The sequence below is a fragment of the Paenibacillus sp. SJS-P3 genome (genome assembly GCF_056711585.1).
Genome location: NZ_CM160043.1, coordinates 799,890 through 857,560 on the forward strand (window position 1 = coordinate 799,890; position 57,671 = coordinate 857,560).

Annotated in this window: 43 protein-coding genes and 2 pseudogenes (1 of these 45 only partly in view); 39 read left to right on the forward strand and 6 right to left on the reverse strand. The window is 59.9% G+C overall.

Annotation, left to right across the window (positions count from 1 at the left end):
- Window positions 1-409: 409 nt before the first annotated feature.
- The 3 genes from AC06G8_RS03690 (at window position 410) to AC06G8_RS03700 (ending at window position 2,956) form a co-directional block, all read left to right on the forward strand.
- Entirely contained in the window at window positions 410-613 is a 204-nt protein-coding gene (locus AC06G8_RS03690) for a hypothetical protein (protein ID WP_480284401.1), read from the forward strand.
- Between the two features lie 116 nt (window positions 614-729).
- Window positions 730-2,346 (forward strand): gamma-glutamyltransferase family protein, encoded by a 1,617-nt coding sequence (locus AC06G8_RS03695; RefSeq protein WP_480284402.1) that lies wholly within the window; start codon window positions 730-732, stop codon window positions 2,344-2,346.
- Window positions 2,347-2,698: 352 nt separating this feature from the next.
- Window positions 2,699-2,956 carry a peptide-methionine (R)-S-oxide reductase gene (locus AC06G8_RS03700; protein ID WP_480285379.1) on the forward strand — a complete coding sequence of 86 codons (258 nt, stop codon included), beginning with the start codon at window positions 2,699-2,701 and terminating at the stop codon, window positions 2,954-2,956.
- Here AC06G8_RS03700 and AC06G8_RS03705 read toward each other — a convergent pair.
- A complete protein-coding gene (locus tag AC06G8_RS03705) occupies window positions 2,914-3,153 on the reverse strand; it encodes a hypothetical protein (protein WP_447662355.1) in 240 nt (79 codons plus the stop codon). The genes AC06G8_RS03700 and AC06G8_RS03705 overlap by 43 nt on opposite strands.
- Window positions 3,154-3,446: 293 nt before the next feature.
- Between AC06G8_RS03705 and AC06G8_RS03710 the strand changes: the two genes are divergently transcribed.
- From AC06G8_RS03710 to AC06G8_RS03765, 12 genes and pseudogenes are all read left to right on the forward strand, one after another.
- Complete coding sequence (locus tag AC06G8_RS03710) at window positions 3,447-3,779, forward strand: ArsR/SmtB family transcription factor (protein ID WP_447662356.1); 333 nt, start codon at window positions 3,447-3,449, stop codon at window positions 3,777-3,779.
- A gap of 98 nt (window positions 3,780-3,877) precedes the next feature.
- On the forward strand, window positions 3,878-4,990 hold the full coding sequence (locus AC06G8_RS03715) for an NADH:flavin oxidoreductase (RefSeq protein ID WP_480284403.1): 1,113 nt from the start codon (window positions 3,878-3,880) through the stop codon (window positions 4,988-4,990).
- A gap of 158 nt (window positions 4,991-5,148) precedes the next feature.
- The gene (locus AC06G8_RS03720; protein ID WP_480284404.1) at window positions 5,149-5,487 is read left to right on the forward strand and encodes an ATP-binding protein; all 339 of its coding nucleotides are present in this window, start codon (window positions 5,149-5,151) and stop codon (window positions 5,485-5,487) included.
- 236 nt (window positions 5,488-5,723) lie between these two features.
- On the forward strand, window positions 5,724-8,732 hold the full coding sequence (locus AC06G8_RS03725) for a glycosyl hydrolase (RefSeq protein WP_480284405.1): 3,009 nt from the start codon (window positions 5,724-5,726) through the stop codon (window positions 8,730-8,732).
- Between the two features lie 840 nt (window positions 8,733-9,572).
- Window positions 9,573-9,914 (forward strand): annotated as a pseudogene (locus AC06G8_RS03730) (amidohydrolase family protein); the annotation flags it as partial.
- Window positions 9,915-10,271: 357 nt separating this feature from the next.
- Window positions 10,272-10,511: a Rieske (2Fe-2S) protein gene (locus AC06G8_RS03735; protein ID WP_480284406.1), complete on the forward strand. Its 240-nt coding sequence runs from the start codon at window positions 10,272-10,274 to the stop codon at window positions 10,509-10,511.
- Window positions 10,512-10,883: 372 nt separating this feature from the next.
- The gene (locus tag AC06G8_RS03740) at window positions 10,884-11,372 is read left to right on the forward strand and encodes a DUF2798 domain-containing protein (protein ID WP_480284407.1); all 489 of its coding nucleotides are present in this window, start codon (window positions 10,884-10,886) and stop codon (window positions 11,370-11,372) included.
- Between the two features lie 303 nt (window positions 11,373-11,675).
- The gene (locus AC06G8_RS03745) at window positions 11,676-12,095 is read left to right on the forward strand and encodes a hypothetical protein (protein WP_480284408.1); all 420 of its coding nucleotides are present in this window, start codon (window positions 11,676-11,678) and stop codon (window positions 12,093-12,095) included.
- Between the two features lie 245 nt (window positions 12,096-12,340).
- Window positions 12,341-13,216 carry an aminoglycoside 6-adenylyltransferase gene (locus tag AC06G8_RS03750; protein ID WP_480284409.1) on the forward strand — a complete coding sequence of 292 codons (876 nt, stop codon included), beginning with the start codon at window positions 12,341-12,343 and terminating at the stop codon, window positions 13,214-13,216.
- Between the two features lie 119 nt (window positions 13,217-13,335).
- Window positions 13,336-14,309 (forward strand): annotated as a pseudogene (locus AC06G8_RS03755) (quinone oxidoreductase family protein).
- 139 nt (window positions 14,310-14,448) lie between these two features.
- Complete coding sequence (locus AC06G8_RS03760; RefSeq protein WP_480284410.1) at window positions 14,449-15,048, forward strand: GNAT family N-acetyltransferase; 600 nt, start codon at window positions 14,449-14,451, stop codon at window positions 15,046-15,048.
- 96 nt (window positions 15,049-15,144) lie between these two features.
- The gene (locus AC06G8_RS03765; RefSeq protein ID WP_480284411.1) at window positions 15,145-15,954 is read left to right on the forward strand and encodes a hypothetical protein; all 810 of its coding nucleotides are present in this window, start codon (window positions 15,145-15,147) and stop codon (window positions 15,952-15,954) included.
- Window positions 15,955-16,142: 188 nt separating this feature from the next.
- Here the strand turns inward: AC06G8_RS03765 and AC06G8_RS03770 are convergent, their stop codons facing one another.
- Together AC06G8_RS03770 and AC06G8_RS03775 are read right to left on the reverse strand one after the other, a co-directional pair.
- Complete coding sequence (locus tag AC06G8_RS03770) at window positions 16,143-18,878, reverse strand: discoidin domain-containing protein (protein ID WP_480284412.1); 2,736 nt, start codon at window positions 18,876-18,878, stop codon at window positions 16,143-16,145.
- Between the two features lie 286 nt (window positions 18,879-19,164).
- Window positions 19,165-19,461, reverse strand: coding sequence for a hypothetical protein (locus AC06G8_RS03775; protein WP_480284413.1), 297 nt, complete (start codon window positions 19,459-19,461; stop codon window positions 19,165-19,167).
- Between the two features lie 20 nt (window positions 19,462-19,481).
- Between AC06G8_RS03775 and AC06G8_RS03780 the strand changes: the two genes are divergently transcribed.
- The 7 genes from AC06G8_RS03780 to AC06G8_RS03810 all read left to right on the forward strand — a co-directional run bounded on the left by AC06G8_RS03780 (window position 19,482) and on the right by AC06G8_RS03810 (window position 35,162).
- On the forward strand, window positions 19,482-22,799 hold the full coding sequence (locus AC06G8_RS03780; RefSeq protein ID WP_480284414.1) for a DEAD/DEAH box helicase: 3,318 nt from the start codon (window positions 19,482-19,484) through the stop codon (window positions 22,797-22,799).
- A 45-nt stretch (window positions 22,800-22,844) separates the two neighbouring features.
- Window positions 22,845-23,042, forward strand: a complete 198-nt coding sequence (locus AC06G8_RS03785; protein ID WP_447662369.1) for a hypothetical protein — start codon at window positions 22,845-22,847, stop codon at window positions 23,040-23,042.
- A 305-nt stretch (window positions 23,043-23,347) separates the two neighbouring features.
- The gene (locus AC06G8_RS03790; protein WP_447662370.1) at window positions 23,348-23,650 is read left to right on the forward strand and encodes a Dabb family protein; all 303 of its coding nucleotides are present in this window, start codon (window positions 23,348-23,350) and stop codon (window positions 23,648-23,650) included.
- 39 nt (window positions 23,651-23,689) lie between these two features.
- Window positions 23,690-24,280, forward strand: coding sequence for a uridine kinase family protein (locus tag AC06G8_RS03795; protein ID WP_480284415.1), 591 nt, complete (start codon window positions 23,690-23,692; stop codon window positions 24,278-24,280).
- Window positions 24,281-24,473: 193 nt separating this feature from the next.
- The gene (locus AC06G8_RS03800) at window positions 24,474-25,454 is read left to right on the forward strand and encodes an aldo/keto reductase (protein ID WP_447662372.1); all 981 of its coding nucleotides are present in this window, start codon (window positions 24,474-24,476) and stop codon (window positions 25,452-25,454) included.
- Between the two features lie 38 nt (window positions 25,455-25,492).
- A complete protein-coding gene (locus tag AC06G8_RS03805) occupies window positions 25,493-26,671 on the forward strand; it encodes an MFS transporter (protein ID WP_480284416.1) in 1,179 nt (392 codons plus the stop codon).
- 301 nt (window positions 26,672-26,972) lie between these two features.
- On the forward strand, window positions 26,973-35,162 hold the full coding sequence (locus AC06G8_RS03810; protein WP_480284417.1) for an S-layer homology domain-containing protein: 8,190 nt from the start codon (window positions 26,973-26,975) through the stop codon (window positions 35,160-35,162).
- A 219-nt stretch (window positions 35,163-35,381) separates the two neighbouring features.
- Here AC06G8_RS03810 and AC06G8_RS03815 read toward each other — a convergent pair whose 3' ends face one another.
- Together AC06G8_RS03815 and AC06G8_RS03820 are read right to left on the reverse strand one after the other, a co-directional pair.
- The gene (locus tag AC06G8_RS03815; RefSeq protein WP_480284418.1) at window positions 35,382-36,053 is read right to left on the reverse strand and encodes an HAD family hydrolase; all 672 of its coding nucleotides are present in this window, start codon (window positions 36,051-36,053) and stop codon (window positions 35,382-35,384) included.
- A gap of 29 nt (window positions 36,054-36,082) precedes the next feature.
- Window positions 36,083-36,280, reverse strand: a complete 198-nt coding sequence (locus tag AC06G8_RS03820; protein ID WP_480284419.1) for a hypothetical protein — start codon at window positions 36,278-36,280, stop codon at window positions 36,083-36,085.
- Between the two features lie 525 nt (window positions 36,281-36,805).
- Here AC06G8_RS03820 and AC06G8_RS03825 point away from each other — a divergent pair.
- The 15 genes from AC06G8_RS03825 (at window position 36,806) to AC06G8_RS03895 (ending at window position 53,847) form a co-directional block, all read left to right on the forward strand.
- Entirely contained in the window at window positions 36,806-38,227 is a 1,422-nt protein-coding gene (locus tag AC06G8_RS03825; protein WP_480284420.1) for an ABC transporter substrate-binding protein, read from the forward strand.
- Window positions 38,228-38,255: 28 nt separating this feature from the next.
- Complete coding sequence (locus AC06G8_RS03830; protein WP_447662377.1) at window positions 38,256-39,140, forward strand: carbohydrate ABC transporter permease; 885 nt, start codon at window positions 38,256-38,258, stop codon at window positions 39,138-39,140.
- Window positions 39,134-40,024, forward strand: coding sequence for a carbohydrate ABC transporter permease (locus tag AC06G8_RS03835; RefSeq protein WP_480285380.1), 891 nt, complete (start codon window positions 39,134-39,136; stop codon window positions 40,022-40,024). The genes AC06G8_RS03830 and AC06G8_RS03835 overlap by 7 nt, the downstream gene beginning before the upstream one ends.
- A 118-nt stretch (window positions 40,025-40,142) precedes the next feature.
- Complete coding sequence (locus AC06G8_RS03840) at window positions 40,143-41,840, forward strand: DUF4127 family protein (protein WP_480284421.1); 1,698 nt, start codon at window positions 40,143-40,145, stop codon at window positions 41,838-41,840.
- A 4-nt stretch (window positions 41,841-41,844) separates the two neighbouring features.
- Window positions 41,845-42,531 carry an N-acetylmannosamine-6-phosphate 2-epimerase gene (locus AC06G8_RS03845; RefSeq protein ID WP_480284422.1) on the forward strand — a complete coding sequence of 229 codons (687 nt, stop codon included), beginning with the start codon at window positions 41,845-41,847 and terminating at the stop codon, window positions 42,529-42,531.
- Between the two features lie 2 nt (window positions 42,532-42,533).
- Window positions 42,534-43,370 carry a MurR/RpiR family transcriptional regulator gene (locus AC06G8_RS03850; RefSeq protein WP_480284423.1) on the forward strand — a complete coding sequence of 279 codons (837 nt, stop codon included), beginning with the start codon at window positions 42,534-42,536 and terminating at the stop codon, window positions 43,368-43,370.
- Between the two features lie 51 nt (window positions 43,371-43,421).
- Window positions 43,422-44,345, forward strand: coding sequence for an ROK family protein (locus tag AC06G8_RS03855; RefSeq protein ID WP_480284424.1), 924 nt, complete (start codon window positions 43,422-43,424; stop codon window positions 44,343-44,345).
- Entirely contained in the window at window positions 44,342-45,943 is a 1,602-nt protein-coding gene (locus AC06G8_RS03860) for an FAD-dependent oxidoreductase (protein WP_447662381.1), read from the forward strand. The genes AC06G8_RS03855 and AC06G8_RS03860 overlap by 4 nt, the downstream gene beginning before the upstream one ends.
- 409 nt (window positions 45,944-46,352) lie before the next feature.
- Entirely contained in the window at window positions 46,353-47,483 is a 1,131-nt protein-coding gene (locus AC06G8_RS03865) for a hypothetical protein (protein WP_480284425.1), read from the forward strand.
- Window positions 47,484-47,951: 468 nt separating this feature from the next.
- A complete protein-coding gene (locus tag AC06G8_RS03870) occupies window positions 47,952-49,400 on the forward strand; it encodes a SulP family inorganic anion transporter (RefSeq protein WP_480284426.1) in 1,449 nt (482 codons plus the stop codon).
- 237 nt (window positions 49,401-49,637) lie between these two features.
- Complete coding sequence (locus AC06G8_RS03875; RefSeq protein ID WP_480284427.1) at window positions 49,638-50,534, forward strand: hypothetical protein; 897 nt, start codon at window positions 49,638-49,640, stop codon at window positions 50,532-50,534.
- 252 nt (window positions 50,535-50,786) lie between these two features.
- A complete protein-coding gene (gene pdaA, locus AC06G8_RS03880; RefSeq protein ID WP_447662385.1) occupies window positions 50,787-51,647 on the forward strand; it encodes a delta-lactam-biosynthetic de-N-acetylase in 861 nt (286 codons plus the stop codon).
- Between the two features lie 499 nt (window positions 51,648-52,146).
- On the forward strand, window positions 52,147-52,584 hold the full coding sequence (locus tag AC06G8_RS03885) for an SRPBCC family protein (RefSeq protein ID WP_480284428.1): 438 nt from the start codon (window positions 52,147-52,149) through the stop codon (window positions 52,582-52,584).
- A 3-nt stretch (window positions 52,585-52,587) separates the two neighbouring features.
- On the forward strand, window positions 52,588-52,962 hold the full coding sequence (locus AC06G8_RS03890; protein ID WP_480284429.1) for an ArsR/SmtB family transcription factor: 375 nt from the start codon (window positions 52,588-52,590) through the stop codon (window positions 52,960-52,962).
- 105 nt (window positions 52,963-53,067) lie between these two features.
- The gene (locus AC06G8_RS03895) at window positions 53,068-53,847 is read left to right on the forward strand and encodes a DsbA family oxidoreductase (RefSeq protein ID WP_480284430.1); all 780 of its coding nucleotides are present in this window, start codon (window positions 53,068-53,070) and stop codon (window positions 53,845-53,847) included.
- Window positions 53,848-54,510: 663 nt separating this feature from the next.
- Here the strand turns inward: AC06G8_RS03895 and AC06G8_RS03900 are convergent.
- The gene (locus tag AC06G8_RS03900) at window positions 54,511-55,272 is read right to left on the reverse strand and encodes a ZIP family metal transporter (RefSeq protein WP_480284431.1); all 762 of its coding nucleotides are present in this window, start codon (window positions 55,270-55,272) and stop codon (window positions 54,511-54,513) included.
- 552 nt (window positions 55,273-55,824) lie between these two features.
- On the opposite strand from AC06G8_RS03900, the gene AC06G8_RS03905 reads away from it, so the two are divergent.
- Entirely contained in the window at window positions 55,825-56,457 is a 633-nt protein-coding gene (locus AC06G8_RS03905) for a TVP38/TMEM64 family protein (RefSeq protein ID WP_480285381.1), read from the forward strand.
- A 253-nt stretch (window positions 56,458-56,710) separates the two neighbouring features.
- Window positions 56,711-57,671, forward strand: partial view of an MDR family MFS transporter gene (locus AC06G8_RS03910; protein ID WP_480284432.1) — the 5' portion only. The gene runs 665 nt beyond the window's last position; only the first 961 of its 1,626 coding nucleotides appear in the window; it begins with the start codon at window positions 56,711-56,713; its stop codon lies off the right edge, out of view.

Consider the following 57,671-nt stretch of genomic DNA (forward strand, 5'->3'; position numbering starts at 1 on the left):
CCTTGAGACGGATAACGGCAGGAAGCCGGCGCCGGGCCTGCGGACAGGCACGGATGCAGCTCGCAAGGTGGGGATGCCGGGGTTCGATGCGGGAAACCTTGCAGCCTGGGGTTTCCTCTCTGGACAGCGAACGGCGGGGCATGCTGGCCTTGGTCACAGCAGATGGCGGATATCGGTTTTATCCACCATATCGAAAACCGGCTGCAAGGTCAAGAAGAGAAGATCGAAGTCATGCGCGGCAATATGAAGCCGAAACAACAACGACCATCCAAGCGTCTAACAGATAACGCTTGAAACGGAATGGAGGCCGCGGCATGCGGATCATCACGAAGCACAATCGGCCCCTGCTGTGGGCGCTTGCGGTCGTATAGACAAGCGAATCGCCGCGTGCCGAAGCAAGGAGGAGGCCATGAGCAGGATGGATGCATCGTTTGCCTGGGTTGCCGTCCCGGTTTTCATCGCCGGTGTCGGGCTTTTATTGTCCCGTAGAAGGAAATTCGGCAGCTGGAGTGGAAAAGGGTTGGGAATGATGCTGATCCTGTTTTCGATCCTGTCGCTGTTAGCGGCCATTCTGACAGCCAATGCAGACGATATTCACGATCACGGGCATTAGCTTGTACATGGACGGGACACGACTCGCCGCCAACCACGCATTACCGACTGCACACGTAGAAAATCGGCTTTTCAGCCGAACATCTTGCAATCCGCCCAGGAGGCTTAACTATCGCCATGACCTTTGATCCGCTCTATCATCCGCATCCGTCCTATCGTCTTCCCACGTACGCGCGCAATGGAATGGTCGCCACCTCGCAGCCGCTCGCCGCGCAGGCCGGCCTCGATATTTTGAAAAAAGGCGGCAACGCCATCGACGCCGCGATCGCGGCAGCTGCGGCGCTGACGGTCGTGGAGCCTTGCTCCAACGGCATCGGCGGCGACGCCTTCGCCCTGGTGTGGACGGAAGGCCGCCTGCATGGCCTGAACAGCAGCGGCCCGGCGCCTGCCTCGATCTCGATCGACGCCGTGAAGGAGCGGGGCCACTCGGAGATGCCGAAGTTCGGCGCCATCCCCGTCACGGTGCCCGGCGCGCCGGCCGCATGGGGCGAGCTGTCGCGCCGCTTCGGCAAGCTGCCGCTGATCGAGGCGCTGGAGCCGGCGATCCGCTATGCGGAGGAAGGCTTTCCGGTGTCCCCGACGGCGGCCTACTACTGGGAACGCGCAGCCCGCATCTACCGGGAGAGGCTGCCTCAGGATACCGCCCGCTCCTGGTACGACACGTTCGCTCCAGGCGGCAAGACTCCGGCGGCGGGCGAGCTGTGGCGCTCGCCGGGACATGCCCGGGCGTTGGCCTCGATCGGCGAATCGGGCGCAAACAGCTTCTACCGCGGAGAGCTCGCGGAACGCATTGCGGCTTATGTGCGCGACGAAGGCGGATTCCTGACCGCGGAGGATCTGGCCGTGTTCCAGCCGGAATGGGTGGACCCCATCCATGTCAACTATCGCGGCTACGAGGTGTGGGAGATTCCGCCGAACGGCCAGGGACTTGTCGCGCTGTTGGCGCTTAATATTTTGGGAGGCATGGAATTCGCCCCGGACAGCCTGCTCGCTCCTGCAGCCCTGCACCGCCAGATCGAGGCGACGAAGCTCGCGTTTGCCGACGGACTCAAGTTCATTACTGATCCTGCCCATATGAACGTCGCGGTCAAGGATTTGCTGTCTACTTCCTATGGCGATCTGCGCCGGGGTCTGATCGGCCCGCAAGCCCGGATGCCGGAAGCGGGAGAGCCGTCCTCGGGAGGCACCGTCTATCTGGCCGCAGCCGACGGCGAAGGCAATATGGTTTCCTTCATCCAGAGCAACTACATGGGCTTCGGCTCCGGCCTCGTCGTCCCGGGAACCGGCATCGCGCTGCAGAACCGGGGCAGCGATTTCTCGCTGGATCCTGCCCATGCCAACGCGCTTCAGCCCGGCAAAAAAACGTACCATACGATCATCCCGGGATTCCTGACCCGAGGCGGAGAGGCGGTCGGCCCGTTCGGCGTCATGGGCGGCTACATGCAGCCCCAGGGCCATGTCCAGGCCGTCATGAACATGGTGGACTTCGCCCTCCATCCGCAGGCCGCGCTCGACGCGCCGCGCTGGCAATGGCATAAGGACCTGACCGTATCGCTGGAACCGCATTTCCCGCTGGCGGCAGCCCAGTCGCTGGAGCGGATGGGCCACCGGATCACGCTGGAGTCGGGCTTCGGCTCCTTCGGCCGGGGGCAGATCATCCTGCGCGATCCGGCAAGCGGGGTGCTGTGCGGAGGCACCGACTTCCGCACCGACGGCACCGTGGCGGGCTGGTAGTCGGACCGGCCATGCTGCATAGGCGGCACTAGGCGGATCAAGAGGGGGCGAAAAGCCTTGAATCAAGAAGGAAAGCCCGAAGCCGTCGGCAGGCAGGGAGCGCACGAAGCCGCACGCACGGAACGAAAGAGCATAGCCGCCTCTCCTCCTGCACCGGTATGAAGCAGGCGACCTTCGCGGGCGGCTGCTTCTGGTGCATGGTGCAGCCTTTCGAGCCGCGAAGCATTGGCCTGCCCTGCTGTCCCAAGGGGAGCTCCGGCGGCGGCTCGGCCCGCTTGAGTACGAGGTCATCCGCCATGGCGCGCAGGAGCCTCAGTATGACAATCCGTAATGGAACAACAAGGAAGACGGCATCTATGTCGATGCCGTCGGAGGCGATCCTTTATTTTCGACGATGGATCAATTCGACGCCGGGGATGGCTGGCCGGCATTCCGCAGGCCTTTGCGCGAAGGGCTGCTGCGGCGCGAAGCGGATCTGTCGACGACGCAGCCCCGGATCCGGCTCAGGAAAGGCGGCCTCGCAAGGTTATGCCGGCCAGCTCGCGCTATGGGACCGGGGGTTTTGAATCAGGCGTACTTCAAAGGACTGCCCTCACCAGCCTGTTCCTGAAGATGCGGAGCCCAAGCCTGGTCGAGCGTGCGGGTCGTGACGAGGCGGAGCACGAATTTGCCCAGCTCGTCGAAGCTAAGACGCTGCAGGCCGGCGATGAAATCGTCGGTCAGGACGGATTCGTCCAGCACCTCCTTTACCACTTCAATAACCGTATGCACGCGTGCTGTATGTTCAAGTTCATCGATGGATCTCATTAACGGGAATTCCCCCTTAGCGAATATAGGGCCGGCTTGCATGGACATGCCGGGCCTTTGCGGAATTGGCGAATGGTGGAAGACCCTCCGCCCATCAAATTTTAGCACGGAGAAGCAAGCGATAAACGCAGTCTGAATAAATACTAATGTGGTTATCATTTTTCTCATGGGCCGTGGTAGTCCGGCAAAGCCCGCAAGTCGGGATGATAGGATTGCAAAGAAGGTTCATTCTTCTTCGACGTATTCTTCTGTTATAATGGAGGTAAACTATCGGGTAGAAATGGGTGTAAGCGATGAATCAAGACGATAAGCTTGCCGTGCTGAAAGCTCTCTCCAACGAGACTCGCCTGAATATTCTCTGCTGGCTCAGGGAGCCTGACAAGCAGTTCAGCACCCAGCCTCGCGAGGTGCAGAATGAATTTCCGGGCAGCGTCTGCGTAGGCAGCATCCAGGAAAAGGCCGGGCTGACCCAGTCCGTCATCTCCTCTTATCTGTCCTCCATGCAAAAGGCGGGTCTGCTGGAATCTCGCCGTTACGGCCAATGGACGTATTACAGGCGCAACGAGCAGGGAATTGAAAAATTCCTTTCCGGTTTCGCGTTCGATCTGCAGGGCAAAGAGAACTGAAGCGTTCAAGCTCGGCACAAGGCTTGCATTCCGCTCGGTTAATCGATATATTCATGATTATGGATATATATCAGCACCACACAGGAGGAGAGACATAGATGACTTTGTCCAAAACTGCAGCAGCGCTTTTCCAGCCTTTCGAGGGCGGCAAGCTGAACCTAGATACGCGGATCGTGATGGCCCCTATGACCCGCAGCTTTTCGCCGAAAGGCGTTCCCGGCCCTGACGTGGCCGGCTATTACCGTCGCCGTGCCGAGCGCAGCGTCGGCTTGATCATCACCGAAGGAACGGTCATCAACCATCCGGCGGCCGCTGCCGACCGTGACGTGCCCCACTTCTATGGAGAGGAAGCGCTGGCAGGCTGGGAGCGCGTCGTCCGCGAAGTGCATGAAGCCGGCGGCAAGATCATTCCGCAAATCTGGCATGTGGGCACTGCCCGCGAGAGAGAGAAATTCCCGGAATCCGATGCTGCCCCGATCGGTCCTTCCGGTCTCGGCCTCACCGGCCAGCCCGTGTCGGAGCCGCTGACGACGGAAGAAATCCGCGGGCTTGTGCAAGGCTACGCCCAAGCGGCCGCCGACGCCAAGCGCATCGGCTTTGACGGCGTGGAGATCCATGGAGCGCACGGTTATCTGATCGATCAGTTCTTCTGGGAGACGACGAACAAGCGCACCGATGAATACGGCGGCGATATGGTCGGACGCACCCGTTTCGCGGTCGAAGTCATCGAGGCGGTCCGCGCGGCGGTCGGTCCTGACTTCCCGATCGTGTTCCGCTTCTCGCAGTGGAAGCCGGTGGACTATGCGGCCAAGCTCGCTCCGACTCCGGAGGATCTCGAGAAGTTCCTCGCCCCGCTGTCCGCTGCCGGCGTCGATATCTTCCACTGCTCCACGCGCCGCTTCTGGGAGCCGGAGTTCGAAGGCTCCGACCTGAACCTGGCGGGCTGGACCAAGAAAATCACCGGCAAGCCTACGATTACGGTCGGCTCTGTCGGCCTTGACTCCGAGTTCACCAGCCTGTTCGCTGAAGGCAAAGGCGGCAAGGCGCAAGGAATCGACAGCCTGATCGAGCGCTTCGAGAAGAACGAGTTCGATCTGGTCGCCGTCGGCCGCGCGCTGCTGGGCGATCCGGCATGGGCGGAGAAAATTCGCGACGGCCGCACGGATGAGCTGCAGACGTTCACGAAGGAAGCTTTGGGTTCGCTCAGCTAAAGCTTGAAGAAGAACCATTCCGTAGAAATCCGAATCCAAAAAAGCTTCATCCCGCCGATGCGGGATGAAGCTTTTTGGACTTCTCAGAATCTATTCCTGCCGGCCAGCACCTCCACGATCGACCGTGAGCTGGACTGCAAGCCGTTCGAAGTGGAGGAATGCCTGGGAGAAACGCTGGATCTGTTCCGGGAATCGGCATTCGCCAGGAAAAGATGGACGAGCTGTTCCAGCCGTTCATCCAGCTTCAGACGCCTCTCGCTTCCAAGCAGGAATGGACCGGTCTCGGCTTGTCCATCAGCAAGACTCTAGTCGAGTTGATGGGCGGAACCATTTATGCGATCTCCCAGGTCGGAGACGGCACCCTGTTCATCATTACGATGATCGCCGCTCTGCCGTCCGGCGACCGGCTGTCTGATCCGGCTGGAGGACTGCCTGCAGAAGAAATCGACAGCCTCTGGCCCGATGCTGCCCAGGGGTTTTTTCTTTTTTCGGAATGATTCCGATCCGGACGACAGCAACGGCCGGCAGGCGGCAAAAGCCGTCGTCTTTTATTTTCGCCAAACATGTGAAAAAAAGGGAATAAACCCGAAAAAAGGAGCCTTTATCGGCCGCTGCTGTGTTGGTACGATGATCATATACGGGGGTCGTCCCTGTATGAATGGATGATAGGGAAAGGAGATGGAAAGACGAATTTGATTTATGAAAGCGTTATCAATAGTCGAGGAGGAACAAAATGAAGAAAATGACGGCGGGCCTGCTCATGCTGGCCCTTATTCTGTCCTTGCTGCCAGCGGGCAAGGCGACGGCCTTCAACGGCGAAGTCGCGCTCGGCTCCGGCTCTTATTCCACCGTACTTCCGACCGGAGCGGTTGATACTCAGGCGAATATCTACAAGACGGCCAACGTCACGGGAGCGATGCCTACCAATGACTGGTGGAGCAACCTTGCCTGGGACACGTATTCCGAAGCCCAATACCCCCATCCGCTGGCGATGAAAAACGGCTCCGGAGGCATCCGCATCTATTATCCGGGCAACAGGATCACGGCCAACTCCAGCTGCGTCTGCGGCTGGATCAACGATATACACGACTTCACGGTCGGGCATACGGCCGTCTCTAGCTTCCCCGACGCCAAGGTCGACGGCTTCAGCGACTGGTTCGTGAAGGCTCAATACAAGAGCGGCGCGAACGAAATGAACGTCACTTACGGACATGGTTCTCCGTATGTGTACTTCACGTATGCGGGCGGCAGTCCGAAGGTGGACTTTTACGACGCTCCGACCGTCTGGTCCGGCAGCGCAAGCACTCCGGTTCTCGGCATTACGGTCGCCGGCGCGCATTACGGGCTGTTCGGCGCGAGCGGCAGCACCTGGAGCGGCATCGGCGGCAAAACGCTGACGAACAACGGCAGCTCGTATTTCTCGGTGGCCGTCCTTCCTGACAACACGCAGGCGACTCTGAACAAATACGCCCAGTACGCCTACTCGCATGTGACGGGAACTCAAGTGTCCTATGCGTACAACGCTTCGACGAGCAAGGTGACGTCGACCTTTGCCTTCACGACGCAGGCCAAGCAGGGCACGCAGACGGGCACGATCTTCGCCCTTTACCCGCATCAATGGAAGAACAGCTCGAGCCCGCTGCTCTCCTACACGTACAATTCGGTGCGCGGCCTCATGAAGACGGGGGAAGGAAGCTCTTTCCAGACCGTCATGAACTTCAATGGCGTGCTGCCTTCCCTGCCGGACAAAGGCTCCTATGACCGCGCGCTGCTCCAGCAGTATGTGGACCAGGCGGAAGCCGAGACGTACAGCGGCGACGCCGACACCTACTGGGTAGGCAAGACGCTCGGCAAGCTGGCCTCGCTCGCTCCGATCGCCGACCAGATCGGCGACACGACGGCGGCGAACAAGTTCCGCAGCTCGATCAAGACGATTCTCCAGGGCTGGTTCAAGTCGAGCGACGCCGCCGGCAATCTCAAGAGCGGCAATGTCTTCTATTACAACCGCAACTGGGGAACCGTCATCGGCTATCCGGCCAGCTACGGCTCCAACAATGAGCTCAACGACCATCATTTCCACTACGGCTATTTCATCAAGGCAGCTGCGGAAATCGCCAGGACGGACAAAGCCTGGGCCGCCGCCTGGGGACCGATGGTCAACCTGCTCATCCGCGACATCGCCAGCAGCAGCCGCACGGACACGATGTTCCCTTACCTGAGGAACTTCGATCCCTATGCCGGCCATTCGTGGGCTTCCGGCCATGCGAGGTTCGGGGACGGCAACAACAACGAATCGTCCTCCGAGGGCATGAACGCCTGGGCGGGCATGATCCTGTGGGGCCAAGCAACGGGCGACACCGCGATCCGCGATACGGGCATTTCCCTGTACACGACCGAGATGAACGCGATCAATGAATACTGGTTCGACGTCGCGGGCAGCAACCGCCCGGCCGGCTTCACCCGCTCTACCGCGAGCATGGTCTGGGGCGGCAAGACGGTAGGCGACGGCACCTGGTGGACCGGCAACCCGGAGGAAGTGCACGGCATCAACTGGCTGCCGTTCACGGGTGCATCGCTGTATCTGACCCAATACCCGGATTACGCCGCGAAGAACTACAACGCGCTTGTATCGGAGAACGGCGGCACGAACTTCGACGCGTGGGAAGACCTGATCTATATGTACAGAGCGATTTCGAATCCGGCGGAAGCGAAAAGCTTCTGGAACGCGCGCGGCAACGCCCTCTCCGCCGAGGCGGGCAACTCCAAGGCGTTCGCGTACCACTGGATCTACAATCTGGATGCCATAGGCGTCCAGGACCGCACCGTGACGGCGAATACGCCGCTCTACGCCGTATTCGTGAAAAACGGCGTCCGCACGTATACGGCTTACAATGCAGGCAGCTCCGCGATCACGGTCACCTTCTCCGACGGCAAGACGATGTCGGTGCCTGCGAACGGCTCGGCGACGGAAGGGGCCGGCGGAACGACGCCGACTCCGACGCCAACCCCGACCCCAACGGCTACCCCGACGCCAACCCCGACACCGACGGCGACGCCGACTCCGACGCCGGCTCCGTCAGCGGGAGCGATTCCGGGCAAGATCGAAGCCGAGAGCTACGCGGCCATGAGCGGCGTGCAGACGGAGGCGACAACCGATACCGGAGGCGGGCTGAACGTCGGTTATCTTGATACTGGAGATTGGATGGATTACAGCGTCAACGTCGCCCAGGCGGGAACGTATACGCTGCAGGCAAGAGTGGCGAGTCCCAATGCGACGGGACAATTCCAGCTGCGCTCCGGCAGTACGACGCTGGCCACGGTAACGGTGCCGAATACAGGCGGCTGGCAGACCTGGACGACCGTATCGGCGCAGGTTCAGCTGGCCGCAGGGCCTCAGACGCTCCGCGTCTACATCAGCGGTCCGCAGTTCAATATCAACTGGCTGCAGTTCGCATCGGCCAGCAATGTCCTGACTTACACAGCCGCCGATTATACGGCGACAGTGACCAAGTCGGGCACGTCGGAAGCCCTAGTGTTCGCACCCAAGACGGCGGCGGCTTACGTCGATGTCCATTACACGATCAACGGAGCCAACCAGCAGAACGTGCGCATGGTCCAAAGCGGAGCCAACTGGACGCATACGATCCAGGGAGTGGCCGCAGGGCAGTCGATCGAGCTGTGGTTCACCTATGAGAAATCGGGACCGCAATACGATTCGGCTCATTACACGTACACGCATTGAGGCTGGTTCCTTTAGCGGAAACTTTTGAATGGGTTCCGCAGCGAGACTGAAATGCGGTTAGAGGAATGGGAAAGAGGAGGTCGTCTTCATCGACGCCTCCTCTTTCCTTTTGATGCCTGAGGTTAGCTGCTCAAGTGCATGCCCAGCAGTAGTAAGCCGAAAAAGCCGTCTAACTCGCTGCCCTCTTGGCTCTCCAGCCGGAGTTAGCCGAAAAAGCCGTCTAACTCGCTGCCCCGTTGGCTCTCCAGCCTGAGTAAGCCGAAAAAGTCGTCTAACTAGCTGCCCGGCGGCTCTCCAGCCTGAGTAAGCCGAAAAAGTCGTCTAACTCGCTGCCCCGGCGGCTCTCCAGCCGGAGTTAGCCGAAAAAGTCGTCTAACTAGCTGCCCGGCGGCTCTCCAGCCTGAGTAAGCCGAAAAAGTCGTCTAACTCGCTGCCCTCTTGGCTCTCAAGCCGGAGTTAGCCGAAAAAGTCGTCTAACTCGCTGCCCTCTTGGCTCTCCAGCCTGAGTAAGCCGAAAAAGTCGTCTAACATGCTGCCCCGGCTGCTCTCCAGCCTGAGTTAGCCAAAAAAGTCGTCCAACTTGCTGCCTGAGCGTCAGCCGAGCCGGAAGGTGGACCCAAAAAAAGGAAGTTTCCAGTCAGTTTCGTCTGACTGGAGACTTCCCTTTAAACATTTCATCTGCGTTTCATTCTTCGCGGAAGTATGACGACGCCATTTTCAACTGGAATAAACGAGACGAACGGGGTCTGCAGAACTTGTATTACTGCCTTTTCTCGCCGTTGTCGATGACAATGCTGTCCTCAAACACATAAGCGTTGTTCATGCGAAGGACTTCCGTATAATTTGTCGCAGACGTTCATGGCCCATCTCGTCAGCTTTGTCTGCGAGGGCGTGTTCGTGAAGTATCCGAGGCTGATGCTCGTGCTCGTCGAGGGGCGTCGGCTGGCTGCCTCCGTCCCATGGCTGAAGCTGCTTCCGAGCGAATATGTCCGCGACCATTGCTTTCTGAATACGCAGCCGATCGAGGAGCCGGACAATCCGAAGCATCTGGCCGAGCTGTTCGAAATGATCGATGCGGAGAACATGCTGCTCTATTCCAGAGACTATCCTCATTGGGATTTCGACGCTCCGGACATGATTTTGCGCAAGCTGTCTCCGGAGGCGCGACGCAAGATTTTCTAAGGCAATGCGGAAGCGGCTGTATGGATTGTAGGGGCAAGGTGATCGCGTCAAGCTCCTGATGCATCTCGGATCGGACATACGATCCGTTATTTCCGCCATTTGGCCTCTAAAGGGGAGCTGTCGGACATACGATCCGTTATTTTCAAATTTCTATTTCAATGCCGATACGGAATCGTCCAAAGCGGATCCAATGTCCGATACGACTTCAATTATTCAGCAACCAGCAATATTCCTTGAGGCTAGCTGAATCTTATATAGTGAATAACGCCCCAAAGACAACAAGCCGCCCTGAAAGGGCAAGTCCAATGTCTGTCTGAGACCGGCCGGATGAAAGTATTCCAGCAAAGGAGGGGTCGCGTGGCCGTCCATGATGTGCTGGCCGAGGAAGAGGTGCCGGAAGGAGGATTAGCCGTCGTGCAGTTGGAGGGACGGGAAATCGGCATCTTCCGTATCGGCGGGAATTTTTACGCGCTGCACAACTATTGCCCGCATCAAGGGGCTCCGATGTGCGCAGGAAGGGTGTCCGGGACTACGAGTCCATCCGGCGTGTATCAGTATGAATACGGGAGGGATGGCGATATTCTCCGCTGTCCCTAGCATGGATGGGAGTTTGATATCCGCACCGGCAAGTCGCTGTTCAGCGACCGCACCCGGATCCGCACCTACAAGCTGTCGGTCGGCGGCGGAAGAATCGGGATTGTGCTGGGGGAGCATTAAATCGGAGTCAACAATCGGAGAAACCGAAGCCGCCGAGGGGATGGCTTCGGTTTTTTCGCCTTTCCATGCAAGCGATAAAGGCATAAGAAACAGAACAAGCTCCTCCGATGAGAAGAGATAGCTCCGGGACGCCACCTATAGCCAGGACCAGACAAGATGGTTCCTGATCTTTGAACGTTCACAAAGTGTTCACTTATGCGGGAGGTCCCATCCTTTCTATACTGACAAGGGTAAACGAAAGGATGATGGGAAATGCCCGCAACGAAGAAGGAAGACATTTATTTCGGATTGATGATGTGCTTGGGAATGGTCGTGTTCATGACGTTCTACAATCTCTACACGCATGATCTGCTTGGAACGATGACGTGGAAAGAAGTTCTCGTTCAGCTGCTCTTGGTTTATGTCGTCGCTTCCTTGCTCGAGCTGTTTTTCGTCGGTCCGATTGCGAAGAAAGCCGCCTTTTCCTTGCCCTATGACAAGTCCAAGAAAATATTCGTCATTCTGTCCCTGGCTTTGTGCATGGTGACCGGCATGGTTCTCTGCATGTCTCTTTATGGGCTGGCGATGACCTGCCTGACCGGCGGCTTAGCCGGAGAATCGTGGCTCGGCAGCTATTTTTCCCTCGTAGGACACAATTTCATTTTCGCTCTTCCTCTGCAGCTGCTGGTCGTAGGGCCGCTGGTTAGGCTATTGTTCGCGAAGTTTGTTCAAGGAAACAGGAGAACGGAGCTTGGAGGCTGACAGAAATCAAATAGGAAACGGCAGGCGGAAGCACCGTTCTGACAGCCCGAAGGGCTTGTTGGCGTGCTTCCGTTTTTCCTTTCCGCTCCATGAGGAAGACCCTCATCACGAATGTGATCTCCTGAATAAAGGATTTCGGAATCTTTCCGAAGAAGAACCGAGTATCGTTTTATTGCAACCGTTGGCGATGCCTGTTCCCGGGAGGAAGGATTGAGCCTGATGGCGAGAAGAAAATGGGCCTTTCGAGCATCGGTTCTGTTCTCCACCTTGCTTGCCGTCTTTCTGATCCGAGGATGCTGGCAAATGGACAGAGTGGAGCAGCAGCTCTATGGAAACGACTTGATGATCAGTCTGGTGCAGCTGGAGGGATTGATCGGCCAGCAGGAAGAGAGGAACTGGGATAAGCCTGACCTCGTCACGATACAGCTGGGAAATGTGACGGATAACTTGTCAACGCTTTTTCTGACCAAGCTGCCCTCCAAGTCGGAAAATCGCATGCTGCAAAGCCTGTATATCCTTTTCCGCCGATATCCCAATAGAGAGCCATACAAGCTGCCGGAGGTTACTCAACAGGACCGGTCGGCCTACTCCGGCTTGCAAGCGGAGCTGAGGGATGCCGGGATTGGAATCGGGATACCGATGAGCGGCAGCATCAAGGAAGCCAAGCGCAAGCTGGAAGTCTTGCGTGAAGCGCTGGAGGCGAAAGAATTCAATCGCTCCTAGTCTTAAGCAGAGGCCAGGCGTTCATCGGCGTGAGAAACAATGAATTGGATGAGGATAACCCTGAGGGAGGAGAAAGGGGAAATGAAAAACCCGTTTGCTAAGCTTTGACGCGCTTCCCGTATTCGCCCTTCCCGCATTCGTCCTTCCCGTATTCGCTCATCCGCGGCTTGGGCAAGGGGACCGCCTCTTGAGTTCAGCCGTGCTGGACAACCTCGAAACCAGGACAACCAAGGAGGCTGGATGACATGAGAACGGAACAGCAGATGATGGATTTGATTCTGGGTTATGCCCGGCAGGAGGAGCGCGTGCGTGCGGTCGTGATGAACGGCTCACGGACAAATGTGAACGTACCGAAGGATCGCTTTCAGGATTACGACATCGTCTATCTGGTGACGGAGCTGGATTCTTTTGTGCAAGACCATGCCTGGGCAGACGTCTTCGGGGAGCGCCTGATCATGCAGATGCCGGACGAGGGGCAGCTGTTCCCTTCGGACCGCAAGGGACGATACGCCTATCTGATGCAGCTGGCGGATGGCAACCGCATCGATCTGACGCTGATTGAAAGGGAGCAGGCTGCGGAGTATGCTCGGGAAGACAAGCTGGCCGTGGCGCTGCTCGACAAGGACGGCTTGCTGCCGAAGCTGCCTCCTCCGACCGACGAGGACTACCGGGTCAAGCCCCCGACCGCATCGGAGTATGCCGGCTGCTGCAACGAGTTCTGGTGGGTGGCGACCTATGTCGCCAAGGGGCTGTGGAGGCAGGAGCACCTGTATGCTTACGACCACCTGAATCTCTATGTCCGGCCGATGCTGCTGATGATGCTGGACTGGCAGGTCGGCATTTCGACGGGATATAGCGTGAGCACGGGCAAAAACAGCAAGTATTTGCGGCGGCATGTGGACACGCGGACATGGAGCGAGTTGATGGCGACTTATTCCGATGCCAGCCTGGAGGGCATATGGAGGGCGCTCTTCGCCATGGGCGGGCTGTTTCGCCGCGTCAGCTCCGGGGTGGCCGAGGCGGCGGGTTTTGTCTTCAACGAGGCGGAAGCCCTTCGCGTGACGGCTTATTTGGAAGAAGTAAGGAAGCAGTCCGTCCCGCACCAAGAGGGATCGGGCTGAAGCGCGGGAGCTGGAGCGCTGGGCCGCAGACAACGGAATCAAGATGGCCCAGAAAAGCTTTTGGAAATGGATTTGAAGCGAATTGATTGCGGGCAAGGAATTAGGACTATGAAAGGGGAATGTCTGTGAAAGCATTGGTATTCCACGAATTCGGCGGACCGGAAGTGCTCCATGTCGAACAGCTTCCGGATCCCGCTCCGGCTGCCGACGAAGTGCTCGTGCGGGTGGAGGCTATCGGGCTCAACTTCGCCGATATTTACCGGAGGCGGGGCAATTATCACTTGGCGGGCAAGCCGCCTTATATTCTCGGGTACGAGGGCGCAGGCGTCGTCGTGGAGGCAGGAGCTGGAGCTCATGCATTCAAAAAAGGGGACCGCGTCGCATTCGCCGACGTTCCGCATGCCAATGCCGAACTGGTGCGGGTTCCCGCCGATCGCGCCATCCCGCTGCCGGAAGGAATCAGCTTCGAGCAGGCGGCGGCCGTGCTGCTGCAGGGCTTGACCGCCCACTACCTGGTGAACGACAGCTTCCGCGTCGCGCCGGGCGACGAGGTGCTCGTCCATGCCGCGGCCGGAGGCGTCGGGCAGCTGCTGGTCCAGCTGGCGGCGGCCAAAGGAGCTCGGGTGCTCGGACTGACTTCGTCCGCTGCCAAGCGGCAAGCCGCTCTTCAGGCGGGGGCGGATGAAGTGCTGCTGTACGGAACCGAGTGGGTGAGCGGGGTGCGGCAGTGGAGCGTCGGCGGCGAAGGCGTCGGCGTGGCCTACGATTCCGTCGGCTCGACGCTGATGGAGAGCTTTGCCGCTGTGAGAACAGGGGGACGGTCGTCTTCTACGGGATGGCGGGCGGAGATCCTGCTCCCGTCGATCCCCGAATGCTGATGGACAGCTCCAAGACGCTGACCGGCGGAGACCTGTGGAATCATGTCACGACGCAGGAGGAAAGGATACGGCGTTCCGGAGAGCTGTTCGGCTGGATCATGGACGGCAGCCTGAAGCTTACGGATATTCGAAGCTTCGCTCTGGCGGACGGGGCTGAGGCTCACCGCCTGCTGGAGAGCCGGCTCCACAGCGGGAAGATCGTTTTGATTCCGTGAAAGCATAGGGCAAGATTTAGCAGGGATGGAGAGCGATCTCCGTCCTTTTTTCTATGCTTGCAGCAATCAATTTATTCGACTATTATCTAATTAGATATTTATCAAATTATTGACTTTACGATGAAAAGGAGAATGAACGATGACAACTCCATGGCCGTCCGTTTGGCTATCCGAACGCTGCCAGATTCGAAATTTACGGGATGATGAAGGCGAGCCTGCCCAGCGGCTTTACGAGAGATCCGCTCCGCTGCCGATCTGGACGGGTCAGCCTTTGAATTCCTCGTATATAGGAAATGTGCGGAGCGGAAATCCGGAGCTGCCGCCGGGCGGCCGTCCGGATCGGCTGCATGTTCAGCTGGCGGAGCTGAAGGGGGAGGCGCTGGCGGCTGAGCCGAAGGCGGGCGGACCGTCAGCGGAGCCCGTCGCCTTGATGGAGCTGTACCAAGGATATCCGGGCGAGCGGGATCTATATATCGGCCTGTTCGCTGTCGATCCAACGCATCGCGGTCAAAGGCTCGGAAGCGAGCTCGTGGACGGGATCATCCGCCTTGCCGCCGAGCGGTCCTATGAGACCGTCCGGGCAGCGGTCGATCTCAAGAACTGGGCGGCTCTGCGTTTCTGGATCGGCTGCGGCTTCAAGGAAGCCGTCAAGGTGAGCGGCGACCGGGAGCATGGCAGGAATGCCTTTGCAAGAATCGAGCTGGCTTGCCGCATCGGGGGCCAAGTCGCGGCCCGATAGGTCTGCGGCTCATTCGGAGGAGATCGTCGCTATGCAACCTTGATGATGGAGGAGACGTCATTAACGGCAGTTAGATGCTTCCAGGAGGAGAATTATATGCAGCTTCGCGGCCTCATCCTATCCCTCTCCGTTTGCGCGCTGCTTTTGGCGGCTTGCAGCGGAGTTCCTTCGGAACGAGGGACGACAGTCGTCCCGGCACCATCGGCAGCCTTGCACGGCACTCCGAATTCCCCGGCTCCCGGCACAGGCTCCGGAGGCGGTGGGCTTCCATCCCCTTTGCCCGAAGGGCAATCAGCTCAGCCATCCAAGGATGACACAGCAGCGAGAGCGTACGCGGGAAACGCAGAGGGGAAGCTCGTCATCCGGCCGTCCGGCCCGGTGACGGAGGAGAAGCTTGGAGCCCCGAGCTGTCTCGGACAGGAGAACGATCATCAGTGGAAAGGCAGCTTTGAGGCGGTGTGGCAGCCTGAGGATGGCCCTGAGCAGCCGGTAGCGCGCTACGAGGACGGCTTTGACGGCGACGGAATCATCCAGCCGGACACCAGGCCTGTCCAGATGGAAACCGTATCCTTGGGCTCGAGAGACTTGTATGCGTTCACTCCTCAATATACGGATTGCCATGCGCTGCTGACGTATTTTTACGTCCTGGAAGGCGGCAAGGCCTACTCGGTGCCGCTTGTCTTCGGCGAGGATCAGACCCAGCCGCTGATGGCCAGGCTGCCGATCGGCGGCATGGAGACGAAGGACGGCGAGCTGCTCCTGGCCGAGGGCTACGGCGCGGGGCAGGATAAGATCGACGTGTACCATTTCCGCTACAACGCCGCCAGCCGGCAGCTGGAGAGGACCGCGACCGACAGCCATGATGCGGCCCGATTCCTGGAGCAGGCGAAAGGGAAGGCGAAGTAGGACGTTCAGGGCAAGGCCCGCTCAAAACGTTCAGGGCATGGCTCAAAAACGTTCGGGCGAGGCTCAAAAAGACCCGAATAGAGCTGGGCAAGTCCCCTTGCCGGCCCCGACAGCCGCAGGAGACGGATCAATGCGAAAAAGGGCCGTTCCGGAAGCTTCGCCCGGAACGGCCCTTTCTTTTTCCCAGCTTAGGACAAGTAGACGTTCAGCTCGCGGATCGACCACCAGCTGGTGCTCGTGCCGGTCTGCACGATCTTGATGTAGCGGGTGGTCTTCGCCGCGAACGAGGCGGTGACGACGGGGCCGGTGCCGGCACCAGTGGCGACGGAGCTGCCCCAGCTCGCGCCGTCGGCGGAGACATAGATTTCATAACCGCGGGCATAGTCGCCGTCGCTGCCGGTAGAATCCATCGTCAGCCTGGAGAAGGTTTTGGACGCCTTCATATCGATGGTGATGGATTGTCCCGGCGCCATCGCCGCGCCTGTGCTCCAGCGGGTCGCCATGCTGCCGTCGAGCAGGTTGGCCGCAGCGTCGCCGCTGGACGGAGTGCTGCTCGCCGTCCAGCCGGTCCGGTCCAGCGCCGCGCCGGGAGTAGGAACCGGGGTCGGGGACGGAGTTGCGGTCGGGGTTGGAGTCGGCGACGGTGTCGGCGTCGTCCCGCCTGACGCGCCGTACACGTTCAGCTCGCGGATCGACCACCAGCTGCTGCTCGTGCCGGTCTGCACGATCTTGATGTAGCGGGCGGTCTTCGATGCGAACGAGGCGGTGACAACCGGACCGGCGCCGGTGCCTGTGGCGACGGAGCCGCCCCAGCTCGCGCCGTCGGCGGAGACGTAGACCTCATAGCCCCGCGCATAGTCGCTGTCGCTGCCGGTGGAGTCCATCGTCAGCTTGTTGAAGGTTTTGGAAGCCTTCATGTCGATGGTGATGTACTGGCCTGGCGCCATCGCCGCTCCCGTGCTCCAGCGGGTAGCCATGCTTCCGTCGAGCAGGTTGGCCGGGACGTCTCCGCTCGACGGATTGCTCGTCGCGGTCCAGCCTGTCCGGTCCAGCGCCGCTCCCGGTGCCGGGGTCGGTGTCGGCGTAACCGTCGGGGCAGGGGTCGGAGTCGGAGTCGCTGTAGGCGCAGGAGTAGGCGTGCCTCCCGAGCCGTTGCCCGCCCATTCCGCCAGCGTCTGGCGCATCGCCTCGGCCGGGGAGTTCGCGTACACGCGGCCGCCGGTGTTGTTGATGATATGGGAGATCTCGCTGCCGGCCGTGCCGGAGAGCCAGATGGTCGTCATGTTGTGGAACTTCACGCCAGGCGCGTTCGGCGCCTCGATGGCGCTGTTCAGCTTGACGGCCGCGTCGCGGAAGTAGGAGTAGATGCCGAGTCCCCAGGCCTCATGGCTTGTCACGCTGTCGGCGACCTTGTAGGAGGCGTAGCCGTTGACGGCGCCTCCGCCGCTCTTCCAGGAGGCTTGGTTCGGCACGTCGTACGGAATTTCGGACTGGTAGAAATACAGCTTGCCGCCGTTGCCGTTCCAGACGGTCTGGTACTCGTTGTGATGCTCGTTGAACAGCCCGTACAGGGTGACGTCGGTGCCGTTGACGATGAGGCCGTTTTTGGAGACGTTGGACGTCCAGCCGGCGCCGGCGCCGTGGTCGGCGCGCCAGAGCCAGAAATGGTCTCCGATGACGTCGCTGCTGTTGATGCGCAGGCTGGCGTCGCTGCGTCCATTGGACGCGCCGCCGGTACGGAAGGTCAGATCGTGCAGGGAGGTCGGATTGGATTTATGGCGGACCGAGCTGCCGACAGGGCCGACATCCATCAGCACCGGCGTGTTGACAGGGCCGGCATCGAAGGTAAGGCCGGCGATCTTCACGCCGTCCACGTCCGCGACGGTCATCGCGGGCAGTCCCGTATCCGGCACGAGCGTCGGAATGCCGATGCCGAGCACGACGGTATTGGCGTTCGCCACGCGGATCGTATCGTTCAGATGATAGATGCCGGGCGTGAACAGCAGATGCTTGCCTTGGGCGAGGGCGGTGTTCAGGCTCGCCGCGGTAGCGCTTTCAGGACGCGCGACATAAAACTGGCTGATCGGGATCGACTGGCCGGGCGTAGAGCCGGACGCCCAGCTGACGCCCTGCGTGCCGCTCTGCAGCGCGGGGACGAACACCTGGTACTGGCCGTTGCCGTCGACGTACAGATACGGCTTCTCGCGGATGGCCGGCGTCGTCGGCACGACGGTGTAGGGAGGATCCGGGAAGCTGGCCGCCGGGGCGTTCTTGCTGCCGACGAACATCATGTTCCAGACGCCGTTCGTCCATTCGCCCCACTCGCTGTTGCGGGAGAACCACTGCTGCTGGGAGGCAGGCACGACTTTGCCGTCGACCTTGGAATCCGCGAGGAAGCCTCCGCTGGCCCAGCCGGCGTTCCAGTTGGAGTCGAAGTCGAACAGGTCGAGCTCGCCCTTGATGTTGAGGCGGCGGAGCGGAGCGGCCTGCGACACGGCGATCTGCGTCTTGCCGCTGGCAGGGGCGAGCGTCATGTTCTCGATCGCCCGCCAGAAGTTGCGCGTCGCGTTGCCGTTGTCCCAGTCGGCATTCACATTGACGCCGCCGGTTACCGTAACATCTCCGGGATTGCGCCCGAGGCCGGCCACATGGGTATAGAAGCCGACGTTGAAATTGACATTATAGGTGCCGGGCTTGAACAGCAGCGCCTTGCGGCTGCTGCTGAACTCAGCCGACTCCAGCGAGCTGAAGATCGACGTCGCCACGGACTGGATGTCCGCCGCCGGCATGGACGGATCGAACACATAGACATCGGGTCCGAACAGGGTGGTGTTGGCGTCGCTGACCGGTGCGGCCGAAGCTGCGCCGGCCGCCAAACCGCCCAGCGTCAGCGCCGCTGCGACCGACAGGATCATTTTCTTCATTTTTCATCCTCCTTTGATTTGGCCTTGCGTTGCGCGGGTTGGCCCTGATGTTGAAATCGTTTTCAAAAACGGGTTGACTGCCACCTCTTTTCTTTTGATGTCGATGAATTTCTATTGCCATCCTGGGACGGCAACCCCAGTATAAGATGGAATTCCATCCTTGAAAACGGTTTCTTTCCAAGTTCTTGAAAATACAAACCCTGCGGCTTGAATTCACCGCGCCAAGCGAAAAAAAGCAGCCTCCGCGATGAGCGGAGGCGGAAGGGTGTCGACACCGGCCAGCGGATCATCTCTTGATGGAGCCGATACACGTCTTGGCGAAATAGTTCTGCGCGCAGGCGCCGAGGATGGCCGGAAGAGCCTCTCCCGGGAAGCGCCGCAAGCCTAGGAGAACGCGCCTGCGACGAGGATGGGCAGCCGGAAAGCCGCCGTGGAGACGGCGGTTTTTGCCGTCTTTACCGCCGCCGGGAAGCGGCAGGATCGGGGAAGGCCGCAAGGCCGGTTCCCGGAGAACGCGCTTGGCTGCCGTTCTCCTGTCCCAAGCAGGCATGGTATGATGGAGGCTGACTAAACCAGACATCATGAAGGAGGCCGCCTAAGGACATGAACCAGCCGGGACCGACCCTGACCGAAGCGATGATTCAAAATCTGTGCGGCAGCCTTTCCTTCGGGAAGGGCCGGACGCTCTACAAAAACGGCAAGGTGCTGCTGGCCGATATGGCTGCGGACGGCAGCCGGGTCGAGGCTCTTGTCCAAGACAAGCCCCAGAGCCATGTTTCCGTTCGCGCCGGTTCGGGCGGCAGGCTGGAGGCGGCCTGCTCCTCTTGCCCGCCATTGGGCTCCTACGTCAAAGGCTGCAAGCATGTGGCGGCGGTGCTCGTAGCCGTCAAGGAGCGGCTCCATGACGACGGCGAGGAGCCTGGCCGCCGGCGGAGCGCGGGGAAAAAGCCGTCAGCCGGCGACAAGGCGCCTCCGTCCGGCGTGGACAAGCTGCTGCAGCTGTTCGCCGCGGCTGCGGCGCCAGCCGCTCCCGGCCTGGCGGAGCGGCTGGTGGACTCGCGCCGGCTGACGCGGGCGGAGCTTGTCTGCGCGCCGGTCCTGCTGGATGGCGGCTTGCGCCTGCTCGGCATCGCCTTGTCGGTTGCGGACGGTCGCGGCCTGCGGCCCGTGAGGCGGATCCGCGAATTCCTGCTGCGCATCGGCGCTGGAGCTGCGTCCGACCCGGCCGAGACGGGCGTCGCCTTCGATCCGCAGCAGCAGCGCTTTCCTGCCGGGCAGGAGGCGCTGCTGCGCCTGCTCGCAGAGACGGCCGGCACGGAGGCGCTGTACCGGCAGCCGTCGGGGCAGGCCGGCGATGCCGCCGCAAGCGCTTTGCCGGAGAGCGTGCTTCCGGTGCCGCCTGCCGCCTGGCCCCGCCTGTTGCCGCTGCTGCTGCAGGCGACGGGCTTGAAGCTGGAGCATCGGGGAGCCGCCTATGATGGGCTGCGCGAGGGAGACGGCGCTCCGGAGCTCGGCTTCCTGCTGGAGGAGGCGGAGCGCGGCGAATACGGGCTGCGGGCCGACGGCCTGGCCGGCGTTACCGCCTTTCCTGCGTACGCCGCCGCCCTGCAGGGCAACTCGCTGCATCGACTCGATCCGCAGCAGGCCGTACGGCTGGACGAGCTGCAGCGGCTGCTGGCCGACGCGCCGGATGGAAGGCTGACCGTTCCAGAAGGTCAGCTGGAGGCGCTTGCCGCCGGCGTGCTGCCGGAGCTGGCCAAGCTCGGCAGCGTGAAGCTGGACGCCCGCCTGGAGGAGCGGATGATCCGTCATCCGCTCAAAGCCCGGCTCTATTTGGACCGGGTGCGCGACAAGCTGCTTGCCGCCCTTGAATTCCAATACGGAGAGATCGTCTTCAATCCGCTGGAGGATTTGCGCCAGAGAGGGACGGGAGCGATTCTGATCCGCGATCCCGAGCGGGAAGCCGAGATATTCCGGGTGCTGGAGGAGGACAAGCCCGCCTCCACGGACGCAGGTTATTTCCTCTCGGGGGAAGAGGAGGAGTATCGCTTCCTTTACCGCACCGTACCCAAGCTGGAGAAGCTGCTGCAGATCTACGCGACGAATGCGGTCCGCATCCGCATGCCGTCGAGCACGGCGCCGCCGCAGGTGCGGGTAGAGGTCGACGAGCGGACCGACTGGCTGGAATTCCGCTTCTCGATGGACGGAGTGCCGGCCGAGGAGGTTCGCCATCTGGTGGAGGCGGTTCAGGAACGAAAGCCTTACTACAGGCTGCCGTCGGGAGCGTTCGTTTCCCTCGAGGGCGACCGCTTCGCCGATATGATCCGAATTATCCAGGATACGGGCATGGCAAGCCGGATCGGCCCGGACGGATCGTTCAAGCTGCCGCTGCTTCAGGGGCTGCCCATGCTTCACCATGCTTCCGGCGAGGATGCGGGCATGCGGTTCGGTCCCGCCTTGCATAAGCTGGCGGAGGATCTCCGCCATCCGGAGCGATTGGAGTTCCCGTTGCCGGAATCGCTGGACAACGTGCTGCGCGACTATCAGAAGACCGGCTTCCGCTGGTTCAAGACGCTGGCCCATTACGGCCTTGGAGGCATTCTGGCTGACGACATGGGGCTGGGAAAAACGCTGCAGGCGATCTCCTTCCTCGTCTCCGTGCTGCCCGAGATCCGGGAGAGCGGACAGCCGGCTCTCGTCGTCTGCCCGTCCTCGCTGCTGTACAACTGGAGCTCGGAGCTGGAGCGCTTCGCTCCCGGCATGCGGGCCGTCATCGCCGACGGCTCCAAGAAGGAGCGCAGCGCCAAGCTGTCCCGGCTGGGCGGCGTCGACGTCGTCATTGCCTCCTACCCGCTGGTAAGGCTGGATACGGCCGATTACGACGCGCTTGCGTTCCATACGCTCATCCTGGACGAGGCGCAGATGATCAAGAACGATGTCACGAGCACGGCACGGGCGGTGAAGCGTCTGAATGCGCGCCATCGGTTCGCTCTGTCCGGCACGCCGCTGGAGAACCGCTTGACCGAGCTGTGGTCGATCTGCGAGGCCGTGCTGCCGGGGCTGTTCGGCAGCCGCCGCGAGTTCCAGGAGCTGCGCAGCGAGGAGGTAGCGCGCATGATCCGGCCGTTCCTGCTCCGCAGGCTCAAGCGCGACGTGCTGAGCGAGCTGCCGGACAAGATCGAGACGATGCTGAAGACCGACCTGCTGCCGGAGCAGAAGAGGCTGTACGCCAGCTATCTGGTGAAGCTGCGGGCGGAGGCTCTGAAGCATATGGCCGAGGGCATTTTCGAGCTGAAGAAGATCCGCATTCTGGCGGGGCTGACCCGCCTGCGGCAGATCTGCAACCATCCGGCCGTGTTCGTGGAGGACTATGCCGGCGGCTCGGCCAAGTTCGATCAGCTGATGGATCTCGTGCGGGATTGCCGGCTGAGCGGACGCAGGCCGCTCGTCTTCTCGCAGTACACCGGCATGCTGGACATGATCCGACGGCGGCTGACGGAGCAGGGCGTGTCCACGTTCCTGCTCGAGGGCAGCACACCGGCCCGCGAGAGAGTGGAGATCTGCCGCCGCTTCAACGCCGGCGAGCGCGACGTCTGCCTGCTCTCGCTCAAGGCCGGCGGCACCGGCCTCAACTTGACCGGCGCCGACACGGTCATCCTGTACGACCTGTGGTGGAACCCGGCGTCCGAGCAGCAGGCGATGGACCGGGCGCACAGGATCGGCCAGGACAAGACGGTGCAGGTGTTCCGGCTCGTCGCCCGCGGCACGATCGAGGAGCGCATGCACGACATGCAGCAGCGCAAGCGCCGTCTCGCCGAGGAAGTCATCCAGGGAACGGCCGAAGCCGATATGCCGCTGCTGGATCAGGATGACATCCGGGAGCTTCTGGCGCTGCCGAACCACTCCATATCAGGAGGATAGATTGAATGAAGGCTGTTTTTTCAAGCGCTGCTCGCAGCTTTTCTGATGCATGCTGTCGTGACCGGCGGCATTTACGGATACTTGAAGCTTTTGGCCGTCAATCGAACTCGAGAAGGCTACTTCCCGGACGCATTCGGTATGCAGATTGCCGGCGGCTCGATCGTGGCGCTCCTGTGCATGACCTTTTTGACCTTCGTCCTGCTTTATATGGCGATCGGATGGACGGTGATCCGGCTCCGTTGACAACGGAGGCGGCAAGTCCTTCGGCTTCAAAAGCCCTTGCAGCATCTGAATGCTGCGAGGGCTCTTTTTTTAAGAAGCAGGATAAATCAACGAGGGACTCGAAAAGAATGACCGTGTATCTTTAATGGTCCAATGAATCTGTAGAACGAATCCAGAGGTCCAAAGCTTCACTGGAGACCGGGAATACCTTCCCTAACGGCAATCGGATTCCAATCGGCAGATTTTATGAAAGCGCATCCGGATCATTCGGCGCCAACAATTCGATAAGGACAAGCCACCTATAATCCAAGGAGGAAGATGCAAAGATGATGGAGCATATGGTATCAATCAAGTTCAACCGGGAGCTTGACGCCGAGACGCGGCAGTCGATCGTGGACGAGCTCGCGGCGTTCAAAGGGGAAATTCCGGGCATCGTCGAGCTGTCGGCGGGAATCAACGAAACGGAGGAGCTGGAGAACAAGCACGGCTTCTCGCTCGGCCTGCGCATCCTTTTCGAAGACCTCGAATCCTTGCGGAGCTATGGTCCCCATCCCGTGCATCAAGCGTTTTTGAGCCGCATCGGCGGCATGCTGGAGCAGGTTGTCGTCGTTGATTTTCCGGTGTCCTAGATACATGTGGACCTACGGTTGCTAATAAGGAGGCAAAGTATGTCTTTAGAAATTCTGCAAGCAACGGTCGCGGATCGGCTGGGCAGCCTGGAGCAGCCGGTGAATCGACCCCTTTTGATCGGAGTCGACGGCTGCGGGGGATCGGGCAAAAGCACGCTGGCCGAAGCCTTGAAGCTGAGCTGTCCTTCTCCGGTGACGATTTTGCATTTGGACGATTTCTATGTCCCGCCATCGGAGCTGGACCGCAGCCGGCCTGAGTCGCTGCCCGTCGGAGCGGATTTCGACTGGCGGAGATTGAAGCGGGAGGTGCTGGACAGCGTCCTTGGCGGAGCGGACGGCAAGTACCAGAGGTATGACTGGGAGACGGAGCGCCTGTCCGACTGGCATGAGGTTCCGGCCTGCGGCACGCTCATCGTCGAGGGCGTTACGGCGACCCGCCTGGAGCTCGCGCCGCTCTATGACCTGACGATCTGGGTGGATTGTCCGCGGGAGGAGCGTCTGCGCAGAGGCCTGGAGCGCGACGGGGAGGAAGCTCGTGGACGCTGGGCGGCATGGATGGCGGCAGAGGACAGGTATGCACAATCCCACAAGCCGATGGAGCGGGCTGATCTCGTCGTCAAGGGCGACTGATCCGGAGCCTGACGTTGGGAGTAACCAGTATCAGTTACATGTGAAGTACCAGTAAAATCTCCGGGGTTTGCTGCGTCTTTGATCGACGGGGAGCGTAGAAACTTCTTTTCTTTCAGCCGCCATTTTCTTATTGACTTGGAGCTCACTCCAAGGAGTATAGTCGTCCTATCCCCTTTAAGGAGTGTGCCGACGCATGGAATATGTGAAACTTGGAAATACCGGCTTGGATGTATCCCGCATTTGCCTTGGCTGCATGGGCTTCGGCGATGCCGATCGCTGGGTTCATAAGTGGGTGCTCGATGAGGAGAGCAGCCGTCACATCATCAAGAATGCCTTGGAGCTGGGCATTAATTTCTTTGATACGGCAAATGTGTACTCGGCCGGAGCCAGCGAAGAATTTGTCGGACGCGCTCTTAAGGACTTCGCGAATCGGGATGAGATCGTCATCGCGACGAAGGTGAATGGCCGCATGCATGAGGGCGCCAACGGGGCCGGACTTTCCCGCAAGGCGATCATGAGCGAGATCGACAAAAGCCTGAAGCGTCTTGGAACCGATTACGTAGACCTGTACCAGATTCACCGCTGGGATTACCATACGCCGATCGAAGAGACGATGGAAGCCATGCACGATGTCGTGAAGGCTGGCAAAGCCCGATACATAGGGGCTTCCGCCATGTATGCATGGCAATTCTTGAAGGCGCTGCATGCAGCCGAGACACACGGATGGACCCGGTTCGTATCGATGCAGAATCATTTGAACCTCATTTATCGCGAAGAAGAACGGGAGATGCTTCCTCTCTGCAGGGAGGAGAAAATCGGCGTGATTCCATACAGCCCGCTGGCAGGCGGAAGGCTGACGAGAGATCCACAGGAAACGACTCTTCGTTCCGAAACCGATCAGATCGCCAAACAAAAATACGATGCGTCTGCAGATGCCGACCGATCGATCATCGATCAAGTTGCTTCCATAGCGGAAAAGCGCGGCGTTTCCCGCGTCCAGATCGCGTTGGCCTGGCTGCTGCAGAAGCAGCCCGTAACCGCTCCTATTGTCGGCGCCACCAAAATATCGCATCTCCAGGAAGCGGTGGCCGCGCTCTCGGTTTCCTTGACGCCGGAAGAAATCGCGTCGCTGGAAGAGCCGTATGTCCCTCATCGGGTCGTCGGAGCCCAATAAAATCGCATGAACGCCGGCAAGCAAGACTCGGAGAACGGATGACGTCTGAGGAGGGGAGCAGCCTGGAGCGTTTATGGACGAAATCGTTCATTCTCATGACGATAGGAAATTTATTCTTATTTGTCTCTTTTTATATGCTGTATCCGACGATGCCGCTCTTCATCCAGCAGATGGGAGGCAATGAATCGCAGGTCGGCCTGGCGATGGGAGCCTTCATGCTGTCCGCCGTCGCTTTCCGTCCGCTTGTCGGAGGATTGCTGGACCGGTACGGCAGGCGTCCGTTTATCGTCGGGGGCCTGATCCTGTTCACCTTGGCGATGTATATGTACAACTGGGTCGGAGGGATCATCATGCTGATGGGTCTCCGAATCCTGCATGGCATGACCTGGGCCGTTTCCACGACGGCTACGATCACCGCCGTTACAGACATCATTCCGTCTGCCCGCCGCGGAGAAGGCATGGGGTGGTTCGGCACATCCATGACCTTGGCGATGGCGGTCGGCCCGATGGCGGGAATCTGGGTTGCCGAGAGCCGATCGTACAGCAGTTTGTTTTTATTGGCGGTGGCGCTCGCAGCTGCGGCTCTGCTCCTGATGGCCGGAGCCAACCTGCCTTTTCAGCCGGCATCGCCGGCAAGGCGGATCGAATGGTTCGAAAAATCCGTGCTCCCCGTTGCGGGTTCCGTCTTCTTCCTGTTTGTCGCCTACGGAGGCATCACGACCTTCGTGCCGTTGTTCGCGAAATCGCTGCAGGTCAATTCCGGCACGTTTTTCCTCGTCTTCGCGGCCACGCTGGCGCTTAGCCGGCCCCTTTCAGGGAAGCTGTCCGACCGGTACGGCGAGAGGATCGTCATCATGCCGGCCCTTGCGGCTACGATCGGAGCCTTGATCGTTTTGAGCCTTTCGACGGGATTGACCGGCATCCTCGTCTCGGCGGTTCTATACGGCATCGGCTTCGGATCCGCGCAGCCCGCTTTTCAGGCGGCGACGATCCGTCTGGCCCGTCCGGACCGTCTGGGGGTCGCCAATGCCTCCTTGACGGCTGCCAATGATCTTGGCATCGGACTGGGAGCGATCGCGCTGGGCTGGATTTCCCAGTATGCGAGCTATCAAGCCTTGTTCGCGGTCAGCGCCGGATCCGTTGCGGTTTCCTTGATCCTCTTCATGATTTTTGTGAACCGGTTGCTGCGGAATACAATCGAACCGGCGCTCCAATAAGGCGCCCGGGCGACTGACAAAGTCAACGCAAAGGAAACAGCCCGGGTATCCGGGCTGTTTCCTTTCCTGGTCAGCTTCGTATTTCCCCGTTTCGGACGGTTTTTGGAAGAGAAATAAAATGGATTGACACATTTACGAACGGAAAATATAATATCCGTGTAATCGATTACATCAATCGATTAGAAGAGGTGTTCTTTCAGGGCGTGAAAGGCAACGGCAAAGAGGGGCAAATTTTTTTACCGATTAATGTAATCGATTTCATTTCAGTCTGAAAGGGGCTGTGATTTGGATGCAGAGTAGGATGGGGCGAGGAAAGACGGGCAGAACGACCGCATTCATTCTGGCGTTGATTCTCATGTGGACGTCTGTCCTCACGGGCGCGCTTGGAAGGAATACCGCCAGCGCGGAGGAAGGAGATGCGGCTCCGTCCCGGTGGTATCAGAACTTCGAGAAGGCTGGAGCGAACGGGGATTTCGGCATTCAAGCTATTGGAAGCGCTTCATCCGCAGCGGTGAGCTCAGTCCAAACAGCTTATGTCTCCAGCAAGAAAAGCGTTCGTCTCGTGCAGACGAACGACAACAATCCATCCGGAGGAGCATGGAATACGGATGTGTACGGGTTCCGCGCAGGACCGCAGGACGATGAGGCTTATACGGTAGCCGGGAATACATACTACGATGCTTCCAGCTACAGCTACTTCAGCTTTTATGTCTTGGACGGGGATGCCCATAATCCGAACATCGTGTTCAAGGATGCGGATGGACGCAGCTGGAACGCTCCTACGGACGGCATCAATTCCGTCAAGGACCAGTGGACCCGGCTGTCCGTCCAGCTGGACAAGTCCCAGCTTGATTTCTCGAGGCTCGTATCGGTATCGATCGGGGAATATTGGGGCTGGGGAAATACCTATTCCTTTGACGAGCTGTACTTCGCCAAGACAGCCGACGATCTCCCGCCCGCCTATCCGGACGAGCCGGAGGAGCCCCAGTCTCCAGCCGCTCCGCTCATGTACCAGAGCTTCGATGAGCCTGGACAAGACGGCAGCTACGGACTGATGGGCCAAGGCAGCGCAACGGCGGCGAGGCCTGTGCGATCCCAGAGCGCTTACTCATCCAGCGCGGGGAGCTTGGAGGCCGTGCACCATTCCTATATTGGCGGCGACGGCAAGGATAGCAACGAGGCGTGGGATACGGGCGTCTACGGCGTGAGAATCGCTCCGCAGGGAGATGCCTCCGTCACGGGAGCGGCTTACACGGACGCCTCCAACTACAGCTATCTCAAGTTCTATGTCAAGGATACGACGGCTCAGGCGGGATCCAACATCCACATCGTTTTCAAGGATGCGGACGGAGGCGTATGGGATACCGATTCGGGCCAGGCCGCCAAGACAGAGCCGGACAAATGGGTCCAAATGACCGTAAAGCTGGACAAGTCCAAGCTGGACTTCTCGAAGCTGAGCGAAATTCAGCTGGGCACTTTCTGGGGCTGGAACAACAAGTACTATTATGACGACCTTTATTTGGCGCAAAATGAGAGCGATCTCTCGCCTGCCTATGAGCCCGAGGCGACCAAGCTGTTCCATGACTTCGAGAACGGGGAAGGCAGCTCAGCGGGCAGCGGCGCGACCGTCGAGTTGTCGGATGACGTGCCGAGCTCAGCCGAAAAGACCAGCGTCAAGCTGACGACTGCAGCGAGCGGATGGCCGTATGTGAACAACAGCTACATGCGGGCGCTTCCCAAGTCGGGAGAGAGCTTCGATGCTTCCGGCTACAAGTACCTGGCTTTCTATATCAAGGATACCCAGGGATCCAACGGCGCGGAGATCCGCCTGTACGATGCCGATGGAGCCGTGCTGGACAAATGGGGTTCGGTCAACTCCAAAAAGGACAAATGGACCAAGATTCTGCTTCCGCTGAACGGGGAGACCGGCATCGACCTTTCCCGAATCAAGTCCGTGGACATCGGCCAATACAACGCCGGCGTCTACTATATTGATGATATTTTCTTCGCGATGAGCGAAGACGACGAGCTGCCGGGCTTCCTCGACGGGGCGCATCAGACCGGCTCGGTCTGGTATCAGAGCTTTGAAACGAAGGGACAGGACGGCAAGTACGGCCTCGCCGCCGGTACTGGCGTTGCCGCCGAAGTGACCGCGGAGCGCTCGGCGAATCCGCATCATTCCTTCAGCATCAAGGCCGTGGTGGCAGCCGACTCTGCCGATTATGCCGTGAACGGCATCGGGATCATGCCGCAGGCGCTCGGGGCTTCTCCGGACAAGACGAAGCCTTACGACTACCGTCCGGAGATGGATGCGACAGCGTTCAGCCATCTGATCTTCTACGTCTGGGACGCCCAGGGAGGACAGCAGCTTCAGGTGCGCCTGACGGATTCCGGGGGCAGGACGCTGGATGCCGTGTCCGAAGCGGCTACCGCTGCGAACAGCTGGAACCGGATCGCCGTGCCGCTCGACAAGACGGCGAATTTCCGCTTCGCTCAGCTGAGCCAGGTGACGGTGAAGCCGGAGAAGGCCGGCATCTACTATATCGATGAATTTTATCTGGGCGTTGGCGCGGACGGAAGCTTTCCGAACGAAGGCTACACCCAGCTCGCGCTGAAGGACGTCGGCGGAGAAGCTCTTCCTTATGCGAACGGCGTGCCGCTCGGCTCGTTCGAGAAGCAGAAGGACCGGACCTACCTTTCACTCAGCGGAGGCTGGAAGAAGCAGCGCATGGATCTGGATTCCGCCCTTTCGGCTTCTCCCCGCGGCAGCGAGCGGCAAGCGGCGCTGGAAGAGGAAGCGGACGGCAGGCAGCAGCCGGGCTATGACGATTCGGGCTGGGCCGGCAAGACGCTTCCGATGCCGGAAGACGAGATGGGTCCGTACGAATCCGTGAGCGGACCGGAGGGCAAGAGCGACAAGTCCGGCTACCAGGGAGGCGTCTGGTACCGCAAGCATGTCGAGGTCGACGCGTCGCTGGAAGGGCAGCCCGTCCGGCTTTCCTTCCTGGGCGTCAACTATTATGCGGATGTATGGATCAACGGCCATTATGCCGGCGGCCATCAGGGCGGCTACACGCCGTTCGCGCTCGATGCGGCGCAGTGGCTGAACTACGGCGGGGACAACGTGATTTCCGTCCGCGTGGACAATCCGAAGTGGGACAGCTTCGACAACGGAGAAATTCTGCCGTACAAAACTTCCGACTGGTTCAACTACACCGGCATTCTGCGTGATGCCTACCTGGAATTTTTGCCGCAGGCTCATGTTGTCCGCAGCGATGTGACGGTGCCCGACATCAGCGGCGCGGTCGATGTCCGCACCTTCCTGGACAATGCCGGCGGCGCGGACAGCCAGGCACAGCTGACTTATTCCATCTATGAGGCCGATGTGAAGGCTGACAACCGGCTCAGCGAATATGCGGAGGATCTTGCAGGAGGTCAGGCCGTCGCTTCGGGCAGCGCGAATGCAGCGCTCGCCTCGGTCGGGCAAGCGGTGAACAAGCTGCGGCTTCAGATCCCGAATCCGAAGCTGTGGAGTCCGGCTCATCCGAATTTGTACATTCTCAAGGTCGAGCTCAAGCAGAACGGCTCCGTCAAGGACAGCTTCTTCACCCAGTTCGGCATCCGGACGCTGGAGGCGGACGGCGTTCAGATCAAGCTCAATGGCGAGCTTGCGCCGTTCCTGGCCGGAATGGGCTATACGGAAGACAGCGCCGACAAGGGACCGTCGCTCGAACCGGCGACCCGCTACAGCGATCTGAGCAAAATCAAGCTGGATATGAAGGCCAACTTCATCCGGACGGGACATTTCCCGCACAGCCTGGCGACGTATCAATACGCCGACCGGATCGGCCTCGCCGTCTGGCAGGAGATCCCGGCCTACTGGTTCAGCGGAGCGGCCTTCGATCTGCAGCGCCAGCGCGGACAGGCTAAGCAGATGCTGGAGGAAATGATTTTCAGCAACTACAACCGTCCCTCGGTCTGGTTCGACGGCGTCGCCAATGAATCCGCGGGACAGCTGGAGAGGGTCAACTACATCGCGGAGATGCGCGATACGGCGCATGCCATCGACGGCACCCGGCTTGTCGGCCAATCGGCTGTGGCGAACCCGTACGAGGGCGAGAGCGACCATTCCCACTCGGGGGCGGACGTAATCGGCATGACCATGTATTTCGGAGCCTTCTACGGAGCCAACACCGATGCCGAGACGCAGGAGGAGATCGAGCGCATATCCGCCCTGCATCCGGGCAAGCCGATTATCGCGACGGAGTACGGGTATTGGTCCGGCGATGAAAGCCCTGCCGATACGAGGCAGACGCAGCTGTTCACCGGCACCTTCAATGCTTTTGCCCGAACGGCGACGGTCAAGGAGGACGGCATGGCGAACGCTTCCGGCCTGCTGAGCGGCGCGGCCTGGTGGACGGCCTACAACTGGTATACCAACATTACCGGCCTGCAGACGATGGGGCTTTACCATATGGATCGCAAAACGGCGAAGCCGGTCAAGGATGTGCTGGCGGAGCGCTATGACCGCTATACCCATACGGATGGAGGCGAAAAGCCGGTTCCCGCCGGCATATCGGCCTGGTTCCAAAGCTTTGATTCCGGCAAAGGCTTCCGTGCATCGGACAGCGGCATCCGGCTGGAGCCGTCTTCGGACAGCGCCGGCGGAAGCGGCCGCAGCCTGGAGATCGACGCCGGCGAAGGGACGGACGGCTCGCATGTTTCCTTCGTGCCGCAGGGAGGAACGATCAACAGCGATTTGTCTGTGTACAATCAATTGAATTTCTTTGCCAAGGACAGCCGGGGAGGGCGGCCTCTGACCGTCACCTTGATCGATTCCGAAGGAAGGGCCTGGAGCTCCGTGACGGAAGAAAGCACGGTCCTGGACAAATGGGCCCGTCTCAGCGTTTCTCTGGCGGATGCGCAGGGAGTGCCGCTCTCCAGCCGCAGGCTGAACACGATGGCGATTACGGAGATCCGCATCGGCGTGTCGTCCGGCGACAAGCTGCTGATCGACAATGCTTATGCAGCGACGTACAAGGACGGCGCCATGCCGGAATCCTATCCGGCCGGCTCCAGCGGCTGGTTCCAGTCGTTCGAGGAGGAGGGCGTCACGGTCGGTCAAGGGAAGAACGCGGTTGCCGAGGTGGATACAGGCTTTGGCGTCAACCCGGGAGGCAAGGGCAGCGTGAAGCTCGAGGTGAAGGGCAGCGGCGGCGCGCCGGGTCCTGACGCCCAATCCGTCCTCATCCGTCCTCAGGGAGGGGCGGCATCGATCGACGCTTCCGATTTCAATTACCTGGCCTTCTATGTGAAGGATATGCAGGGCTCGAATACGGTTCATATTACGTTCGTGGATACGGACGGCAATGTGTCCGACGGCAATTGGACGGATGTGCCTTCCGTGAAGGGGCAGTGGACGAAGGTATATGTCCCACTGGCGAAAACCTCCGCGGATATCCGCAAGCTCAAGGAAATTCGGCTCGCCGAGTGGAATCCGGGCGTGTATCACTTCGACGATCTGTATTTTGCCGAGTATCCGACGGATGAGATCCCCGCGACCTATACGGAGAAGATCCCGGAGAAGCCGCAGCCAGAAAGCCGCATCAAGGTGGCGGCAGTCGGCGACAGCATCACGGCTGGCGCGGGCATGGACTATGCGGGCGTGACCAGCTATCCCGCGCAGCTGCAGACTCTGCTCGGCGGCAAGTATGAAGTGAAGAACTTCGGCGTCAGCGGCCGGACGCTGATGAAGAGCGGCGACGATCCGTATTGGAACGAAGCGGCCTTTGCGGCCAGCAAGAGCTATGCGCCGGATATCGTCGTCATCCAGCTTGGAACGAACGACACCAAAACCTGGAACTGGAAGAACGGCGTCAACAGCTTCCGGTCCGATTATGAAGAAATGATTCGAATCTATCAGGATCTGCCGAGCCATCCCAAGGTATACGTCAATCTGCCGCCGACGGTATACAACGACGATCCGAACGAGGCTTACGGCATCCTGTCCTCCGTGCTCCAGAACGGGGTCGTTCCGCTTGTGAAGCAGGCGGCGGAGGCGACCGGAGCGGCGGTAATCGACGTGAACGCGGCGACCGCCGGACAAGCGGCCGATTTCCCGGACAAGGTCCATCCGAATCCCAAGGGAGCATGGACGATCGCAGGCGCGGTAGCCAAGCAGCTCAAGGGCGCTGCCGGAGCTGTGGGCGAGACCGAGGTGTGCACATGGAAGGACTGCAAGCCGGGCGCGTACACGATCGTGTACGATGACGGCATCTACGACTCGGTGCTCCGGTTCGCCGGCTTGCATGAGAAATACGACCTCAAGGGCACGCTCGCTCTCGTCAGCGATTGGATCGACAACAGCTATAACGATGTGGGAGCTTCCACCGGATCGTGGGAGCAGTGGAAGGCGCTGCTTGGCAAAGGCTATTTCGATGCTGCGAGCCATACGGCCACTCATCGGGATTTGACCGCTCTGACCCCGTCCGAGGTGAAGGCCGAGCTCGAGAAGTCTATAGCGGAGATCAAGGCGCATACGGGCTTCAATCCGGATACGCTTGCGCTTCCGTACAATGCGACGAATGAAGCGGTAACGGCAGAGGTGGCCAAGCATTTTGCGGCAGCACGCGGCGGCGGCAGCAATGCCGGCAATGCTCCCGGAACGTCCAAGTATTACAATCTCAGCAGCATCATGGCCGACAGCACGACTACGGTGCAAAAGCTGGCCGACTGGACCGACTTCGGCATTGCCAAGGGCAACTGGCTCATTCTGACGGGGCATGGCAATGACGGAGAGGGCTGGTCCTCGCCTCCGCTCAGCCTGTTCGACGGGCATTACGGCTATGTGAAGGATAGAAAAGACGCGCTGTGGAACGGCACTCTGAACGAAGTGGGCAAATATCTCCGCGAAAGGCAAAGCGTCCAAGTCCAGGCAGCGGCAGCAGCCGGCGGAGCCATTGAAGTCACGATGACAGGACTGCCGGAAAGTCCGATCTATGACCAGCCGCTTACGCTGCGCACCAAGGTGCCGGCAGGCTGGACGGAGGCCGAGGTCAGGCAGGGCGGCATCACACGGATGCTGAAGCCTGTATCCGAAGGGGAAGGATCGTTCCTCTACTATGACGTGCTGCCGGTAGAGGGCATCATCCGGGTGGAAGAGAAGAAGGAGCCGGGCACGGATCCAGGTCCGAGTCCAAGTCCGAGCCCGAGCCCAGGCTCAAGTGCGGGCCCGAGCCCGAATCCAAGTGCGAGTCCGAGCCCGAGTCCGAAACCAGGCCCGGATCCAATCACGGATCCGAATCCAATTCCAAGCCCGGGCACGCAGCCAAGCCCGAGTCCGGCTCCAGGCTCCGCGGCTGCAGGCACGGCTGTGCTCTCGCTTGACGAGGCAGCCGTCAAGGCAGCCATAGACGCCGCTTCGGCGAACGCAGACGGGATGACCGCAATAGCCTTTGAGATCCAGGCCGCCAGCGGCTCGGAACGGTACGAGCTCAGCCTGCCGGCAGCTTATCTGGCCCATTACAGCAAGCTCCGGATAGCGGTGTCTACGCCTATTGGACGTTTCGTCCTCTCCGGCGATATGTTCGCAGGACTGGACGGCAGCGCCGGAACGATCGCCGTCTCGCTCGGCAAGAGCGGCCTGCCGCAAGCATCGGCGGCTGTCCTTGCGGCTTCCGGCGGCCGTCCTGCGGTCGAGCTGCTAGCGCGGATCGACGGCAAGCCTGCCTCTTGGAGCTCGGCCAAAAAAACCGTCGAGCTGCAGCTCCCTTACAAGGCTTCGGCGTCCGAGTCGGCTCATTCCCAGCGGCTGACCGTATGGGCGATTCAGCCGGATGGAAAGGCGGATCCGGTTGTCAGCGGACGGTATGATCCGGCATCACAGAGCATGAAGGCCATCGTCAGAAGCTTCGGCCGATATGCGGTCGTATCGGCAGAGCGGACTTTCGGCGACCTGCTGCGTCATGATTGGGCGCGTCCGGCGATCGAATCCTTGGCTTCCAAGGGAGCCGTCAACGGCACGCAAGCCGGCGAGTATTCGCCGGGTCGTCCGGTTACAAGAGCGGAAGCCGTCACGCTGCTCATGAGAGTTCTGGATCTGCATGCGGAAGCCGAAGAGGCATTCGGCGATATCGAGAGCGGCGCTTATTATGAGGAAGCGGTCGCTTCCGCCCGGGCGATGGGCATTGTGAAAGGACAGGGCGGAAATGTCTTTCATCCGCAAGTGTCCGTGTCCCGCCAGGATATGATGGTCATGATCGCAGGAGCCATGAAGGCGGCAGGCATGAAGACAGGCGGAGAGACCCGGAATTTGAATGCTTATAAGGATGGAGACAGCTTCGCGGCCTATGCCCGGTCAAGCGCGGCGTCGCTTCTGGAAGCGGGCCTCCTTCAAGGCAGCGACGGTTATCTGAACCCTGCAGCGTCTCTGACGAGAGCGGAAGCAGCCGTCCTGCTGGAGAGGCTGTACCAGCTTGCCTATCCGCTTTAGAAAAAAGCAAGGCCGTCGGCTGGGTTTCCAGTCCGCCGGCCTTTTTTTTGTGGCGGAGTCGAATGCTTGCTTCAGCAAATAGAGTAAAACCTTCTTGTTGGGCCTTGATAAATCTTCGGCCATTTCTTGTTCAGGTCAAGTCGACCTTTGTTGAAATTGATGATATCGATCGACTTAATAATAGGCCGGTTACGACCTGGATTTCTTGTCCGCCTGTCATCAGGCACCGCTGCCGCCGGCATCCTCCGCATTCAGCAGCTGCAGGAACTCTCCCGTGCTGCTGAACAGGCCGTCAGGCTGCACGTCGTACTGAGCGCTTTGGAAGGTGGAGAGCCAGCGGACGCCGAAGGTGCGGACGCCCGCCGCCCGTCCGGCCAGAATGTCCGCGTTGCTGTCGCCGATGAAGACCGTTTCCGCCGGGGAGGCTCCGAGCTTGCCAAGCGCCAGCAGGATTCCTTCGGGATCCGGCTTCGGCTTGTCCACATCGTCTCCCGTTACGGAAATGGCGAAGTAGTCGGCAATGTTCAGGGCATCGACTGAAATATCGTAGGCTCTCCGGCTCTTGCCCGTAATGACGCCCATCGTAATTCCTTTGCCGTGGAGAATGTCCAGCAGAGCGGCGATATCGGAGTCTCCGGACATCGTCCCGTCGCGGTGGCCCTTTTCATAGACGTCATAATAATGCCGGATCGCTTCCTCTGCGGAGCAGCCGGCCGGGATGTTTCTCCGGATGATATCGTCCTCCGTCGGACCGAACATGTCCACGATGTCATCATTCGTCGGCTCCTGGTCCCCGAACTGCTTGAACACCGACTTGAAGGCGCTGAAGGAAAGCGGAAGCGTGTCCGCGAGCGTGCCGTCAAAATCGAACAATACCAGCTTGATTGCCATCGTAATAGAGCCACTTCCTTTTGATAGAGTTACTTCTCCTGAACGGCCGTCTTCACGATCAGCCTCGCCAGTTCATGGTCGTCCAGAGCGCAAGCAGCCTGATCGGGCTCCACCCAGACCCGCGCGGTGCATTCATGCTCGGATATGAAGGGCAGACGTTCCTGAACCTCAGTCATGTAAAATGCCTGATACGCTACGAGCGGATACTTTCCCTTGGGATCGAACAAGGGGTTTGCCTCATGGCTGACCCGGATCCGTTGTGATGATCGCCTGTCTGTCGTACCGTCCCGAAAACGACGGTATCGCTCCCGTGCCAGTTGATCCCAAGACGAATCAAACTGCTTCCAGGTTTGCCGGAAAGGCGATCCTGCCGTCATTCTCGATTTTTCCATGCTCAGAGCCGTTTATGTGGACGGCATAATTGAAGAAAGAAGGTTAAGCCGGGCTTCAGCTGGATCGGCCAAAAACCAAGCCGGGCAAGAGCTTGCTTGCGGTTTTCCGTGTTCAAGCAAGCCCTCAACGCCTCCTTTCCGATGTCTTATTCATCTTGTGGAGAAAAAATTCTCCAGAAAAATCAGAAATTTTGGATAATAATGCTTCTCAAAGCGGAGCTCTATTGCTATACTCTAAGCAAGATTTACCAATTCCACATTTTCCTCAACTTGGTCAAGAACGGCATGGTTTCTCTTTTCTCCCGTTTTCTTCGTACTTGTCCTGCAAGTCTATGAAATCAAGAGAGGGTGGCTCATGGTATGGTAAAGCAAGCAGAAGGCAAGGAAACAGCCGTCAAGCATCAAAGTGCGGCTCAAAGCCCCGCGAACCGTCCGTCATCCGCAACGCTGCGCAAGGCAGCGACGGCGGGAACTCTGGGAGCGCTGCTCCTGCTGAGCGCCGCATGCGGCAACAACGGCAACAACAGCGGCGCGAACAACGACGGCGCCGCATCACCCGCTCCGACGGCCGGAGCCAGCGCCGCCCCGAGCGGCAGTCCTGCCCCTGCCAAGGACGTGAAGCTGGAGTTCTGGACGATCTCCCTCCAGCCGAAGTTCAACGACTTCTTCAACAAGCTGATCGACGAGTACGAGCAGGGACATCCCGGCGTCACCATCGACTGGAAGGACTATCCGTACGACGCCATCCAGGCCAAGCTGCTCGCCACCGCAGGCGGCAGCAATTCTCCCGACGTCGTCAACCTCAACACGGAATTCGCCAGCCAGCTTGCCTCCAAGGGCGCTCTTGCCGACATCAATCCGCTCATCAGCGACGAGGTGAAAACCAGCTTCTTCGACGGCATCTACAATTCCACCGTCTTTGACGGAAAAGCATACGCTCTGCCGTGGTATACCGGCACTCAAGTCCTCTACATGAACACCAATCTGGTCAAGAAAGCCGGGCTCGATCCCGCCAATCCTCCCAAAACCAAGGAGGAGCTCTATGAGTGGTCCAGGCAGATCAAGGCCAAGACGGGCGCTTCGGGGTACGCGACCCAGTTCGGCGCGAATATCCTTCCGAGCGAAGGCGTTCCGATCCTGGATGAGGCGCGGACCGGCGCAGCCTTCAATACGGATGCCGGCGCGGCAGTCGTGCAGCAGCTGAAATCCCTCGTGGACGAGGGCGTCATCGTCAAGGACGACGCCAAGTTCGACAAGCAGATCCAGTATTACTCCAGCGAGCAGGTGGCCTTTGAGCTGTCCGGGCCATCCTTCATCAACTTCCTCAAGACATCCGCTCCAGATGTGTACAAAAACACGATCGCGGTGCCGCTGCCGACGGGCAAGGCGGATCTGCGCTATTCCAACTCCATGAATCTGGTCGTGCCGAAGGGCTCCAAGGATCCGCAGGCAGCAGCCGACTTCGCCGCCTTCGTCACGAACGCGGACAATCAGACCGCCTTCTCCAAGGATTCCAACACGCTGCCGTCGACCAAGAAATCGATCGAGGATCCATTCTTCTCCGAATCCGACAATACGCTGGAATCCCAGGCCAAGATCGCTTCGGCGCAAAGCCTTGACAAGGCGCAAGAGTATTACCTGGGCATACCCGCAGCGGGAGACATCAATACCGCCGTCTCCAAGGAGCTGCAGAACATCATCCTGAACGGCGGCGACGTCAAGAAGGGACTGGATGCAGCGGCTGCCAAAGTGAACGAGGCCATCAAAGCCCCGACCAAATAACGAAACACATTTAGGACGGTGAACTGGCATGCGCAGAAGAACCCTCGCTTCCGATGCGCTTCCGGCCTGGAGCTTCATGGCTCCGGGCCTTCTCGTTATCGGAGTTTTCGTTTTGTTTCCCATCCTGTACAGCATCCCGCTCGCGCTGACCAACTACTCGGTGCTCGGTGAGACGGATTTCGTCGGCCTGGACAACTTCGTCAAGGCGTTCAAGGACGACAGCTTCATCGCATCCCTGCGGAATTCGATGACGTATGTCATCGTCGTTCCGGTGCTGCAGCTGCTGTCGATTCTGATGGCGATCCTCGTCAACAGCCGCATACCGGGCATCAAGGCGTTCCGGGCGGCCTATTACATTCCGGTCGTCACCTCGATGGTCGCCGTCGCGCTCATGTGGAACTGGCTGCTCAGCCAGAACGGCCTCGTCAACTACATCCTGCTGGAGCTCGGCATCATCCACGAGAAGATCGGCTGGCTCTCGACCAGCTCGACCGCTCTCTACGTGCTCATGTTCATCACCTTGTGGAAAGGGCTCGGCTATTACATGATGCTGTATCTGGCCGGCCTCCAGGCGATTCCCGCCGATCTGTACGAGGCGGCCATCGTGGACGGAGCTACGGCGGCCCAGCGGATCCGGCATATCACCATTCCGCTGCTGCGTCCGTACGTCTTCTTCTGCAGCCTCATTTCCCTCATGGGGGCGATCCGCGTCTTCGACGAGATGTTCGTGCTGACGAGCGGTGGACCCGGCAACGCGACGCTGACCTCCAGCCTCTATATTTACCAGGAAGGCATCACCAAGCTGAATTACGGGTATGCCTCGGCGCTCGGGCTGATCGTCAGCGTCATTGTCGGCGTCGTCAGCATCATCGTATTCCGGGTCAATCAGAAAGGCGGGGTGAATCCATATTGATGAATCAACCGAGTATGGACCGCTCCGTCCAAAGCCTGGAACGGAATACCCGGCGCAGCAGGCAGCCGCGCCGCATTCTGACGCTGGCGGTCGGCTACCTGCTGCTTCTGCTGCTGGCCTTGTTCATGATGGGGCCGTTTCTCTGGCTGCTCAGCGTGTCCCTCATGCCGGGAAAGAACGTATTCGCCTTCCCGCCGCCGATCTTCCCGACCTTCGTCAAGCTGACCAACTACACAGAGGTTTGGGGCTTCATCAATTTCCCCAAGTACATCGGCAATACGCTGATCATCACCGCGCTCGGCCTTGCGCTCAATCTGGTGCTGTCGCTGACGACCGCCTATCCGCTGGCCAAAATGCGTTTCAAGGGACGTTCGCTCGTCTTCGCGATCCTCGTCTCGACGATGATCATTCCGTCGTCGACTGCGCTCATCGTCCATTACTTGACGATCGGCTGGCTCGGCCTCATCGGATCCTATATCGGCGTCGTGCTTCCGTCGGCCGTGTCCGTCTTCAACATCTTCCTGATGCGGCAGACGTTCATGGGCGTGCCTGACGACATCCGCGACTCGGGCAAGATCGACGGCGCTTCCGAGCTGCGGATCTTCCTGCGGCTCATGGTGCCGATGGTGAAGCCGGGCATCGCCGTCATCCTGCTGCTGGAATTCATGGCGTACTGGAACAACTTCCTGTGGCCGATCGTCGTGCTCGACGATCCCGGCAAGTATCCGCTCGCGGCGGCGCTGACGTATCTGAACGGCCAGTTCGCCTACAACTTCGGCTGGATCGCGGCCGGCACGATCCTGTCGGTGCTGCCGATCATCCTCGTGTTCCTGTTCACGCAGCGGTATTACATGGAAGGAATTTCGGGAGCGGTGAAAGGATAGACAACGCATGGATTCACGATGGCGCATGCCTCCTGTCGGAGGAGAGCGCATAGGGAAGGATGAGGCCTGCAGCACCCGGCCGAAGCCGCCATGCGGGAAGAAAGGAGCTGACGACGTTATGCATCCGACATCGGGCCCGAAGGCGAAGGTCGTATACCTGCCGCTGGACGAGCGCCCCTGCAACTACGATTTTCCTTGGCTGCTGTCGCGCGGGAGCGATCTGGAGCTTGTGCGCCCGCCGATGGAATGGATGGGCGACAAGAAGAAGCCGGGCCGCATCCGCGAGCTCGGCGACTGGCTGGAACGGGAGGCTGCGGACGCCGAGGCGGCGATCGTATCCATCGACACGCTGCTGTACGGCGGCATCGTTCCTTCCCGGCTGCACGGGCTTGGCGAGCACGAGGCCGACGCTCCGCTGGAGAGGCTGCGCCGCATCCGCCAAAGCAATCCGTCGCTCAAGCTGTACGCCTTCCACCTCCTGATGAGATGCCCCCGCTATTCCAGCTCCGACGAGGAGCCGGATTATTACGGGGAGTGGGGACGGGAGCTGTTCCTGCTCGGTTATTACGGCCACCGGGAAAGGCTGGGCGAGGCTTCGGCGGAGGAGCTGGCCGAGCTGGAGGCTATCCGCAGCCGGCTGCCGGGAGACGTCCGCGACGACTACCTGCAGCGCCGGGCGGTGAACGCCGCCGCCAACCGGGCTTCGCTGGAGCTGGCGGCGGACGGCACGCTCGATTTTCTCGCGCTGCCCCAGGACGACGCCGCTCCTTACGGCTGGACGGCGCTGGACCAGCAAGCGGTGCGGGAGCGGATCCGGGAGCTGGGAGCCGAGCTGCGGACGCTCATGTATCCGGGAGCGGACGAGGCGGGCTGCACGCTGCTCGCCCGGCTCGTCAACGCCAGGCACGATGCGGTTCCGCTCGTCTACCCGAGATATTCCAGCACGCGGGGGCCGCAGATCACGCCGCTGTATGAGGATCGGCTGCTCGGCGAAAGCATCAAGCTCCATATCCTTGCGGCAGGCGGCTTGCTTGCGGAGAGCGCTGCCGACGCGGATCTGCTCCTGCTCGTCAATTCGCCCGGAGACAGGATGGGCGAGGCGAACGGACAGCTGAGCCCGGATGCCGGCTATGATGTGCAGCGGAGCATAGCGGAGCTCGCGGAATACGGCCATTACGCGCTGAGCCGGCTGCGCAAGCCCGTAGCGGTGGCCGACGTCGCCTACGCGAACGGAGGCGACCTGCAGCTGCTGAGGCTGCTCGGCAGGAAGGGCATGCTGCCCCGGCTGGCCGGTATCGCCGGCTGGAACACGAGCGCCAACTCCATCGGCACCGTGCTCGCGCAGCTGATGCTCTATGACCGGTTCGGCTGCACGAGCAGCCACCTGGACTTCCTCGGCCTGCGCATCGCGGAGGACTACGGCTACTGCTCCGGCGTTCGCCGCCAGCTCGCCGACGGGCCGATCAAGGAGCTCGGCATGGACTATTTCGCCGTGGACGGACAGAGCGGCCGGGCTGCGGCCATGGTTCGGGAGGAGCTGAAAGGCTTCCTGGAAAGGGAGCTGGCTGGAAGCGGGCTTTCCGTGACGATCTTGGATTGCCGGATGCCGTGGAGGCGGATGTTCGAGGTGGGGCTGTCCGTAGCAACCGGGATCGATGAAAGGAAGTCCGATGCAGCCGAGACCGATGCGGCCGAGGCTGTCCCGGCGGAAGAGCGCAGGCCGTCGGAATATTCGGCTGCCGGGCAATACGGCATGCAGGAACCGTCCATGGAGCAGGCGGCTTCAGCCGCCGACAACAACGAGGCAAGGGGATGACGGCATGACGTCTTTTTGGGGGAAGGTGAAAGGCGGGCTGATCGTCTCCTGCCAGGCGCTGGAGGGAGAGCCGCTGCACGGAGCGGGCATGATGGCGAGAATGGCGCTTGCGGCGGAGCAGGGAGGAGCCGTCGCCATCCGGGCCAACTCCGGCGCCGACGTGGCGGAAATCAAGAGCGGGGTGGCAATACCGGTCATCGGCATCATCAAGCGCGATTATCCCGGCTCTCCGGTCTACATCACGCCGACGATGAAAGAAGTGGATGAGCTGGCGGATGCGGGGGCGGATATGATCGCGTTCGACGCGACGCTCAGGCAGCGGCCGGGCGGCGTCACGGCGGAGCAGCTCGTCCGCCATATGCACGCCAGGGGAATTCCGGCGATGGCCGATATTTCCACGCTGGAGGAAGCGCTCGAAGCCGAGCGTGCAGGAGCCGATTGCGTCTCGACGACGCTTGCCGGCTATACGCCTTATTCGAGAAGCCTCGACGGTCCTGATTTCGAGCTGGTGGAGAAAGCGGCCTCCAGCCTGCGGATTCCGGTGTTCGCCGAAGGGCGGATCAGCGATCCGGGCCAGGTAGCGAAGCTGCTCGGCCTGGGAGCCTGCGCCGTCGTCGTCGGATCGGCGATTACCCGTCCCCAATTGATTACAGAGCGGTTCGCCGCAGCTGCGAGAAGGAGTGTCCGCTAGAGATGGATCTGAGATTGAAGGTTGGTTCCTATTATCCCTCCTTGACGAAGTCGGAGCAGAAGGTCGCCGATTACGTGCTGAACGCTTCGGAGGATATCATCTATCGCTCGGTGACGGAGCTCGCGGAGCTGTCCGCCGTCGGGGAAACGACAGTCATGCGGTTCTGCAGAGCGATCGGCTTCAAAGGATACCAGGATTTCAAGCTTGCGCTCGCCCAGGATTACAGCCCGCGCAGGCAGCAGGAGAGCGGCGGGCATTCCGATGCCACGCCGGATGATTATGCGGAGCTCGTCTACAGGGAGACGTCCTCGATTCTGGCCGATACGATGAGCCTGCTCGACCGTGCCAAGCTGGAGGAAGCGGTAGCCCGCATGGATGCGGCCGGCTACGTCCAGTTTTTCGGCGTCGGGGCTTCGGGCATTACCGCGCTGGACGCCAAAAACCGGCTGCTGCGCATCGGCAGGCGCGCCGAAGCTGTGGCGGACGCCCATTTTCAGGCGATGATGGCCGTCACGATGGGACCCGGGGACGTCGCATTCGGGATCAGCCTCAGCGGCAGCACCCTCGACACGGTCGACATGCTGACCAAAGCCCGGCAGCAGGGAGCCTACGTCATCGCCGTGACCAATTACGCCAAATCGCCTATAACGGCTGCGGCCGATCTCGTGCTGCTCACGGCGGGCAAGGAATCTCCGCTTGAAGGGGGCTCCATCGGAGCGAAGATCTCGCAGCTTCTGCTGATCGACATGATCTGCGAGGGACTGGCCCGGCTCAATCTTGCCCGTACGCGGGAGATGAAGGAACGGACGGCCAAGGCGGTAATCGAACGGATTTATTGACCCTGGACGGCTCTGTCTTCGGCATGAAGGCTTGATCACGGATGATCGGAGGTGGGCGGGATCGCGACGCTGGTAGGAATCGATATCGGAGGCACTTCCATCAAAGGAATCGCAGCGGATCATCGAGGGCGTGTTCTGGAAGAGCTGTCGGTGCCGACGGAAGCGGCCCGCGGCAGGACGGGAATCCTCTCCTCGCTGGACAATCTGGCGGCGCTGCTGCTGGAGCGGCATCCCGAGTCCGAGGCGATCGGAATCGCCAGCGCGGGCCGCATCGATGCGGGCAGCGGGGAAGTCGCCTATGCGACGGACAACCTGCCCGGCTGGACCGGCATGCGGCTCTCGGAGTGGGCCGGACTTCGCTTCGGGCTGCCGGTAAGGGTGGATAACGATGCCAATGCGGCGCTGCTCGGCGAATGCTGGATCGGATCCGGAAGAGGGCTGCGCGATGCGGTCATGCTGACGCTCGGCACCGGAGTCGGAGGAGCCAATCTTGCCGGCGGCAGGCTGCTGCGCGGAGCCCGCTGGGGAGGCGGAGACTGGGGCCACGTCGTGCTCGTGCCGGGCGGACGTCCATGCAACTGCGGCCGCCGCGGCTGCGCGGAGATGTACCTGTCGGGCACGGCGCTCATGCGCGATGCCTCCGCGGCTTTCGGTCCGATCGGGCCCGAAGGGCTGATGGAGCGGTACCGGGCAGGAGATGCGGCCGCCCTGCGGCTGCTTCGGAATTATGCGGGGCTGCTGGCCGTATTCATCGGCAATCTGGCCGCCGCCCTCGATCCCGAGGCCGTCCTGCTGGGAGGCGGCGCCGCGGATTCGCTGCGGGAGTGGCGGCCGCTGCTGGACGAGGCGCTGGCCTCGGAAGGCGTGAGGATCGAGGTGCGTCCGGCTCTGCTCGGCACGGCGGCAGGCTGCTGCGGCGCCGCAAGGATGGCGCTGGATCTGATGGGAAGAACGACGGAGGAGGAGACGGCATGAAGATGCAGGAGCTGGAAGCCGATGTGCTGATCATCGGCGGAGGTCTTGGAGGGACGGCCGCGGCGCTGGCCGCGGCGCGGGAAGGATGCCGGGTCATCCTGACGGAGGAGACCGATTGGATCGGCGGGCAGCTGACTTCGCAGGCGGTGCCTCCCGACGAGCATCGATGGATCGAGAGCTGCGGCTGCACGGCTTCGTTCCGGGAGCTGAGGGAGCGGATCCGCGCGTATTACCGGGACAATTACCCGCTCACGGAAGCGGCCCGGGCCAACAAGCTGCTCAACCCCGGCAACGGCTGGGTCAGCCGCCTGGCCCATGAGCCCCGCGTCGCGCTGTCCGTATTGGAGGCGATGCTGGCTCCATACGTCAACAGCGGCAAGCTGCGGATTCTCAAGGAAACGGCCGCCGTCAGCGCAGAGACGGAGGGAGACCTGGTCTCTTCCGTAACGGTCGCCTGCCGCAGGACGGACCGCCGCACGGTGCTGCGCGCGCCTTATGTGCTGGATGCGACGGAATGCGGCGATCTGCTCCCGATGACGGGGACGGAATATGCGGTCGGCTCGGAATCCCGCAGCGAGAGCGGCGAGCCGCATGCGCCGGAGACGGGCGATCCGGAGGATGTGCAGGCGTTCACCCATGTGGCGGCATTGGAGTACATTCAGGGAGCGGATTTCACGCCGGAGAAGCCGCCGGAAATGTATTCGTACTGGAGGGATCTCGTCCCTCCGTTCTCCCCTTACCCGCTGCTGAGCTGGTTCGCGACCGATGCCAACGATACGACGAAGAAAAAGGAATTCACCCTGCTGCCCAACGACAAGGGCGTCACCTCCTTGTGGGATTACCGCCGGATTCTGGATCCCCGCCATCTTGCGGCTCCTCTCTATGACGGAGATCTGTCGCTGCTCAACTGGGCCCAGAACGATTATTATCTGGGCACGATCCTGGACGTTCCTCCGACCGTCAAGGAGGATCGGCTGTATGCGGCGAGGCAGCTGACGCTGTCCGTCGTCTACTGGCTGCAGACGGAGGCGCCGCGGCTCGACGGGGGCAAGGGCTGGCCTGGCGTGCGGCTGCGGCCGGATGTGCTGGGGACGAAGGACGGCCTCGCCAAGTCCGTCTACATCCGGGAATCCCGCCGCATCAAGGCGCTCCAGACGATTACGGAGGCCGACGTCAGCAAGGAGATGCGCGGCAGCGAGGGCATCCGAAGGTACGGGGACAGCGTCGGAGTCGGCAGCTATCATCTCGATCTTCATCATACGACCGTGACCTACCGGAGCTTCTACATCCCCAACTATCCGTACGAGATTCCGCTCGGGGCCCTCATCCCGGTGCGGATGAACAACCTGCTTCCCGCCTGCAAGAACATCGGGACGACCCAGATTTCCAACGGCTGCTACCGCCTGCACCCGACGGAGTGGAACATCGGCGAGGCTGCCGGGGCGCTCGCCGCCTATTGCCTTCGCACCGGGCTGCGGCCGCGCGAGGTGCGCGGAGAAGCGGAGCATCTGGACGGCTACCAGGAGCTGCTGGCGTCCCGCGGCGTGGAGATGCACTGGCCTGAGGATGTGGAGAAGGGGGTGGTCGAGGGAGCGTGAGGCATGCGGCTTATGCGAATTCAGCCCTCTTGAGAAGTTTCTGCTGCCGCGAGCAGGATAACGGGCTGGAGAAAGCAGCGGCCTGCCGCTTGGACGGAAGGAATATGGAGCAGGATGACAGCCGGGCAGGTGAATGACGAGAGCTGCAGGAAATGAAACAGGAGCAATCATTCGGGCAGGAAATGAAACAGGAGCAATAATTCGGTGCGCGAAAAGTTCAGGCAATGAAGAAAAAGGGAACGAGTCCGTGAAGATTTCTCAGGCAGGCATGAAACCGGAAGGAAAAGGGAATCGAAGGAAGAGCAACATGGACGATTGGGACACTGGACAATAGGGTCGCAAACCCTTCCGATCCGCCGCTGAAGGAAGCCGGGCTAGAAAACCCATGATCGAACAGGAGGAATTGTTCATGAGATCACATGGTCAAAAGCTTGCGTACAGCCTCGTTGCCGCCAGCCTGCTGCTGGGCGGAACGGCAGCCGCTTCGCCGCCCGCCGTTCCCGAATCGGGAGCCGGCCTGCAGGCGATGGCGCAAGACCAGCCGTTCGTTACCGTACCGATTGAATCGCTCAAGCCTGCCCAGGCCATGGAGAAGCCGGTGCTGACTCCAACGGGCGGCCAGCTCATCCTCAGCGATTCTCCGGAAATGCCGACCGTACCCGGAGCCTATTATCGGGACACGGTTACAGGCTCCTTCCGCGTCTTTTACCATCATCTCAACAATACGGGAGCGCCGCTGCAGATCGGCGCCGCGGTGACCAATACGTCGGGCTACACGGTCAAGCTGTATGAGGAAGGCTCCGGAGCGGGAGTGGACTACTACCCGGACGTAGCCGGCCAGATCGCCCTGGCCGCCTTTCTCAAGGATCGCGGCTCGAAGCGTCCGGTCGCCGTGCTGAAGCCGGGGGAAACCTACTGGCGGACCGCGGAGGTGCCCGCGACGCATACGCTCAGCGGCTTCCTGCAGCTGAGCGCGGAATCCGCTTCCGGCGGCGCCGCGCCGGTGACCGTCACCACGCTGGGTTATGCGATGCGGCCGGCCGATCCGCTCGCCGAGCCGGTGCTGCCGCCCGACCGGCATATCCGCGGCACCTTCCCGCATTACGACCGTACCGGCACGCTGGTCTACAAAACTTCTGCCGGCAATTCCCTGCTTCGGGTCGATTCGTCGCCTACCGGCCAGTGGGCTGACTTCATGCCGGGAGAGTACGAGCAAGGCGTGGACGCCACGAGCGGCGCCGCCGTCCTGAACCCCGGCAACTACGGAGTCATCTACGACATGTCGGTCGAGATCGAGAACGACAGCGACGAGCGCCGCATAGTAGGCGTCTATCTGAACCCGTCCGGAGGATCGGGCCATTATACGATCGGCTGGGGCGGCAAGCTGCTGAATTCCGGCTTCCTGAACTACACGACGGCGTGGCAGCTCTCCGAGTTCAATGTCGGGCGCAAAGGGAAGACGGTTCCGTCCCGGCTCAGCCTGACCGGCGGCTCGGCGGGCCCGCAGACGCTTTACTTCACCAACCGTCCGGTCAAATAAACATGAAATCCCTCTCGTCAAGCAGGCGAGGGGGATTTCTTCGTTATTCTTCCTCTTCGGTCGACGGCATGGAGCCGGCGCCGGCTGGTCGCGGGATGGTAAGCACCCGCGCAGTGAAGGCGATGACGAGACGCTGGCCGGGCGCTATCGTGCCGAGCGGGATGCCGGTCTTCAGGTTGCCGCCGGCACCGAGCGGCCGCCTACCGTTGCGCTGTCAGGCACGAGAGCGAGCGAAGGGGAAAGGTCGTCTGTCAGGATGGCTTTCACCGCGGTGAAGCCGCTATTGTTCTCGTTGACTCCTCTAGGTTCATTTCTTTTTTAAACCCTCCCGCCCATCGACGAGGCCAAAAAAACCTTCAATTCGATCGGAATCTTCCGTATAATGCTTACGGACGAAGTGCATCGGAACCCGGCTTTTCTGAGACTGGAAAGTCGCCAAAATCATTCTGCAGGAGGTCTAGGAAAGAATTGAAAGCAGCAAACTGGAAAAACGAATGGTTCACGGATCCCAAATCGAATCTGCTGTCGGGCATCACCGTCGCTCTGGCACTGATTCCGGAGGCGATCGCATTCTCGATCATTGCCGGCGTCCATCCGATGATCGGATTGTACACCTCCTTCATCATCGCCGTCGTCATCTCCTTCTTCGGCGGGAGACCCGCGATGATCTCGGCCGCGACCGGCGCGATGGCGCTTCTCATGGTCAACCTGGTCCGCGACCATGGACTGGAGTATCTGTTCGCAGCCACCGTCCTCTGCGGCATCATCCAGATGGCGATCGGCAATATGCGGCTGGGCCACTTGATCCGCTTCGTGCCGCACTCGGTCATGAACGGCTTCGTCAACGCGCTCGCGATTCTGATCTTCACCGCGCAGCTCGTTCATTTCCGGGGGCAGGGCTGGCTCATGTATGCGCTGCTCGCCCTAACGCTCGCCATCATTTACGGCCTGCCGCGGCTGACCAAGGCGTTCCCGTCCGCGCTCGCGGCGATCATCATCGTCTCGGCGATCACGATGGGCTTCAAGCTGGACGTCCTCACCGTCGGCGACATCGGCAACATCACGAGCGCGCTGCCGAGCTTCCATCTGCCGAACTTCGTTCCGAATGCGGACAACCTGATGATTATCCTGCCCTATTCGGTCTCGCTTGCTCTGGTCGGATTGCTGGAGTCGCTCCTGACTTCGAATATCGTCGACGACATGACCGACACGACGAGCAGCAAGAACCGTGAGGTCAAAGGCCAGGGCATCGCCAATATCGTGACCGGATTCTTCGGAGGGATGGCAGGCTGCGCGATGATCGGCCAATCGGTCATCAACGTCAAATCAGGCGGACGGACGCGCCTGTCCACGTTCACGGCGGGCATCTTCCTGCTCGTTCTGATCATGGTCCTAAGCAGCGTCGTCAAGGAGATTCCGATGGCCGCACTCGTCGGAGTCATGTTCATGGTATCCTTCGGAACGTTCAACTGGCGTTCCCTGACGGAGCTGAAGCGGATTCCGATCGGCGACAGCATCGTCATGGTCGTGACGGTAATCATCGTCGTGATGACGCATAACCTGTCCTACGGCGTCATGGCCGGTGTCGTCATCAGCGCCTTGATTTTCGCCCGCCGCATCTCCGCGATGAAGGTGGAAGGAAGGATGGAAGGCGGCCGCAAGCGCTATTTCGTCACGGGCCAGCTATTCTTCGCCACGACGACGGCGTTCGGACAGCAGTTCGATTATGGTGATGATCCGGACGAGGTCGTGATCGACTTCGGACAATCCCATGTATGGGATCATTCCGCCGTCAACGCAATCGCCAAGCTCGCGGACAAATACGCCGCCGCCGGCAAGCGCGTCGTGCTTGAAGGCCTCAACGAGCAGAGCCGCACCCTCGTCGACCGTATCGGTCTGGGCAGCGGAGCCCACTGAGAGAATGAAAAGGACTGAACCCAGCCGTTCGAGCTGCCGGTGCTCAGTCCTTTTTCTTTTTTTGCAGCAGCGGAGAGCGAGCAGCCGAAAAATTCGTCCAGCTCGGCCCGTTCTTCGTTCATTCGGTTTCGATTCAAAGCCGGCTTCGCGGGTCTCATCCGCGATGCCGGCTTTTTCCATTCGCCTGTAACCAAGAGTTCGTCCCGCTCGTCTTAAGGAGCGGAGGTGTAAACCCACATGAAAAGAAAATCGAAAACGTTCGCGCTGTCCAGCGCGGTTCTGATGCTGATGCTCGCAGGCTGCGGCGCAGGCAATGCTCCGGAAGGCGCGGCTGGCGGCGAAGCAAGTCCTTCGCCGGAGGCCAGCCCCGTCGTATCGGCTTCGGCGGCTCCGACTCCAGCCCCGAGCGCCGAACCTTCGATCGCGCCGACTGCCGCTCCGGTTCCAGAACAGGCGGAACATCGAAAGTACGGCATCTATAACGGAGCGGCCGATCCGCATACGGTCGAGATCGAATCGGACGGGAAGCCCCAGGCTTATCAGCTCGCGGAAGGCGCCAGTACGGAAGGCATTGTCGAAGGAGGCGAAGTTTTCTTCATCTATAAGGAGCAGCCGGTAGAAGGAGATGCTACCGTGAAGCAGCTGATTCTCACCAAGCTGGTCAAGGCGAAAACCTTCAAGCTGAGCGTGCAGACGGCTCCAATGGAGAAGCCGGCCGCCCTCATGCAGGGCAAGGGATTCGGATTGTATGTTTTCAGCGCGCTTGATTTCGATCCCGAAAAAGGCATCCTCTCGTTCGGCGATCCGGCACAGGGATACAACCTGCAAGCTTCCATCACGCCCTATGCTTCCGATTACAAGACGGACGATCTGAAGGAAGAAGCGCGGAAGGAGTTCGCCGGCACCGGGCTCGCCGAAGTTCCGAAGGAGAAGCGTCCCGAGCCTTTCCGCGATGCGGCGGTCTTCCTGGAGGGGAGCAATGAATCGCTCCTTGTGCAATATATAGCCAAGAAATACGGCGGCCAATGGTTCGTTTTCAAAGTAAACACGAACCAGACCGAGGACGGCGGTATTTTCTCCGACTATGTCTACACGAGCTTGAATTCGCTTGAGCGCTCTCCGAAACCCGATTGATGCTTGCTGAAACGGAAGTTATGCACAGATTTGTGCACACTATGAACAGGTTTAAAAGCCTGTAATATGAAGAAATTGAAAAAGTTGCTCACTTATCCACAAATCAAGTTATGCACAAGAGGATACATGTTTCGATGTGCGTTCATGAATTGTTGCGCAGTATCCCCTGGAACTTTCGGAACGCATAATTTTCCCGCTTCCTGCACATACCAACCCGGTATGCGAACTTAAACAGGCAGGAGGCAACGATGAATGAAAGCCCGAATCAAAGCGGCGGGAGCGGCCGGCTGCATGCTGGCGATGCTTGTTCTTTCCGCTCAGGCAGCGGGAGCCGCTGCCCCTGAGCAGCTGTCCAATCGGAATGCCGCCGTCCCTGAGCACAATCAGGAAGCGGCGGCAGGATGGAGCAAGCCCTACCATTTCGGCTTCAAAAAAAGCAAAAACGGCCAGCTGCCCTCGATAGCCGAGGAGGGCTTCATGCCGATGCTTGAGAAGCATAAGGCCATTTTTCTCGGCAATACGGCCGAGAAGGAGCTGTATCTGACCTTCGACAACGGGTATGAGAAGGACAAGCTTACGGCGCAGATCCTGGACGTATTGAAGGAGAAGAAGGTTCCGGCCATTTTTTTCATTACGGGCCATTATGTCAAGACGGAGCCTGATCTCGTCAAGAGGATGGCATCCGAGGGCCATCTGATCGGCAACCATTCCTGGAGCCATCCCGATATGAGCACGCTGCATCCGGATGCGGTCAAGCGGGAGCTGGATGGTGTCAAAAAAGCGGTAGCCGACCTGACAGGCTTCCGGGAAATGAATTATCTGCGTCCTCCTAGAGGCATTTTCAGCGACCGCATGCTGGAGGTGAGCAAGGAGGACGGCTACACCAATGTGTTCTGGTCGGTCGCCTACAAGGATTGGGATACCTCCGCGCAAAAAGGAGCGGAATATGCCTACAGCAACGTAATGGGCCAGCTTCATCCCGGTGCCGTCCTGCTGCTTCACGCGGTATCCAGGGACAATGCCCAAGCTCTCGGACGCATCATCGATTCGGCGCGAAGCCAAGGCTACACGTTCAAAAGCCTGGATCAGCTCACGCAGCGGACTTATCGTTGAAGCCGGAAGCGTCCTTCCGCTGAAGAGGCTTGAGGGCAAGGTTAAGGGCAAGGTTATCGGCAAGCCATAACCTTCCGGGACAAGCGCAAAGATGGGTCAACCCGTTTTTTCGGGTTGGCCCTTTTCCGTTTTTCAGGCATCGGGAAGGCACATTCGTTCAGGTTCTTGGCAGCTCTTCGTTGTTCGATTGTTGCCGGCAGCTCTGCGTTAGATTGTCCGGCAGCTGCGTTGATATGGATTGTTGCTGCCGGTTAGGCAAATGCTGAGGCTCCTTATAGACGTAGATGGATCTGTTGATGGTCAATTGCTGAAACCGTTGGAGATCAATTCATTTATCAAGCGATGGGAATCTGCGCATCTACTCAAGCGATGGGAATCTGCGCATCAACGCCCGGGGATGGTGGGATTGATTTGCAGTGAAATCCATTTGTCGAATTAGGATACCGTATGGTATCCTAAAATTGAAATGAAACTCATACGCAAAGAGGAGCTGTATCTCATGACCGACAACAACATGCAGCCGGGCCGGTCGCTGCCCGATATCCGCCAGACCCAGATCATCAACGCCCCCATCGCTCTCGTATGGGAGAAGGCGGCTACTTCCGAGGGCATCGCCTCCTGGTTCATGCCCAATACGTTCACACCGGAGGATGGAGCGGAGTTCATTTTGCATGCGGGTCCCTTCGGAGATTCCAAATGCAAAGTAACCGAGCTGTCGCCTCCTCACCGGTTGAGCTTCGCCTGGGGAGAACAATGGTCCATCACGTTCGAGCTGCGCGAGCTGGAGCGGGATGTGACGGAATTCACCTTGATCCACTCCGGCTGGCTGGAGGAAGGAAGGACGGAATTCGGACAGCCTCACAACCAGGTGCGGGGCAACATGAACGGCGGCTGGGACAAAATGGTTCAGAAGCTCGCCGGCATGTTCGTCTCCTGACGCATGGAGGCGAAGGAACAGCGGCATGACGTGTTTCAGGCGATAGCGGATCCGACTCGCCGGGAGCTGCTGCAGCTGCTTCGTACCGGGGAGGAGCTTCCGCTTAAAGGCATCACTCCTCATTTTTCCATGACAAGGGCTGCCGTATCCAAGCATCTGCATATTTTATCCGATGCAGGACTTCTCCATGAACGGCGTGTCGGGCGCGAGACCCGGTACCGGATGAATCCCGATCCCCTGCTGGAGCTTCGGCGCTGGCTCGCCTTCTTCGAACGTTATTGGGACAACAAGCTGGGCATGCTGAAGATGATTGCGGAGACGGAGCATGATGCAGCTGGCGAGAAATCGGATCGGCCGGCCGCACAGGACGGGAAATAGGACAGGCCGTTCGTTTGATCGATGAAACCCGGCTATGCTATAATAATGTAACTTACTTAGTTACAGTTAGTTGAGACGGATTTGAAACAACGGGAGGAAGGCAGCATGAAGGTAGAGATTTGGTCCGACTATGCATGTCCGTTTTGTTATATCGGCAAGAAGAGGTTTGAGTTGGCTCTGCAATCGTTCCCGCATCGGGACAAGGTCGAGATCGTATACCGCAGCTTCGAGCTGGACCCGAATGCCAAGCACGTACCGGGTACCAGCGTTCATGAACTGCTGTCGCGCAAATACGGATTCCCATTGGAACAAGCGAAGGCCAGCAATGCGAACGTCGGCAGCCAGGCCGCCGAGCTCGGCTTGACCTTCGATTTCGACGCGATGAAGACGGGCAATACGTTCGATGCCCACCGGCTGATGCACTGGGCATCACAGCAGGGCAAGGGCAACGCCCTTTCCGAAGGGCTGTTCCGTGCTTACTTCGAACAAGGACGGCTTCTCGAAGATCGCCAGACGCTGACGGAGCTTGCGGCTGAAGCAGGGCTGGATGCGGCGGGAGCGGCAGAGGTTCTCGCTTCGGGTCGATTTGAGGCCGAGACGAGGAGAGACGAGCAGGAAGGCTCCGAGCTGGGCATCCAGGGAGTTCCTTTCTACGTCCTGGATCGCAAATACGGCGTTTCCGGCGCTCAGCCTCCATCCGTATTCCTCCAGGCGCTGGAGCAGGCTTGGTCGGAGCGCGCAGCCGCTGCCGCGGATTCCGTACAAGCCGGAGCTGCCGCAGGCGAGGATTGCGCGGATGGAGTCTGCGCCGTTCCTGCAGCAACGGGGGATGGGGACGCTTGCGACGACGGGAGCTGCGCTGTCCCGGACCCAAGCGGCAAATAATAAAGGCTGAAGAGGCAAGCTGCGATAGCAGCTTGCCTCTTCTTTGTTGCGGATATGCAGGCAACTGGCGTGTTTGGAGCGGGCATGAGACGCATATGAAATCATATTTAAACCCGCTGACACTGCATACCAGACTCCAGACAGCAGACAGCAGGTACCAGACACCGGACACCGGACACCGGATACCGGCAGATACAAACCACACGAGACACCCGCACCAGACATTTGGCATTCAGCATCAGGCACTAAACACTAGACGCCAGACCATATCATAAGCTTATTCGGGCAAAGGCTGCTCGATCGGACATCAGATCCGTTATTTGGACGAAATTGGCGAAAAAATGGATTTATCGGACATCAGATCCGTTATTTGTCCCATTTTCCGTCATTTTGAGCCTGTAACGGCAGAATAACGGATCGTATGTCCGATAATCAGCCGAATCGCGGCTAAAGGAGCAAATAACGGATCCTATGTCCGATAATCAGCCGAATCGCGGCTAAAGGAGCAAATAACGGATCCTATGTCCGAAAGAATGAGCGATGGGTCTCATTCGCAAGAAAGCTCTTTGAAAAATGTCGTGCTTGCTTCACCTCGCGCCCCTACGCCCAAATGAATAGCCAAACAGCATATGGCCGTGGCCGCGAGTCGTATGTTCGTCGGATTCAACCAAGCGCGTGGGTCAGCGAGATCATCGTCAGAAGCCCGGCGATGAACGAGAGTGTGGCGGTTCTTGCATGTCCATCCCCGTGGCTCTCCGGAATAAGCTCCTTGTACACGACGAAAAGCATGGCTCCGGCCGCGAAGGCGAGGCCGTAAGGGACGACCGGCTCCATGGCTGCGGCAAAGCTGCCTCCAAGGAGAGCCGCAATGAACTCCAGAAGCCCGGTTCCGACGGCCATGAGGACGGCGTAAGCGCGTTTTGTACCCTGAGTAATCAGGAACAGTGCCGTCAGGAAGCCTTCCGGAATATTCTGCAAGCCGATGCTGACGGCTACGATCGGTCCGAGCTGGATTTCGCCGCTGCTGTAGCTGACGCCGACAGATAAGCCCTCCGGCAGATTGTGCAGCGCCATGGCGGTGAGGAAGAGCGATGAATTCCGGTCCAGGCCGAACCATCCGCCGCTCTGCGAGTGCAGCGGCTGCGGAAGCTCGCCGTGGACGGTGTCGGTATGCGGAATGAGCAGTTCCAGCAGCATAAGCACGAATGTGCCGAGCAGGATGCCGATCGTAAGCACGCCTAGATTGGACAGCTTGAGAGCGCTTGGGATGAGGCCATAGGTCGATGCGGATACCATGATGCCGGCAGTGAAAGCGAGCAGTACGTCTTTGCCGCGATGGGTCATGGAGCTGATGAAGAGGGCGGGCAGCGCGCCGACCGCAGTGCACATGGCCGTGGCCAGCGACCCCAGCAGGATCGGATTCATAGCCATTCTCCTTGCTCCGGCGCAAAGCCGGGAAAGTTCATTCAATTCCGGTGGAAAGGTCCACCATTGAAACTATTGTTGCCCCCGTAAGGGGAGTAGTCAACTATTATGGAGGCAGCGGCAGCCGATTCCTTCCATCCCGTCGATCTCGATGACCTGCCTGTCGGCTCCAACGTCCATCCCGTCCGTCACGATGATCAGCCTGGCCAGCTCCGACTTTCATCGTTCCGCCTTGATTCTCTACCGCCCGGCCTCGACATTCCATTCCGACCATGCTCAGCTTCCCTTCCGTACGCCTCTTCTCCCCATCCCTTGAGTTCATTACCATGAACGGTTCGAATCTGCGAACACTTCCGTCAACCTGCCGCGAGGCTTCGCCATAAAGTATGCCGCTCACGGGCGGAACATGTTTGTCCTGCTTGCCTGGACTTTTTCCCTTCGGCGCCAGGCGGGACTTTATTTCCTTGCCGCTTGCCGATACAATGGGCATACTGAATAGGATCATCCTGCCAGTTGCAACTTATGCAGCTAGAGCCGGCCAAAGGGGCATCGATTATGATATCCGACCTGCTTGACTATATGACGGAAGAAAATCTGCACCGGCTGCTCGGAGAATACCGTTCCTACGGACCGCTCCCAGGCATCCTTTTGACCTTCCTGAAATCGTTCGTTCCGCCGCTTCCGACGATTCTGATCGTCGGCGTCAACGCCGCCGTATACGGCCTGTGGCCTGGCTTTTTATACTCGTGGATCGGCCTGGTGGCCGGCTGCATGGCTACGTTCCTGCTGGTGCGCACCGCGGCCGGCCACCGCATCGCCCGCCGCTGGGCTGCGAAGCCCAAGGTGAAGGCCAGCATGGACTGGATTCGCCGCAACGGTTTCAGCTATGTGTTGGTACTGAGCCTGTTTCCGGTCGGTCCGTTCGTGCTCGTGAACATGGCCGCTGCCGTATCCCGCATGAGCGTGCTTCGTTTTCTGGCCGCCGTCGCCGCCGGCAAAGCGGTCATGGCGTTGGCCGTTTCCTTTGTCGGCCATGACATCGCCCGCTTTTACCGGGATCCGCTCCAGCTCGTCTACGTGGTTCTGTTCATCGTGCTCTCCTGGTATGTATGCAAAAGAATCGAAACCCGCTTCATGCGCAAAGAGGCGGCTACGGACGCAGCTCAAGCCGCAGGCGGAAATTAGTTCACGTACTCCAAGCACCCTGACAATCAGTTGTCAGGGTGCTTCTGTTAGTCTGGTTGCACAAGCGAAGGAGATTCCGCCGATGAATCGGCCAGGCATGAAGTCTTTGCGGTAAGCATCTTTGTCCAGACTGTTTCAGTCAGACTGAAATCAGTCTCCGGACTGATTTTCGCATCAAGGCTCCTCTATATAATAGGGGAAGCGTCCGGCCCTCGAGGCCGGCAACAGACAGGGGAAGGGCAGGGGATTTATCATGGCGCAAGCCTCACGCAGCACGGGCCTCATCGTGGCCGGATTGCTGCTCGGCATTCTGATGGCTTCCATGGACCAGACGATCGTATCGACGGCTATGGGGACCATCGTCAGCGAGCTTGGAGGACTGGACAAATTCGTCTGGGTCACTTCGGCGTATATGGTAGCGGAAATGGCGGGCATGCCGATCTTCGGCAAGCTGTCCGATATGTACGGCCGCAAGAGATTCTATATCTTCGGCATCATCGTGTTCATGGCGGGCTCGGCGCTTTGCGGCACCGCGACTTCCATCGAACAGCTGGCCATTTACCGGGCCATTCAGGGCATCGGGGGCGGAGCGCTCGTACCGATCGCCTTCACGATCATGTTCGATGCCGTGCCGGCAAGCGCGAGGGGCAAGCTGGGCGGTCTGTTCGGCGCCGTATTCGGCCTCTCCAGCATCTTCGGACCGCTGCTCGGAGCTTACATCACGGACCATATCCATTGGGAATGGGTTTTCTACATCAATCTTCCGCTTGGCTTGATCGCGCTTGCCTTCATCGCAATCTTCTACAAGGAATCGCCTAAGCATGCCAAGCAAGTCATCGACTGGGGAGGCGCGGCAACGCTGGTCGGAGCGGTCGTCTGCCTGATGTTCGCCTTGGAGTTCGGCGGGAAAACCTACGCTTGGGATTCCATTCAAATATCCGGTCTGTTCGCCGGATTTGCCGTACTCACGATTCTGTTCGTCGTGTTCGAGCTGCGGGCCAAGGAGCCAATCATTACGTTCGGCATGTTCCGCAACCGTGAATTCCTCTCCAGCAATCTGATCGGCATCTTCAGCGGCGCCGCCTTCGTGACGGCATCCGTCTACATTCCGATCTTCGTGCAGGGCGTGCTGGGCGGAAGAGCGACCAACTCCGGCCTCGTGCTTCTGCCGATGATGGTCGGTTCGGTCGTGACGGCAACGATGGGCGGCTTCC

Bases quoted from the DNA above. Each gene is read 5' to 3' on its own strand.
- AC06G8_RS03690 (WP_480284401.1), top strand. From the start codon at position 410: ATGAGCAGGATGGATGCATCGTTTGCCTGGGTTGCCGTCCCGGTTTTC.
- AC06G8_RS03695 (WP_480284402.1), top strand. From the start codon at position 730: ATGACCTTTGATCCGCTCTATCATCCGCATCCGTCCTATCGTCTTCCC.
- AC06G8_RS03705 (WP_447662355.1), bottom strand. From the start codon at position 3,153: ATGAGATCCATCGATGAACTTGAACATACAGCACGCGTGCATACGGTT.
- AC06G8_RS03710 (WP_447662356.1), top strand. From the start codon at position 3,447: ATGAATCAAGACGATAAGCTTGCCGTGCTGAAAGCTCTCTCCAACGAG.
- AC06G8_RS03715 (WP_480284403.1), top strand. From the start codon at position 3,878: ATGACTTTGTCCAAAACTGCAGCAGCGCTTTTCCAGCCTTTCGAGGGC.
- AC06G8_RS03720 (WP_480284404.1), top strand. From the start codon at position 5,149: ATGCCTGGGAGAAACGCTGGATCTGTTCCGGGAATCGGCATTCGCCAG.
- AC06G8_RS03725 (WP_480284405.1), top strand. From the start codon at position 5,724: ATGAAGAAAATGACGGCGGGCCTGCTCATGCTGGCCCTTATTCTGTCC.
- AC06G8_RS03740 (WP_480284407.1), top strand. From the start codon at position 10,884: ATGCCCGCAACGAAGAAGGAAGACATTTATTTCGGATTGATGATGTGC.
- AC06G8_RS03745 (WP_480284408.1), top strand. From the start codon at position 11,676: ATGGACAGAGTGGAGCAGCAGCTCTATGGAAACGACTTGATGATCAGT.
- AC06G8_RS03750 (WP_480284409.1), top strand. From the start codon at position 12,341: ATGAGAACGGAACAGCAGATGATGGATTTGATTCTGGGTTATGCCCGG.
- AC06G8_RS03760 (WP_480284410.1), top strand. From the start codon at position 14,449: ATGACAACTCCATGGCCGTCCGTTTGGCTATCCGAACGCTGCCAGATT.
- AC06G8_RS03765 (WP_480284411.1), top strand. From the start codon at position 15,145: ATGCAGCTTCGCGGCCTCATCCTATCCCTCTCCGTTTGCGCGCTGCTT.
- AC06G8_RS03770 (WP_480284412.1), bottom strand. From the start codon at position 18,878: ATGAAGAAAATGATCCTGTCGGTCGCAGCGGCGCTGACGCTGGGCGGT.
- AC06G8_RS03775 (WP_480284413.1), bottom strand. From the start codon at position 19,461: ATGATGTCTGGTTTAGTCAGCCTCCATCATACCATGCCTGCTTGGGAC.
- AC06G8_RS03780 (WP_480284414.1), top strand. From the start codon at position 19,482: ATGAACCAGCCGGGACCGACCCTGACCGAAGCGATGATTCAAAATCTG.
- AC06G8_RS03785 (WP_447662369.1), top strand. From the start codon at position 22,845: ATGCATGCTGTCGTGACCGGCGGCATTTACGGATACTTGAAGCTTTTG.
- AC06G8_RS03790 (WP_447662370.1), top strand. From the start codon at position 23,348: ATGATGGAGCATATGGTATCAATCAAGTTCAACCGGGAGCTTGACGCC.
- AC06G8_RS03795 (WP_480284415.1), top strand. From the start codon at position 23,690: ATGTCTTTAGAAATTCTGCAAGCAACGGTCGCGGATCGGCTGGGCAGC.
- AC06G8_RS03800 (WP_447662372.1), top strand. From the start codon at position 24,474: ATGGAATATGTGAAACTTGGAAATACCGGCTTGGATGTATCCCGCATT.
- AC06G8_RS03805 (WP_480284416.1), top strand. From the start codon at position 25,493: ATGACGTCTGAGGAGGGGAGCAGCCTGGAGCGTTTATGGACGAAATCG.
- AC06G8_RS03810 (WP_480284417.1), top strand. From the start codon at position 26,973: ATGGGGCGAGGAAAGACGGGCAGAACGACCGCATTCATTCTGGCGTTG.
- AC06G8_RS03815 (WP_480284418.1), bottom strand. From the start codon at position 36,053: ATGGCAATCAAGCTGGTATTGTTCGATTTTGACGGCACGCTCGCGGAC.
- AC06G8_RS03825 (WP_480284420.1), top strand. From the start codon at position 36,806: ATGGTAAAGCAAGCAGAAGGCAAGGAAACAGCCGTCAAGCATCAAAGT.
- AC06G8_RS03830 (WP_447662377.1), top strand. From the start codon at position 38,256: ATGCGCAGAAGAACCCTCGCTTCCGATGCGCTTCCGGCCTGGAGCTTC.
- AC06G8_RS03840 (WP_480284421.1), top strand. From the start codon at position 40,143: ATGCATCCGACATCGGGCCCGAAGGCGAAGGTCGTATACCTGCCGCTG.
- AC06G8_RS03845 (WP_480284422.1), top strand. From the start codon at position 41,845: ATGACGTCTTTTTGGGGGAAGGTGAAAGGCGGGCTGATCGTCTCCTGC.
- AC06G8_RS03850 (WP_480284423.1), top strand. From the start codon at position 42,534: ATGGATCTGAGATTGAAGGTTGGTTCCTATTATCCCTCCTTGACGAAG.
- AC06G8_RS03860 (WP_447662381.1), top strand. From the start codon at position 44,342: ATGAAGATGCAGGAGCTGGAAGCCGATGTGCTGATCATCGGCGGAGGT.
- AC06G8_RS03865 (WP_480284425.1), top strand. From the start codon at position 46,353: ATGAGATCACATGGTCAAAAGCTTGCGTACAGCCTCGTTGCCGCCAGC.
- AC06G8_RS03875 (WP_480284427.1), top strand. From the start codon at position 49,638: ATGAAAAGAAAATCGAAAACGTTCGCGCTGTCCAGCGCGGTTCTGATG.
- pdaA (WP_447662385.1), top strand. From the start codon at position 50,787: ATGAAAGCCCGAATCAAAGCGGCGGGAGCGGCCGGCTGCATGCTGGCG.
- AC06G8_RS03885 (WP_480284428.1), top strand. From the start codon at position 52,147: ATGACCGACAACAACATGCAGCCGGGCCGGTCGCTGCCCGATATCCGC.
- AC06G8_RS03890 (WP_480284429.1), top strand. From the start codon at position 52,588: ATGGAGGCGAAGGAACAGCGGCATGACGTGTTTCAGGCGATAGCGGAT.
- AC06G8_RS03895 (WP_480284430.1), top strand. From the start codon at position 53,068: ATGAAGGTAGAGATTTGGTCCGACTATGCATGTCCGTTTTGTTATATC.
- AC06G8_RS03900 (WP_480284431.1), bottom strand. From the start codon at position 55,272: ATGAATCCGATCCTGCTGGGGTCGCTGGCCACGGCCATGTGCACTGCG.